Raw genomic sequence first — 57,671 nt, 5'->3', positions numbered from 1 at the left:
TGGTAGACCGTGGACATCGGGAACTTCCGATTCGCCCAGATTACGTTGGGAAAAATGTGCCGACATCGCAAACAGAAACCGTATGCGTATCCATGCAGGAAATTGACGGTGTCGATTGTGTCGCAATTTATCAGGACACACCGGATAGAAAGAAGAAAATATGAAACAGAAAATTTTGATTCGAAATGTGCAGATCGTGCAGAAAGCAGTATTTCCACGGTGCGATATCTATATTGCAGATGGTATCATTCAGGAAGTTGCCGCAAAAATCGAAAGACCGGCAGATGTTGAAATCGATGGCTCTTCTTTGACTGCGCTGCCGGGATTGTTTGACATGCATGTCCACTTGCGTGATCCCGGTCAGACGCACAAAGAGGATATTTTGACAGGCGCTGCAGCTGCACTTGCCGGAGGCGTAACGGGTGTTGCCTGCATGCCGAATACAATCCCAGCCATTGATACTGTGGAAACGGTTTGCTATATCGTGGAAAAAGCGAGGCAAACCGGCGTGAAAGTGCATCCGGTTGGCTGCATTACCATGGGGCTGCAGGGCGAAACACTATGCGATTATGATGCCTTGAAAGAAGCTGGAATTTGTGCGATTTCGGATGACGGAAGACCGGTAGAGTGCGCGGAAACCATGCGCCAGGCATTGCAGGAGGCGTATCAGCGAAACATTCCGGTGATCTCTCATTGTGAGGATCTGTCCATCATTCATGGCGGTATTGTGAATCATGGCGTTGCTTCGGAAACGCTGCATGTCAAGGGAATGGATCGTGCTTCTGAGGATTATATTACAGCACGTGAGATTATTTTGGCAGCAACGACAAATACCGCCATTCACATTGCACATGTGAGCACCAGCGGCAGTGTGGAGATTGTTCGCCAGGCAAAGGCGCACGGTGTTCAGGTGACTTGTGAAACCTGTCCGCATTATTTCCTGATGACGGAGGAAGCCGTGCTTTGCCGGGATGCAGACTATCGAATGAATCCGCCACTTCGGACAGAAGAAGATCGAAAGGCGGTTTTGGCGGGTGTTCTGGATGGAACCATTGACTGTATTGTCACAGATCATGCCCCTCATTCACCGGAGGAAAAAGCAGATTTTGAGCATGCGCCAAACGGCGTCATTGGAATGGAAACCTCTCTGGCGGCTTCTCTGAAGCTGGTGCACGCCGGTTTGATGACACTTCCGGAACTTGTTGAGAAGATGGCAATTCGTCCACGCCAGATTCTGCATTTGCCGCAGGTGCAGATTGCACCGGGAGAAAATGCTGAACTGACACTGGTAGATCTGAATTACTGTTGGACGGTTGATCCGGAAAAAATGCATTCCAAGGCTAAAAATGTGATCTGGAAAGGAAAGATGCTGCAAGGAAAGGCGGTTCTGACGATTACAGATGGTGAAGTGAGATATCAGGATGCGCAATATTTTCAGTCGGGAAAGGAATAAGGAATATGTCATTTGATAGATTGATTGCACGGATTGACGAATTGAAAAATCCGTCTGTTGCCGGATTGGATCCGAAGCTGGAATATGTTCCTCGCTTTTTGAAGGATGCTTTCTTTGTTAAGGACGGACATACCTTGAAAGCCGCTGCCGGAGCGATTCTGGCGTTTAATAAGGCTTTGATTGACGAACTTTGTGACATTGTTCCTGCAATCAAACCGCAGGCAGCCTATTATGAGATGTATGGCTGGGAAGGTGTGCGGACACTGGCAGAAACCATTCGTTATGCACAGCAAAAGGGCATGTATGTTATGACAGATGGTAAGCGGAATGACATTGGCGCAACCATGACTGCATATGCAACAGCGCATCTGGGAAAAGTAATGGTAGATGGCGTGGAGCTGGAGCCATTTGGCGCAGATGCTTTGACTGTCAATGGATACCTTGGAACAGATGGAATCCAGCCGCTGCTGGATGTCTGCCAGAAGTATGACAAGGGAATCTTTGTTCTGGCAAAGACTTCGAATCCCTCTAGCGGGGAGCTTCAGGATCGGAAAATTGACGGCAAGTCGGTTTATGAGATCATGGGTGAAATGTGCGAAAAGTGGGGAGAACAGCAGATCGGAAAGTATGGCTACTCGGCAGTAGGTGCTGTAGTTGGTGCAACTTATCCGGAACAGCTGGCAGAACTGCGGGCAAAGCTTCCGCATACCATGTTCCTTGTTCCTGGCTATGGTGCGCAGGGCGGCGGCGCAAAGGGCGTTGCCGGTGCATTTGATGCCAACGGAAGAGGTGCCATTGTGAATTCTTCTCGTGCAATTATGTGTGCTTACCAAAAGGAAGAAAATTGTCCGGAAGAAGATTTCGCAAAGGCTGCCCGGAGAGAAGCAATCCGGATGCGGGATGATATCATGGCATATCTGCAAAAATAATGGTTATTCAAAAACAGTTTGTATGGACTGCGTAAAATAGAATGGCAAAAACGAGAATATAACAGAAAGGACTGGTGTCATGTCTTTATTGGAACGTGGCGATAAAGCCTATCTCCTTTTGGCAGACGGAACAATTTTTGAAGGGCTGCATTTTGGTGTAAAAGGAACGGCATTGGGAGAAGTTGTATTTACAACTGGTATGACTGCTTATCAGGAGACCTTGACGGATCCGAGTTATTACGGTCAGCTTGTCACACAGACTTTTCCGCTGATTGGCAACTATGGCGTGAATCAGGCAGACAGCGAATCTGCACAGTCGTACATTGGCGGATATATTGTCCGTGAATGGTGCGATACACCGTCGAACTTCCGAATGGAAGGAAACATTGATGAATTTCTGAAGGAACAGAATATTGTCGGTATCTACAACATTGACACAAGAAAGCTGACACGCATCATCCGTGAAGTTGGTGTCATGAATGGTATGATTACCACAGAAGATCCGTTTTCGAAGAAAGAAGAACTTCTGGAACAGATTCGTGCCTATGAGATCAAGAATGCAATTGTTTCGGTTACTGGAACAGAGATCCGCACTTATTGCGGAGATGAAACACCGAAGTATAAGGTCGCACTCTATGATTTTGGCTACAAGAGAAACATTCGGAATGAGCTGGTAAAGCGTGGATGTGAGGTTGTAGTTGTCCCGGCACAGACTACGGCAAAGGAATTGCGGGAAATTGCACCGGATGGCATTATGCTTTCCAATGGCCCTGGAGATCCCTCTGAAAATCAGGAGATTATCCAGAATGTTCGTGAGATTGCTGCGCTGGGCATTCCGATTTTCGGCATTTGTCTGGGTCACCAGCTGCTGGCACTTTCTCAGGGCTGCGTTACCGAAAAGCTGAAGTATGGTCACCGTGGTGCCAACCAGCCTGTCATTGATCTGGCAAGCCACCGTACCTACGTTACCAGCCAGAACCATGGTTATGCAGTCGTAGGGGAGAGCCTGGATCCGGAGATTGGTGAGGTTTCACACATCAATGCAAATGACCAGACTTGTGAGGGCATTCGCTATAAGAAAATTAATGCTTTCACTGTACAGTTCCATCCGGAAGCACACGGTGGTCCTTTAGATACGGTTTATTTGTTCGATGAATTTATTTCTGTTATGGAAAAGGAGAAGGGTGCACTATGCCATTAAGAAATGATATCAAAAAGGTTCTTGTCATCGGCTCCGGTCCGATCATTATCGGACAGGCAGCGGAGTTTGACTATGCAGGTACACAGGCATGTCGTGCATTGAAACAGGAGGGCTTGGAAGTCGTTCTGATCAATTCCAATCCGGCTACCATCATGACGGATAAGGCAATGGCAGATAAGGTGTACATCGAACCGCTGACACTGGACGTTGTCAAGAAAATCATTCAGATTGAAAAGCCGGACAGCCTGCTCTCTACAATGGGCGGACAGACTGGATTGACTCTGTCCATGCAGCTTGCTGCAGAGGGATTTCTGGAAGAAAACGGCGTAAAGCTGCTGGGCGCAGATCCGCTGACCATTCACAAGGCAGAAGATCGTCAGGCATTCAAGGATACCATGGAAAAGATCAACCAGCCCTGCATTCCGTCTAAGGTGGTTGAAACCATTGATGATGCAGTTGCATTTGCAGAAGTGATTGGTTATCCGGTAATTGTACGTCCGGCATTCACACTGGGCGGAACTGGCGGCGGTATTGCAGATAACGAAGAAATGCTGCGTGACATCACCAAGAATGGTCTTCGCCTTTCTCCGATTACACAGGTTCTGATTGAAAAGTGCATCAGCGGTTGGAAAGAAATCGAGTTCGAGGTAATTCGTGACAGAAAGGGTAACGTTATCACAGTTTGCTCTATGGAAAATTTTGATCCGGTTGGTGTGCATACAGGTGATAGTATCGTTATTGCACCGACAGTTACATTAACAGATCGGGAATATCAGATGCTCCGTACTGCTGCCATCAATATCATTTCGGAGCTGAAGGTAGAGGGTGGATGCAACTGCCAGTTTGCCCTGCATCCGACCAGCATGGAATATGCTGTCATTGAGGTAAATCCCCGTGTATCTCGTTCTTCCGCACTGGCTTCCAAGGCAACTGGTTATCCGATTGCAAAGGTTGCAGCGAGAATTGCCGTTGGTTATACGCTGGATGAGATCGTTAATCAGGTAACTGGTAAGACCTACGCATGCTTTGAGCCGGCACTGGACTATGTTGTTGTCAAGTATCCGAAGTGGGCGTTTGATAAGTTTGTCTATGCAAAGCGTACCCTTGGCACACAGATGAAGGCAACCGGTGAAGTTATGGCAATTGGTACGACTTTTGAAGAAGCCATCATGAAGGCAGTTCGTTCGACTGAGCTTGGTGTGGATTCCATGAACATGAAAAAGTACGAGAAGATGTCTTTGGATGAGATCATGGAGCGGCTCCAGGTCGTAGATGACGAGCGTGCATTCCAGTTGTACGAGGCAATGAAGCGTGGCAAAACCGTTGAAGAACTTCACGAGCTGACCATGGTTGACTGCTGGTTCCTGAATAAGCTGATGAATCTGATTGAACTGGAGCGGGAAATGGCAGAAAAACCGCTGACAGAAGATCTTTATCTGCTGGCAAAGCAGTACGGTTATCTGGATGGCACCATTGAACGGATTTCCGGCAAGAAATGCCCAATGCATCGCCATGCAGTTTACAAGATGGTTGATACCTGCGCCGGAGAATTTAAGGCAGAAACACCGTATTTCTACTCCACATATGACGATGAAAATGAAGCAAAGGAATTCATTGAACGTCAGAACAGCGACAAGAAGAAAATTATCGTATTTGGTTCCGGCCCAATTCGAATTGGTCAGGGTATTGAGTTCGACTATTGCTCGGTACACTGCGTATGGACACTGAAAGAAATGGGCTGCGAGGCAATCATTTGCAACAACAATCCGGAAACGGTTTCCACGGACTTTGATACCGGCGACCGCCTGTATTTCGACCCGCTGACCAAGGAAGACGTTGCCAATATCATCAACACAGAAAATCCGTATGGTGTTGTGGTACAGTTTGGCGGACAAACTGCAATCAAGCTGACTCGGTATCTGGCAGATATGGGTGTTCGTATCCTCGGTACTTCTGCGGATGACATTGACGCTGCAGAGGACAGAGAACGTTTTGATGAACTCCTTGGCAGATGCAGTATCCCTCGTCCGGCCGGCGAAACTGTTATGACAACCGAAGAGGCATTAAAGGCAGCGAACGATCTGGGTTATCCGGTATTGATGCGTCCGTCTTACGTCCTCGGTGGTCAGAATATGATCATTGCGCACTCAGACAAGGATATCGTAGAGTATATGGCGATTATTACAAGTCATATGATTGAAAATCCAGTTCTGATCGATAAGTATATGATGGGTACCGAGGTGGAAGTCGATGCAATTTGTGATGGCACCGATTATCTGATTCCCGGAATCATGGAACACGTAGAGCGTGCAGGCGTGCACTCTGGCGACTCCATTTCGATCTATCCGGCGCAGAATCTGAGTGAAACGGTAACAGATACTATTGTAAGATACACTGGCCTTTTGGCAAAGGAACTGCACGCAGTTGGTTTGATTAACATTCAGTATGTAGTCTATAACAATGAAGTGTATGTCATCGAAGTAAATCCTCGTTCCTCTCGTACGGTACCGTATATCAGTAAGGTGACTGGCATTCCTATGGTAGATATTGCAACCAAGATCATGCTTGGTGAAACGCTGAAAAGCCTCGGTTATCAGCCGGGTTTGCATCCGAAGGGGAAGTATGTTGCGGTTAAGGTACCGGTATTCAGCTTCGAAAAGCTTCAGGATGTAGATACTATGCTTGGTCCGGAGATGAAGTCCACGGGTGAGTGCCTTGGCATTGCCACCAATCTGGAGGATGCACTTCTGAAGGGTTTGATTGCTGCCGGATATGACCTGAAAAAGGAAGGCGGCGTGCTGATTTCCGTTCGGGATAGCGACAAGCAGGAAATCATCGCAATTGCAGATAAGTTCGCACGGATGGGATTCGAACTCTATGGCACCAGTGGAACGGCTGCGGTTTTGAATCACAACATGATCGCTACCAATCTGGTAAAAAAGATTTCGGACGGCGAACCAAATACCATTACGCTTTTGGAGAGCGGGAAGATTCACTATATGATTTCCACCTCCGAAAAAGGACGTCTGCCGGCAAGAGATAGCGTAAAGATGCGCCGGAAGTCTGTAGAGCGTTCCATCTGCTGCCTGACTGCAATCGATACGGCCTCTGCACTGGCAAATGTTTTGGAATCCGGACGCAGCATTGATGACGTTGAAATGATTGACATCACAAAAATCTAATTGATATTGTTTCCATTGGATTCCCATGGCGGGCAGGAGTTTCTTCCGCCCGCCCTTTTTNNCCCGCCATTTTTGATCAATGATACTGAAAGGAGATGCTTGATATGGCATATCAACAGATGCAGGCACCCATATTGAAACAAGAGGCACTTGCAGCGCATATTTTCCGAATTATTTTGCACTGTCCGTCGTTGGCAGCAACAGCAGTACCGGGGCAGTTTGTGCATATTCTTCCGTTGGGATTTACCCTGCGCCGTCCCATTTCTATTTGTGAGATCAACAAAGAAAACGGAACGCTGACCATTGTTTTTGAAGTAAAGGGAAATGGCACGCAAAAAATCGCATCACTTCGTCCGGGAGAAACTATGGATGTTCTTGGCCCGCTTGGCCATGGATTTACCATTTTGCCGGAGGCAAAGCATGTTGTTCTGGTAGGTGGCGGTATCGGTAATCCGCCGATGCTCACATTGGCACAGTATTATGGGGAACGAGCTACCGCAATTTGCGGTTATCGCACCGCTGGAATTGTGACTCTCCAAAAAGAATTTCAGGAAAGCGGTGCAAATCCCATTTTATGTACAGATGATGGCACGGCTGGCCGGCATGCGTTGGTGACAGAACCGTTGAAAGAAATCCTTGCGGACAAGAAGACGGATATGGTGTATGCCTGTGGACCTCGTCCGATGCTAAAGTTTGTTGCTGCCGTGGCAAAAAAATCCGGCGTGCCTTGCGAAGTATCCATGGAGGAACGCATGGGCTGTGGAATCGGTGCTTGCCTGGTATGTGCTTGTGAGTTGGAGCGAGAGGGGAAACCTGTGATGGGTCATGTTTGCAAAGATGGCCCGGTATTTCGTGCAGAGGAGGTTATTTGGTAAATGGCAAATTTATCGGTTGAAGTTGCAGGCGTAACATTGAAAAATCCGATTATTCCGGCATCTGGCGTATTCGGATATGGAAGAGAGTATGAGCAGTTGTTTTCGCTTTCTCTGCTCGGCGGTATTGCAACTAAAGGAACAACAGGACAGCCTCGTCCTGGAAATCCGGCACCTCGTATTGCAGAAACCACAGGGGGTATGCTGAATTCAGTTGGATTGCAGAATCCCGGAATTGATGCGTTTTTGGAACGGGAACTGCCAAATCTTTTGACCAAGGATACTGTGATTCTGGCAAATATCGCTGGCTCTACAATTGAAGAGTGTGTATCCATTGCGGAAAAACTGGATCAGACAGATGTTCATATGATTGAACTGAACATCTCCTGTCCGAATGTCAAAAAAGGCGGTGCTGCTTTTGGTGTACACTGCGAGAGTGCGGAAGCGATTACTGCAGCTGTTCGGAAAGCAACGAAAAAGCCGTTGATTGTCAAGCTTTCTCCCAATGTCACCAGCATTACGGAGATTGCAAAGGCAGTGGAGAGCGCTGGCGCAGATTCGGTTTCTCTGATCAACACGCTCCTTGGAATGCGCATCAATATCGAAAATCGCCGGCCGATTCTGAAGAATAATGTTGGCGGTATGTCTGGACCGGCTGTATTTCCGCTGGCAGTTCGCATGGTATGGCAGGTTTCGCAGGCAGTTTCGATTCCGATTATTGGTATGGGTGGTGTTTCCAGTGGGGCGGATGCCATTGAAATGATGATGGCTGGTGCATCGGCAGTTCAGGTTGGCGCTGCAATTTTCACAGATCCGTATGCACCGGTTCATATCATTCAGGAGATGGAAGAATGGCTGGATGCTCATCAGATTGCAGATGTTCACGAAATTATTGGAACTGTACAGCCGTGGTAGGAGAGTCGCATGATTATTTTAGGTGTAGATTTTGGGGATGCTCGCACAGGTTTGGCAATTTGCGACAAAGGAGAAATGCTGGCTTCTCCCATTGGTGTGATCTCTGAGCATGATTTTGACCGCTGTATGGAAAAGGTGGCAGATGCTGCAAAAGAGCATCGTGCACAGATGATTGTTGTTGGATTTCCAAAAAATATGAATGGCACCATAGGCGAAAGAGCCGAACTATGCCGGCTCTTTGCAGATGGATTACAGAAATTAACGAATCTTCCGGTTGAATTGTGGGACGAACGCTGTACGACTGTGTCGGCGCATTCTTATTTGAATGTGACAAACACACGTGGGAAGAAACGAAAAGCAGTTGTCGATGCAGTCGCTGCCACAATTATTTTGGAAAGTTATCTTGGGTATCGAAAGAATGTGACTACCACATCAGAGATGTGATATCGTCCAGCACACAGCCAGCAGCCTTTACTGCTTTTCCGGCATTTTTCTTGATGTCGTGCTTCTGTCTGGATGTTGCCTTTGACATCATATAGCAGACAGTTCCAACAGTTGCACCAACGGTTACTCCACGAACAATAGACTTAATGGTCATAAAGGGAGGCCTCCTTTCTGAACAGCCGCTTTTTGCGGATTCCTGTTACAATTCTAGTATTTGCGGAAAGTCAGTATTTTATGCATGATAAACGGAAAGGAGGGAGAGCAATATGACACCACAATTGAATATTGTTCTGGTAGAACCGCAGATTCCGCAGAACACGGGGAATATCTCCAGAACTTGTGCAGTCACTGGTGCAAGATTGCATCTTGTGGAACCGCTTGGATTTGTTGTAACAGATAAGCAGCTCAAGCGTGCTGGTCTTGACTATTGGGATAAACTGGATATCACATATTATCAGGATATCGGGGATTTTTTTCTGAAAAATCCGAATGGTATGTATTATTATTTCACAACCAAAGGAAAGCATATTCACAGTGATGTTGCGTATTCGCAGGAGAAACCGGTATATCTGGTGTTTGGAAGGGAAGACCGCGGCTTGGATGAAACGCTGCTGTATCACAATCCGGATACTTGCGTGCGAATTCCCATGCGAAAAACATTGCGAAGTTTGAATCTTTCGAATTCAGTTGCCATCGCAGCATATGAAGTTTTGCGGCAATGGGAATATCCGAATTTGTCAACGGAAGGGAATTTGACAAAGTACACTTGGGAATAGGTGATTTCTCATAGAAAACCAACAGCCGATTCAAAACTTTGAATCGGCTGTTTTTCGTTTGTTTCAGGAGTTTCAGGAATTGTCAGATTTATCAGAGGAAGATGCATCATCATCTTGTTGCCCATCCAAAGACGAAACGGTATTTTTTTTCTTTTCAAAGTGTGCGAGCGGGGAACTCTCCGTGGCGTGTTTGAGAATTTGATTAGATAGGTGAGTATAAATTTCAGTGGTAGATGTACTGGAATGTCCTAAAATTTCCTTTAATGTTAATGCATCTACATTTCCGTATTGGTACATAAGCGTTGCAGCCGTGTGACGCAGTTTATGCGTTGAATATCCACGGCCATCCAAATCAGCTTGGAATAGCGCATTTTCAACGATTTGCTGTACACGGCGTTTGCTGATTCGTTTGTGGCGCTTGCTTAGAAAAACAGCCTTTTCCTGCGATTCTGGCGGAAGATCTCGAACTTTAAAATAGGCGTCCAAAGCGTCCATACATGCATCGTTTAAGTATACCATACGTTCTTTGCTGCCTTTTCCAAGGACACGCATTTTTGCTTCTTTCCAGTTAATGTCAGAAACATTTAAGCCAACCAGTTCACTCAGACGAATCCCGCAGTTTAGAAAGATCGTAAGAATGCAATAGTCACGTTCCGGGTATGCCGTATCGATAGATTGCAGCAAATGCTGGCTTTCTTCCAATGTGAGATATCGAGGAAGTGCCTTTTTGGGAGAGGGTAATTCTAAACGCTCTGTAGGGTCGTGTGCAATGATGTTTTGGTGATTACACAAATACCCAAAGAAACTGCGGAGGGCAGAAACCTTTCTGCCACGTGCACGATCATGATTCTCACGTTCTTCTGTTACATAGTACAAGAAGTTGTATAAATCCTGTAATTTGACATTTTCCAACATAGAGATTGGAATATCCCGAATCGGGATCTGCTGCAAATCGTCTGTGTTCTGATAATTTGGATCCTGCATCATACGCAGATATTTGAGAAACATGCGGATGTCCAGATAATATTCCTGTACAGTGCGGCTGGAGAGTGACTTCGTAACAGTGATGTAGAGAATATAATCCAAAAAATAATCAGGGCATTGTGTGCGGTCAATTTCCATGATAAACTACCTCCCTTCTAATTTGGAATCCGCAATTGCACCAAATTTGTATTTGGTGCAATTAGAAATCGGAGATTTTTGGCATCCCCTCTCCATACATTTTTTTGAGCGCTATGATTTTTGATGCTTTTTGCACAAAAATTCTGCACATCGAATTCCATCAACTGCTGCCGACGTAATTCCTCCTGCGTAGCCGGCTCCCTCTCCGCAGGGATACAATCCGTGGAGCGAGACAGACTCACAAGATTCATTACGAACAATTCGTACAGGTGAAGAACTTCGACTTTCAATTCCAGTTAATACAGCGTCCGGCGTTGCAAATCCGGCAATCTTTTTGTCCATTGCAGGAATTCCAAGTCTTAATGTTTCTGTAATTACTTTTGGTAAATAATCGTCCAATGCTGCAAATTTTACACCCGGCAAATAAGTCGGATGAACTGTTCCAAACTGGCTGGAAATCCGATTTTTGAGAAAATCCCCAACACAGCAAACAGGTGCATTGTAGTTGCCACCGCCGGCAAAAAATGCCGCAGTTTCCAGCTTTTCTTGAAATTTTACACCTGCCAGAGGATGCGCATCCTGTAATTCTGCTGGCGTAATTCCAACGAGTAAAGCACTATTGGCATTTTTCCCATTTCTGGCATAATTGCTCATGCCATTGACCACAAGATGTCCCGGTTCCGAAGACGCAGCAACCACTTCCCCGCCTGGACACATGCAGAATGTGTACAGACTGTGTCCATTCGGAAGGTGAACTGCCAGCTTATAATCTGCTGGCGGCAGTTCAGCAGGTCTAGTTTCTCTTCCGTACATTGCCATGTCAATTAATTCCTGTGGATGTTCAATTCTCACGCCAATTGCGAAATTCTTTTGCGTCAGTGCGATGTTTTCCTGATATAAAAATGAAAACATCTCTCTTGCACTGTGTCCGACGGCGAGGATACAGTCTTGGCAGAAAATCTCGTGTTGTGTTCCATTCTGCCGATAGACTAATGAGGATACACGGCTGTTAGTTCTTAGAATCTGCTCCACTTTTGCATTGAACAGGACTTCCCCACCATATTTTTGAATGGTTTCTCGGAGCTGCTTGACAACATGCACGAGCTTGTCCGTTCCGATGTGCGGTTTCGCCAAATATAGAATTTCTTCCGGTGCCCCGCATGCAACAAAAGTTTCCAGCACAAAACGAATTCGGGAGTCTTTGATTCCAGTTGTCAGCTTCCCATCAGAAAATGTTCCAGCACCGCCTTCGCCGAATTGAATATTGCATTCCGGATTCAACTGACCAGTCGTTCGAAATTGCGCTACCGCCTTTTGCCGATCTTCTACGCAGGAACCACGCTCCAACACAATGGGTTTGAGTCCTGCTTTGGCAAGAATCAGTGCAGCAAACATTCCAGCTGGGCCAAATCCGACAACTACTGGCCGTTTGGCGATAGTTGTATCGCAAATCGGAAAATCATAATGGTATTCGGTGTATGGTTGGACATCCCGATCCCCTGCTAATTTTTTTAGCACATGCTCCTCTGATTTGACACAAAGAATTAGTGTTAATACAACAGAAATTTTAGGCTTTTTTCGAGCATCGATGGATTTTTTGAGGTATTGGCAGTGCAGGATTTCACTTTCTGAGATGCGAAGCCGCTTTGCCGCTGCACGCTCTAGGTCCGCTTTGGTATAAGAAATCGGCATAGTGAGATTCATCAATTTAATCACGGAAAGTTACACCATCCTTTCAAGCGTATTTTTTAAATAGGCAGCAGCCTCCATACCGGCATATTGTCCAGAACACCATGCCCAATTGAGATTATATCCCCCGCATTCTCCGTGAAGATCTAGGATTTCCCCGGAAAAAAATAATCCGGAGATCCACTTGGATTCCAACGAGTTTTTTCGAAGCTGTTCCAGTGGGATTCCGCCCGCCGTTACCTGTGCATTTTGCCAGTTTCCTCTTGAAATGACAGGAAACCGCCAATCATGACACATCTGGGAGAGCCGTTCTAATTGGAAAGGTGTGACTTGATAGACTGGAATATCCGTTGGAATTTTACAGGAACGAAGTAATTGTATGCCAACTTTTTTTGGAAACAAACCGGTTAACCAGTCCTCTGTCCGCCACTGCGTGCGAATTGAGTACAATTCCCACAACATCGCCTGTGTTTGAGATGACGTTTGATGCGACAGCAAGTTCAGCGAAAGAGCGGTTGGATTTTCACTGGATAGGCGTGCAGACAAGTTCATAATACAAATACCGGACAATGCATTTTCAGTAAACTGCACTTCCCCGCTTTCTTTTCCTATGATATTTTCCTGTGCGTCGAGTGCAGAAACTGTCGCAGAAATTCGAATGCCTTTTAGTGTACGGAGCAATTTAGGCTCTGCCTGAAAAGCAACAAGTGCCGGAGAAAGATTGGTTTCATGATGCCCAAGTACAGAGAGCCATTTCATAGCGTTTCCATCAGAACCGGTTTTTGGCGCAGCAAATCCGCCTGTAGCGACAATCACCGCTTTGGCTATTATTGTGCCATCTGAAGTTTGTACGAAAAACGTATGCTGTTTTTGCTGTATTCCAGTGATGTGGCAGTTGCAACATACAGAAATTCCAAACGCTTCTGTTGTCAAACGAAGTGTATCCAGGACAGAAGATGCCTGATTGCTGTGCGGATATAATCGGCCATCGGTTTCTTCACGACAGTATAGCCCCATAGTTTGAAAGAATTCTTTTGAGGAAAGTGTTTGTGATAGAAATTCCGGTAAAACAGCAGTCAAAGAACCATGATACGCAGCATAATCTTTGGATGTGTTTCCGAGGTTGCATCTTCCGTTTCCGGTCACAAGAATTTTTTTTCCAACTCGTGGGTTTTGTTCCGCAATACAAACGGAAAACCGATCGCCGCAAATTCGTTTGGCTGCAATTGCGGCGGCGAGACCAGAGGCTCCGCCGCCGATTACAAGCAGATCTGTTTGTAACAATTGTTTCGTCATTAGTTCTTGATACTGTGCATCGGTGCAGGAATTCTTCCTCCACGGGAGATAAACTTCTCTGCGGATTTTTCCTTTACCGGCATAACCGGAGCACTTCCGAACAGACCACCGAATTCCAGCATATCGCCTTCCTTCAAGCCGATGGCAGGAATCAGACGTACTGCAGTTGTCTTGTTGTTCACCATGCCGATTGCCATCTCATCTGCAATGATTGCAGAAATTGTGGAGGCAGGAATGTCACCCGGAACAGCAATCATATCCAGACCAACAGAGCATACCGAAGTCATAGCTTCCAGTTTGGTCAGTGTCAGTGTGCCGTCTACCGCAGCGTCAATCATTCCAGCGTCCTCAGAAACCGGAATAAATGCGCCGGAAAGACCGCCAACATTGGAGGATGCCATAACTCCGCCCTTCTTGACGGCATCGTTCAGCAGTGCCAATGCAGCGGTGGTGCCGTGTGTACCGCAAGTTTCCAGACCCATTGCCTCTAGAATGTGCGCAACACTATCGCCAACAGCAGGTGTCGGTGCCAAAGACAGATCGACAATTCCAAACGGAACGCCCAGCATCTTCGAAGCCTTTGCGCCAACCAGCTGACCCATACGGGTGATCTTGAACGCAGTCTTTTTGATGATATCTGCCAGCTGATCGATGGTGGCATCCGGATATTTCGAAATAGTGGAACGAACAACACCCGGACCAGAAACGCCGACATTGATAACACAATCCGGTTCGCCGACGCCATGGAAAGCACCAGCCATGAACGGGTTGTCCTCTGGTGCGTTGCAGAAGATAACAAGCTTCGAAGGACCAACGCACTGGCGGTCAGCGGTCAGCTTTGCAGATTCCAAAACGATGTCGCCCATAATGCGGACAGCATCCATGTTAATACCGCTTCTGGTAGAGCCGACATTGACGGAAGAGCACAGACGGGTTGTTACATCCAGTGCTTCCGGAATGGAACGAATCAGTTCCAGATCGCCGGCACTGAATCCCTTGTGTACCAGTGCGGAATATCCGCCGACAAAGTTGACACCGCAGGTTTCCGCAGCACGCTGCAAAGCCTTTGCAAACTTTACCGGGCTATCCTTCGGGCATGCAGCAGCGAGCATTGCAATCGGTGTAACAGCAATACGCTTGTTGATGATCGGAATGCCGTATTCCTTTTCAATTTTTTCACCAGTCTCTACCAGCTTTTCTGCTTTGCGTGTGATTTTGTCATAGACTTTATCGCAAGCCTTATTGATATCGGGATCGATACAATCCAGCAGAGAAATTCCCATGGTAGTGGTTCGAATATCCAAGCACTCATCCTGAATCATGCGGATGGTTTCGAGAATATCCCCTACATTAAACAATGTACTATTCATATTTCTGATTTCTCCTGCTTTTGATTAAATGCGGTGCATTGCATTGAAAATGTCTTCATGCATGGTGTGGATGGACAGACCGAGATCCGTTCCCAGTGTAGTCAACTTATCGCTGAGTTTGGTGAAATCTGTGGTCATATCGGTGATGTCTACCATCATGATCATGGCAAACATATCCTGCAATACACTCTGTGTTACTTCCAGAACATTTGCGTGATATTCTGCGCAAACGCCGCTTACCTTGTGCAGAATGCCGACGTTATCCTTACCAATTACTGTGATTACTGCTCTCATTTTTGTGTAACTCCTTTGTTTTTACTTTTGAAGCAGCTGCTTCATGCGCTGCATTGCCTCAATGGTCTTGTCACGATCGCCAAATGCGGTCAAGCGGAACCAGCCCTCACCGTTCTTGCCAAAGCCCTCGCCCGGCGTGCCGACAACAGCAATCTGATGCAGCAGGTAGTCAAAGAATTCCCAGCTGGACATCTGATTCGGGCACTTGAGCCAGATATAGGGCGAATTCTTTCCGCCGGTGTACTGGATTCCCAGTTCATCCATGGTCTTTGCAATGATTGCAGCATTTTCCTGGTAGTATGCAATGTTTTTATGAATCTGCTTCAGTCCCTCGTCTGTGAAAACAGCGGCAGCTGCGCACTGTACCGGATAAGAAACGCCGTTGAACTTGCTTCCCTGCCGTCTGCCCCAGATCTGTGCGATGCTGACATCTGTGCCGTCGGATGCAATGACATGCAGTGCTTGCGGAACAATGGTGTAACCGCAGCGCATGCCGGTGAATCCGGCGGTTTTGGACAGAGAGCACATTTCAATGGCACAGTCCTTTGCACCGTCGATTTCATAGATGCTGTGCGGAACGTCCGGATCTGTGATGAATGCCTCATAAGCAGCGTCAAATATGATAATTGCCTGATTTTTCTTTGCGTAATCGATCCATTCTTTCAGCTGATCTCTGGTGTATGCAGAACCAGTGGGATTGTTCGGAGAGCACAGATAGATAAGATCTGCATGTACAGCAGGATCCGGCATTGCTGCAAATCCGTTTTCCTCATTGGAATCGGCGTAAATGATGGTTCTGCCGTTCATCTTGTTTGAGTCAACATAAACCGGATAAGCCGGATCAGTGATCAAGACGATGTTGTCGTCTCCGAAGATATCGACGATGTTACCGCAATCGCTCTTTGCGCCGTCGTTTACACGGATCTCATCCAATTCCAGAGAAACGCCAAATTTCTTGTAATAGCCGGCAATTGCCTTTTTCAAAAAGTCATAGCCCGTGCCGCTGTCCTCATATCCCTTGAAGGTTTCCTTTACGCCCATTTCCTCGGCGCCCTTTTTCATTGCCTCTACGCAAACCGGCGCAATCGGCAGTGTAACATCACCGATTCCCATCCGAATCAGAGATGCATCCGGATTTTCTGCCAGAAATGCATTTACTTTCTTTGCGATGTTGATAAACAAATAGTTTTTTTCCAGCTTCAGAAAATTTTCATTGATCGTAGGCATAGTTTTCTCCTTGCTTTTGTTTTTTATCGTCACTTACAGAAAAATGCACTTAGAGCGTTCTGCAAGAAACCGGTACATTGATTTTCCCCTCAAACACATAGGTCGCCGGTCCAATCATTGTGACATTTTCATCTTCGTGATAGATGATGCGCAGATCACCGCCGCGCAGGTGAATCAGAATCTCCTCACCTTTCTTGCAGTAGCCATTCAAAACTGCTGCAACTGCGGTTGCACAGGCACCGGTTCCGCAGGCGAATGTTTCGCCGCTTCCCCGTTCCCAAACACGCATCTGGAGCTCGTGATCATTGATGACGCGCACGAATTCTGTGTTGACACGATTCGGGAAAAGCACATGATGTTCGAAAGAAGGTCCGATTTTCTCCAGATCCAAAGAGTTCACTTCCGGCAGGAATACAATAGCGTGTGGATTTCCCATAGAAACGCAGGTCATTTCATAGGTCTTTCCTGCAACCTCGACAGGCTGTGCAATGAAGCGCTCCAAAGCGGAATCCACGGGAATGTCACGAGGAACAAGAATCGCCTTTCCCATATCCACCTTTACGCTTTCGATTTTACCATCCTCTCCAGGATAGAGCGTCAGATACTTGATTCCGGAATTTGTTTCCAGAGAGATCTCTGTCTTATCTGTCATGCCCATATCATAGACATATTTTCCGATGCATCTTGTTGCGTTTCCGCACATCATTGCTTCAGAACCGTCAGCGTTAAAAATTCGCATCCGAAAATCTGCCATTTCGGATGGAAGAATCAGAACCAAACCGTCTGATCCTACGCCAAAGCGTACATCACTCATGAAAATCGAGAGCTTTTCCGGATTCACAACGGTTTCCTGAAAGCAATTGACATAGATGTAATCATTTCCAATTCCGGTCATTTTGGAAAAGGTCAGCATCTGTTCTGCTTCCTGTGCCTTTGAAATCTGCATAAGAATCCTCCTTATTCTGAAAATACCACTTTCTATTATAACGAAAAACAAGAAAAAAATCAAGTTATATCCTGAAATTTTTTGAAAATCAGGAATTTTATACTTCCATCAAAGAAAAAACTTGCAAAATACGGGGCACTGTGTTATAATAAAACAGACCATATGGTATATTTGCCGAACAAATCTGTTCGGGCATGCCATGGATAACATGCGTACTCCTGTTTTGCTTGCTTTACATGGGTGCGGAATGCAGAAATGAGGTATTGGATTTGGATTTACAAATGATTGCATATTTGGCTGAACTGGGAAAACTTCGCTTCACAGAGGATGAAATGGAGAAGATGGCAGCTGAGATGACTAGCATTATTGGAATCATGGACACGGTCAAAGAAATCGATGTAGAATATGATGCCTATGCGGACAATAAAAATGTCTATCTGTATGACCTGAGAGAAGATGTCAAGGAGCCAAGCTTCCCGACAGAGAAAATCTTGCAGAATTCTGTACACGATGAGAACTGCTTTGTTGTGCCGAAGGTCGTAGAATAACAAAGCCCATGTTTTGTGTGCAGTACTGAAAATGAAAAGGAGGCGTTCGCCAAACGAGGCGGATGGAAAACAATATGGATTTTACAATAGAACATCTGCGGCAGATGCTGGATCAAAAGAAAATCTCTGCGGTAGAATTGACGCAGGATTATCTGGATCGCATCCGGAAGTATGATGACGTGCTGAAAAGCTATATTACGGTGACACCGGAACAGGCAATTTCAGATGCAAAAAAAGCACAGGAAAAGATTGATGCAGGAAAAGCAGGCATGCTCTGCGGGATCCCTTTTGCAATCAAGGACAACATCTGTACCGATGGTGTGCGGACTACTTGTGCTTCTAAGATGCTGGAGGACTTTATTCCGCCGTACAATGCAACTGTCATGGAAAAGCTGATTTCTCAGGATATTGTAATGCTGGGCAAAGCAAGCATGGACGAATTCGCAATGGGCGGTTCCACACAGACTTCTGCTTTTGCAAAGACTCGAAACCCGTACAATACAGAATGTGTTCCCGGCGGTTCTTCTGGCGGTTCCGCAGCCATTGTGGCAGCTTCTCTTGCCGCCGCAGCAATTGGTTCTGATACCGGCGGATCAATTCGTCAGCCGGCAGCGTTTTGCGGCGTAACCGGTCTGAAGCCGACTTATGGCCGTGTTTCCCGTTATGGTCTGGTGGCATTTGCTTCTTCTCTGGATCAGATCGGGCCGATTGCCAAGAATGCAAAAGACTGTGCTTGGATTCTGAATGCGATTGCAGGATATGATCCGCATGATGGAACGGCTTCTAAACGGGATGTGGAAGACTATACTGCCAAGCTTGGCAAGGAAATCAAGGGCTTGAAAATCGCCATTCCGAAGGAATTCTATGGGGAAGGCATTGATGCGGAGATTCGTGATTCTGTCATGCAGGCTGCAAGGGCATATGAATCCATGGGCGCACAGCTGGTAGAATGCAGTATGCCCAGCCTGAAATATGCAGTTGCTGCGTATTATCTGATTGCATCCGCCGAGGCATCGTCGAACCTCTCTCGCTATGATGGAATCAAGTATGGTCATCGCAGTGAGATTGGCGATACGTTCCAGGAACTGATCTGCAATTCCAGAAGCGAGGGTTTTGGCGAAGAGGTGAAGCGCCGGATTCTTCTCGGAAACTATGCTCTGTCCAGCGGTTACTATGATGCATATTATCGGAAGGCGCTGGCACTGAAGCAGCGGATTTCCGCAGAGTATGCGCATATTTTTGAGACATGTGATGTCATCCTGACGCCAACCACGCCGTCTGTTGCATACGGTGTTCACGAGAACATCTCGGATCCGGTAAAAATGTATCAGGCAGATATCTGTACCGTTACCGTTAACATTGCCTCCCTTCCGGCGATTTCGACACCGTGCGGTTACAATGCAGCAGGAATGCCGATTGGTATGTCCATTGTCGGCAAGCAGTTCGATGAAGCAACCATCTTGCAGGTTGCAGATGCTTTTGAACAGCAGTTCACACCTGTTGCACCGAAACTTTAAGGAGGTCTGTGTTTTATTATGTCATCTTATATTCCTGTTATTGGTTTGGAAATCCATGCGGAGCTTCTGACACAGTCCAAGGTTTTTTGTACTTGCAGCGCAGAGTTCGGCGGAAGCCCCAATTCCCGCTGCTGTCCGGTCTGCACCGGTATGCCCGGCACACTTCCGGTAATCAACCAGAAAGCCGTAGAATATGCTGTAAAGGCAGGTATGGCGCTGGGCTGCGATATTAGCAAGTTCTCTTCTTTCGACCGAAAGAATTACTTCTATCCGGATCTTCCGAAAGCATATCAGATTTCGGAACTCTATTATCCGCTGTGTCTGGAGGGCAAAGTAGCCATCGATACCCCGAATGGTCAGAAGTATATTCGTATCAACCACATCCATCTGGAAGAGGACGCCGGAAAGCTGGTGCACGATGATTTCAATGGCGTTTCTCTGGCAGACTATAACCGTTGCGGTATTCCGCTGATTGAAATTGTAACAGAGCCGGATATCTCCTCTGCGGAAGAGGCAAAGGCGTTTGTTGAAAAAGTCAGCCTGCTGCTGCAATATGCCGGTGTATGTGACTGTAAGATGGAGCAGGGTTCGCTGCGTTGCGATGTCAACATCTCTTTGATGCGTCCGGAGGACACACAGTTCGGAACACGTGCGGAGATCAAGAACCTGAACTCTCTCAAGGCAATCACAAGAGCAATCAATTATGAGATCAAGCGGCAGTCCCGTTTGCTGGATGCCGGAAAACGTGTCATTCAGGAAACCCGCCGTTTCAATGATAACAAGGGCGAAACTACTTCTATGAGAAGCAAGGAAAATGCGCACGACTATCGTTATTTTCCGGAGCCGGATATTCTTCAGGTAAATCTCACAGATGAAATGCTGGATGTAATTCGTGGCATGCTTCCGGAACTTCCGCAGAAGAGAATGGAACGCTATACCAAGCAGTACGGTTTGCCGGAAAATGATGCGCAGATCATTGTCAATCAGAAGCGTGTTTCCGACTTCTATGATGCTGCCGTGGAGGCATATCCGCAGCCGAAAAGCATTGCGAATTTTGTTATTGTTGAGCTGCTCCGCCGTGTAAACTTGGGTGAAGTGACGATGGAAGCGCTCCCCTTCTCTGCACAGGAATTTGCGCAGCTGGTTCAAATGGCAGATACCGAGCAGGTTTCTAAGAACGATGCGAAGAAAATTCTGCGTAAGATGATCGAAACCGGAAAGGATGCAAAGACCATTGCAGAAGAGTCTGGAATGCTCATTGCCAATGATACCTCAAAGGCAGAAGCAGTCATTGCTGAGATTCTCGCAAAGCAGGCAGACGCTGTTGCACAGTATCAGAGCGGCGAAAAGAAAGTCTTTGGATTCCTCATGGGTCAGTGCACAAAAGAACTCCGTGGCGTTTGCACGCCTGCAGCAATGAAGGAAATTCTGGAGAAAAAGCTGAGTGAAGCAACTCTTGTTTCAGGCACAAGCGAAGCTGCAGCAGATTCTGAGGAAACGGTTAAGGAAACCGAAGTTTCCTGCACGCCTTATGTGAATGAGGCTGCGTATCGTCCGGAACGGAAAGATGGCATTCTGCAGATCAGTACAGATCAGCTGCTGTCGGAATTCGATTTCTCGGAAGCAGCCGATCATGTGGGCGAAGAAATTACCATTCGAGCTTGTGTGCATAAGATTCGCAAGATGAGCGAATTTGCATTTATCATTCTGAGAACCGGACGCTACTTGATTCAGACACTTTACGCACCGGCACAGTGCAAGGATTCGATTGATGGACTCCGTGAGGGTAATTTTGTTCTGGCACGTGGTGTTGTAAAGCAGAATGAAAAGGCAGTTGGCGGTGTTGAGGTGCAGTTGTCTGCATTGCAGCTGATCTCTGGCTCTAACGAGGATTATCCGCTGAAAGTTTCAAACAAGAAGCTTGGCTGCTCTCTGGATGTCAACTTGGATAATCGCTCAGTTGCACTTCGTAACGTATATGAGCGTGCTATCTTTAAGGTGCAGGAGGGCGTTGTAGGCGGATTCCGTGAATTTATGCTGAAGGAAGGCTTTACGGAAATCCATACGCCGAAAATCGTTGCACAGGGCGCTGAGGGCGGTGCGAATATCTTCCATCTGGAATATTTCGATAAGCCCGCATTCCTGAACCAGTCTCCGCAGTTCTATAAGCAGACTGCAGTTGCATTTTTCGATCGTGTTTTCGAAATTGCACCGGTATATCGTGCCGAAAAGCATGCGACCTCTCGTCACATCAACGAGTATATTGGCCTTGACTTTGAAATGGGCTATATTGACAGCATGTACGATGTTATGGCGATGGAAACTGCTATGCTGCGTTATGTTATGGAATATCTCAAAGAGCACTATGCTTATGAACTGGATCTGCTTCAGGCAGACGTGCCGGTTATCAAGGAGATTCCGTGTGTAACACTGCTGGAGGCAAAGGAAATCCTCGGAAACAAGGGCTCTAAGAACAAGCTGGATCTGGAACCGGAAGATGAGGTTGCAATTTGCGAGTATGCAAAGGAGACTTTTGGAAGTGATTTCATTTTTGTCACCCACTTCCCGTCCTCAAAGCCGCCGTTCTATGCGATGAATTCGAGAGAAGATCCTCGTCTGGCATACAAGTTCGACTTGCTATTCCGTGGATTGGAAATTACCAGTGGCGGTCAGCGTATCCATAATTACCAGGAGCAGTTGGAAAAGATGCATGCACAGGGATTGGATCCGGAGGACTTCAAGTATTATCTGGAGGCACACAAATACGGTCTTCCGCCGCATGGCGGCTTGGGAATCGGTTTGGAGCGTCTGGTAATGAAGCTCCTCGGACTGTCCAATGTGCGTCAGGCAAGTATGTTCCCGCGTGACATCAACCGTCTGCTTCCGTAATCTCAGAGCGTTGTTCTGTTTCCTATCCATGCATTTCAACAAAAAGAACAATCGTAAAGTCCCATAAGCCAACTATCGAAAAACGTACGCAAGAACCCAAAAATTGTGTGCGTTTTTTGTTTCATTCGGAGGTGATTGTCAATGGATGAAAAAAATTTTTATCTGGATGCCATTCGTGATGTGGTTCCCGCCAATAAAGAGGATCAGATTCAGGATGCATTTTACTCATTTTTGGAATTGGAACATCTCTATGACTCCGTAATTGAACTGGTAAAAACTCAGCTCGGAATTTTTGACAATGAGTTTAGCATGCGTTTTCAAAGAAATCCCATTCATAACATTGAAAGCCGGATCAAAACACCGCAGAGCATTGTCGGGAAATTACAGAGAAAAGGTATGCCGGTTACGCCGGAGAGCGCCAGAAATAACTTGATGGATATTGCTGGTGTTCGTGTGATCTGTTATTACATTGATGATATCTATGCAATTGCAGATCTTCTCACAGTGCAAAGCGGGTTCCATCTCAGAAAGATTAAGGACTACATCAAAAATCCGAAGCCGAATGGCTACCGCAGCTTTCATATGATTCTGGATGTTCCTGTGCACATGTCCACAGGCGTACAGATCGCACCGGTTGAAATCCAGATTCGAACGATTGCAATGGACTTTTGGGCAAGCTTGGAACATCAGCTGCACTACAAATCAACTGGTGATCCCAAGGTCGCTGCGACATTGACTGGAGAACTGAAAGAATGCGCAGAAACCATTGCAGCAACAGATGCAAAAATGCAGGATATGTTTAAGAAGATCAATTCGCTTTAATCGGAAAAAGACAAAATCGAAAAGTATCAAAAAAGCTCTCACAATACACTGTGAGAGCTTTTCTTGGCTTCTGTGAGAAATTTTCTGATTAAGCATGCAGCGACGAATCCAGCGCCTGCAGCATTGTAGAAACCAAATCAGAAGTGGACAGTTCGCCGGAAATACGATCTTCGATTACCACGCAGAATGCAATGGGAAGATTCGGATCATCGTTAAATCCGACAAGCAGCGAATTTTCCTTTGCGCCGTTTTCCACTTGTGCTGTACCGCTTTTTACACCTACCGGATAGCCGATAGAAGCATAACGATCCTGTCCGTTCTGACGCATGATCTGTTTCAGTTCGGATGCGATTTCTGCAGAAAAGATGGTGTCTCCATAGGATGTTTTTGCAGTGTAGGTTGTCTTTCCTGTAACACTTGTTTTGTGGTCAATCAAATGCGGCATGGTAACCTGCCCTGTTGCATTGGCAATAGCACTTTCCCACATCATCATCTGACAGGGACTTGCGAGTGTTTCACTCTGCCCCATGCAGCTCCACATGGTGTCAAAATCGCTGGTATCTGTGAGCAGCGCAGAGGCACTAAAAGAGGAGATTCCATCAATGTCAATGACATTCTGTTTGGCACCGTTTACGGAAATTCCCATCTGGGTATATGTTGAGATCAGCCGATCCAATGGAAGATCCTGTACAAGCTGCGCAAAAAACGGATTGCAGCTGTTTTCAAATCCTTGGATGATGTTTTCCGTGCCGTGACCATTGAGATCGTGGCACTTGATTTGCTGATTGTATTTGGTGGTGTATATTCCGTTGCAGGTGTAAGATCTTGACAGAAGTCCATCATAACCGTATTCTTTCAATGCAGCAGCTGTGGTTGCAATTTTCTGTGTGGAACCGGGAACGGTTTCATAGAATGCTTTACAGATTAAGCTTCCCTCCGGAAGTTCTGATACATTGGTGTATTCATCCAGAACATTGACACTTGGCTTGCTGACGCATACCAAAATTTCACCGGTCTGATAATTGTAGGCAATCGCAGCGCCGTTTTTGCTGCCGAAGGCATTGTATACAGTTTGATTGACGCTATGGTCTAAAGTGCTATAGATTGCCGCATTTCCGTGTGGTGTGGCACCAAAAATTAGACTGTAGTTTTGCAGATCTTCGATGTTCTCTGAAACCAATGTGTTGGTCATCTGTCCGCTGTCGTCACCAATGACATTCCCCACATCAATAAAATAGGATGGATCATAGGTTTCGGTGCTGGCATTTGGGTCAAACAAGACCTGTTCTTTTCGGTCGTACACCATGCCAAGAGTAACGTCGCTGGAATGGGACATATAGAATGCGGATTCGTGAACAACCTTCCAAACAAGAATTGCCATGCCCAGAAAAAACACGATCAAAATAAGGATAATTAGGCGCTCTCCACGCCGAATACTTTGAATGCTTTTCATCGATGAGCCGCCTTTCTCTTCGCAGCAGCGGAAGCTTTTACAGGCTTCTGCTCTACTTTTCGGAATACCGGAGATTGCCCAGCCTTTAGCATTCCGGCTAAAAATCCGCTTGTTAGCATAGAGCTTCCGCCCTGTGAGATAAACGGGATGGTAACACCGGTAAACGGAATTAGATTGCAGGAACCAAAGATGTTCAATCCCATTTGTACGATCATGACTGCAACTGCGCCAAGAATCATGGTAGTGTGGAAGTAGCTTCTCGGTTTGTTGATCATGGGAAGCAGCATCATTGCCATCAGAATCACAATTGTCAAAAGTGCTACCAAGAAGCCCCACTCTTCACAGATCGTGGAGAAAACGATATCCGTTTCATAGGCAAACACATTGTGGAGAGAACCGCAGCCGGGTCCTTTTCCAAAAAGTCCGCCTTCTGCAATGGCAATCAGCGCTTGACACTGCTGGTATCCATTTCCGTCCATCTGATTCCAGATGTCAACGGACAGTCGATCCTGTACGTACCCAGGCGCAAATTTTAGTGCAGCAGCAATGACAATAACACCAATAACGCTGATTCCAACAATTGTTTTCTTGGAAAACTTTGCCTTTGGATAACAGAGCCGGCACGCCAGCGCACATCCGTATGCGGCAGCAAATGTGGGAAGAGAACCAAGATCGCGGCTCCACCATTGCAATCCGGCAATTGCGACAAAAGCAACGGATAGAATGATCATTTCTTTTGAGATATAGAAAAACAGAATCTTTTTCTTTGCGTGCTGTTCCCGGATGGATGTGGCACACAGCAGCACAAACACTGGTTTCATAAATTCAGAGGGCTGAATGCTAATGGAGCCGATGTTGATCCACATACTTCGGCTTCCCGTCAAAAAGATGATGCTTAACATGAGAACGACTAAGACAATGTAAAGTGCAGTCTTTTTTGATTGAATCCACATGTGATTCCTCGTGAGAAGAAATCCGAGCTGGCATGCGGCAAGTGCAACGATACAAGTGATATAGTGCTTGAACGAAAAACCGATGCTGCCAAAACAGGACTGAAAGATTACGCTGATGTTTAAAAGCAGAATCAGCATAAAATCAAGGGTGTATGTCATCTGTTTGTAGAAGAGCTTCAGTACAGTGCAATAGACGATGTCTAAGCCAATGACTGCAACCGCAAGCGGAATGATTTGCTGCGGGTTTTCATATTTTCCACGGAGCAAAATCGCAGCCAGCATAACAATGTGTGTAATAAGCACAATTGCAGTGCACTTCCCATAGAAGAGTCCGTTTTTATACATTTTGCTTTCGCCTCCTTTGCCGTATAACAACACGTTTGTTTCCAAACTGAATCTCGTCTTGGTCTTTCAAACGCACCTGAGAGCGGATTCGTCTGCCATTGACAAATGTTCCGGATTTGGAGCCCAAATCGACAATACTCCATACGCCGTTGGAAACATAGAGGATCGCATGATATCTGGAAACACTCATGTCTGCAAACCGAATATCCGCTGAGCCATGCCTCCCCACGAGAATCTCGTCCGCCTCCAGCGGAATGATGAGCCGCTTGGAAGCATCAAAGAGCGCCATGTCTGCGCTTACCTTTTTCCAACGAAGCTGTTCTACGGTTTTTTCTTTTTTTGCTTGAGAGAACATTGTGAGAATACTAATCGCAATGAAAAACACAACAACTGCACTGAGTGCAATAGAATAGAATGGCATTTTTTGCAGCGATGTGAGAACTGTTTCAAGCATAGGATAAATACACCTCCAGTAACTTAGATAAAGGATAAATTCCATCTCTATCATAATACATTTTTTTCAAATATGCAAGTATAAGATTCGGGCGGATTCCAAAAAGTTTTATGGAATGCAAGATGGTATATCGGATGATCTTACAATATTTTACAAAAATCAGAGATTATCCACATGCAAATTGTCCAAATCAGAATTTTTCTTTTGTTCAAATTACACAAAATTCAAGAATATGCTTGCCAAAAAAATAGGAGTATGTTATAATAAGAGAAACAAGCAGTTCTTTGAATTCTCTTGGATGAAAAAGAGCATGCAGAAGGAGGAACTTATCATGAAAATTACAATTACCGCAAAAAAAATGCAGATCCCCCAGAAGTTTACAGAGTACGCAGAAGAACGACTGAGCGCAAGACTGGACAAATTTTTCGGTGAAGAAGCAGATGCCAAAATCACAATGGCAAACCACAAGAATCTCATGGTCATTGAATTGACTGTCACCTACAACAATATGATTTACCGTGCAGAGCAGTCTGCTGTAGATAAGGAAGATGCACTGGATGCATCGATTGATAAGATCATTCGCCAGATTCGCAAGAATAAGACACGTGTAGAAAAGAAGCTAAAGACCACTGCCTTTTATGATATTCCGGCAGATGATACTGTGGAGGAAGAAGATCACGAGGTAATTCGTCACAAGAAATTTGTGATGAATCCCATGAGCGTGGAAGAAGCAATCCTGCGGATGGATCTGATCGGACACACATTCTTTATGTTCATCAATGCAAGCACGGATGAGGTAAATGTAGTCTACAAGCGTTCGGATGGAAAATACGCTGTTCTGGAACCGATTTACGAGTAATCTTACGCTGAAGCACAAACAAAACCATTTCAAATCGACGTAACACTTGCGGACGCTGCCCTTTGACAGCGTCCGTTTTTGTGTTTAAGATTTGTTCGAAGAAATCTGCCTGCTCTGCTTAGATTCTCTGTGCCAGACGTTCACTGTATTCCTTGCGAAACTGTGCGAACTTCCCTTTGTCCAGTGCCTCACGAATTCGTTCCAGCAGCGTATTATAGAAATAAAGGTTGTGCATGACGGCAAGGCGTCCGGCAAGCTGTTCCTTTGCTTTGAACAGATGACGCACATAGGCACGGGTGTGATTCCGGCATACCGGACAATCACACTTGGGGTCAAGCGGCTGAGAATCTGTTTCATAGGCAGCATTTGTGATGTGCAGGATGCCATCCCATGTGAAAATGGTTCCGTGTCTAGCGTTCCTGCTCGGCATAACGCAGTCGAACATGTCCACACCACGTGCAACGCCCTCAATGATGTTAGACGGAGTCCCAACGCCCATGAGATAACGAGGCTTATCTGCCGGCATATGCGGTTCTACCTGCTCAATAATGTGGTACATGATCTCTGTTGGCTCACCAACTGCCAGACCGCCAATGGCGTAACCATCCAGACCAAGCTTTGCAATTTCCCGCATATGAGAGACACGGATGTCATCATATGTTCCGCCCTGATTGATTCCAAACAGCATCTGATGCGGATTGATAGTCCCCTCCAGACTGTTTAGACGTTGCATTTCTTTTTGACAGCGAATCAGCCAGCGGGTTGTTCTGGCGCAGGAGTTTTTCACGTAGTCCAGCGGTGCAGGATTCTCAACGCATTCGTCAAATGCCATGGCGATGGTAGAACCGAGGTTCGATTGAATCCGCATGCTCTCTTCCGGACCCATAAAGATTGCTTTGCCATCGATGTGAGACTGAAAGTAAACGCCCTCTTCCTTAATACGGCGCAGCTTCGCCAGAGAAAACACCTGAAATCCGCCGCTGTCTGTGAGAATCGGACGATGCCAGTTCATGAATTGATGCAGTCCGCCCATTTGGTGCACAATCTTGTCTCCCGGGCGCAGGTGCAAATGATAGGTGTTGCAAAGCTCCACCTGGCACTTCAGATTTTCAAGATCGATGGAAGAGATTCCGCCTTTGATGGCTGCGGCAGTTCCTACATTCATAAAGAATGGTGTCTGAATGGTGCCGTGTACAGTTTCAAAGATGCCTCTTCGGGCATATCCTTCGGTTTTTAAAAGTGTAAACATTCGTGTAAATTCCTTTCTGTTTTATCCTTGTGTCATAATCGGAGGAGTTTGCAGCAATGTGCAAATCTCCTTAGCAAACGCTGCAATAAGAGTTTCTTTCTCTTCTTTGGAAAAATAAGATGCAAATATACTTTCATCTTGCATCAACTTTTTTCGAAGAGAAACCGCCCATGTTGCACCAAATTGGATTTTGGAGACACCAGCAGCAAAACCACGTAAAATATCCAGCAAATCTTCTGTCAATAACGCACTGTCAGTTGTCTTTAGACAATATATCAAAATGTCATAAGCAGGAAGTGCAGCATCTGCAACCATAACATGTTGGTGGCAGAGTGCATTCTCTAATTTTGATGCTGCTTTCCTTGCATCCATTTCCTGCTCTGCAAAAAGTATTTTTAGCCATTTTGCGATATTTGCCTGATCTCTGCAATCCTCGTCAAAATATCTGTGACGATGCATTATCATGGACATTGGAAGAAATCTTTCCCACCATTTTTTCGGATTGGTTTCGATTCCGGATGCGTTTCCATATGCTGTATGATATTGCGACCAGTCAATTGTGTCAATCTGTGTGATAATCTGCTGTAATTCTTCAGGCGTATGCATGCTCATTTAGTTAGTCTCTGGCAGAATGCACATAGCATCGCCAAAGCTGAAGAAGCGGTATTTTTCCTGTACAGCGATTTCGTAGGCGTGCATGGTCTTTTCATATCCCAGAAATGCAGAGATCAGCATAATCAAAGTGCTTTCCGGCAAATGAAAATTCGTGACCAAGCCATCCAGCACCTTAAACTGATAGCCGGGATAGATGAAAATATCCGTATAGCCGTCTTCTGCTACCAGTTCGCCGTGATGTGCAGTTGCAACGGCTTCCAGTGTCCGGCAAGAGGTAGTTCCGACTGCAATAACACGACCGCCGTTTTTCTTTGTTTCACGAATCATATCTACAGTTTCCTGCGGAAGATGGTAGTGTTCGCTGTGCATCTGGTGCTGCAGGACATCATCTTCCTTTACCGGACGGAATGTTCCCAGGCCAACATGCAGTGTCACATAGGCTTCGTTTACACCTTTCTCTTTCAGCTTCTTCAGCATATCTTTTGTGAAATGCAGTCCGGCTGTCGGTGCCGCTGCGGAACCGAGTTCCTTGGAGTAAACCGTCTGGTAACGCTCCTTGTCTTTCAGTTTTTCGTGGATGTACGGCGGAAGCGGCATTTGTCCGATTTCTTCCAGTGCAGTGTAAAAGTTTCCCTCACAGGTAAACTGCACGATGCGGTTTCCGTCCGGCTTTACTTCTATCACTTCGCCGATCAGTCGTCCGCCGCCAAAGGAAAACTTCACGCCGACCTTTGCTTTTTTTCCGGGACGGCAAATGATTTCCCAGAGCTTCTCCCCTTTTTGCTCCAAGAGCAAAAATTCAATAAAGGTACCGTTATCTACTTTCTCTCCATACAGACGTGCCGGCAAAACACGGGAGTCATTCATGACAAGCAGATCGCCAGGCTGCAGGATGTCATAGAGATCGTAAAAATGCTTGTGCTGGATTTCGCCTGTGTTTCGGTCAATCTGCATCAGACGGGAGTGATCTCGTGGCTCAATGGGCGTCTGTGCGATGAGTTCTTCCGGCAAATTGTAATAAAAATCTGATTTTTTCATGGGTATCTCCTGTTTTTCGAAAATTAATATTGACAAATTCCCACAGAAATGATATGATAGGAATAGGTAGAGGCGCACTCACGAAGAGTATGTTCTGACAGGATACCAGTCCGCAAGAAATGCAGAGCAAAAAGGCGTGCGTGCCGAAGAGGCTGTACCGGTGACACAGCTTCTGGGCATATTTCCGAAGAGGGGTATGACTGTCATCGTTATGATGGAGTGCTATCGGCGATGCACTGAATTGGTGCACGTCATTCTATTCTATTATATCGCATGAGCCGCCGGTTTTCAACCGGTTTTTTCATATTTTTAAGAATTTTTTGGAGGAATGACGAAATGAAACAGTATCAGGTTGGCATTATCGGCGCAACTGGTATGGTTGGCCAGCGGTTTGCTACGCTTCTGGAGAACCATCCTTGGTTCCATGTGGCTGCATTGGCAGCTTCTCCCCGCTCGGCTGGAAAGACCTATGAGGAAGCAGTTGGCAATCGCTGGGCAATGCAGAAGCCGATGCCGGAAGCAATGAAGAATATGATTCTGTTCGACGCAACTGCAGACGTAGACAAGATTGCTGGCATGGTTGATTTTGTATTCTGCGCAGTTGATATGAAGAAGGATGAAATTCGTGCACTGGAAGAGCGCTATGCCAAGGCAGAATGCCCTGTTGTTTCCAATAACTCTGCACATCGTTTTACGCCGGATGTACCGATGGTTGTTCCGGAAGTAAATCCGGAGCACATTGAAATCATTGAAAGCCAGCGGAAGCGCCTTGGAACAAAGCGTGGCTTTATTGCAGTAAAGTCCAACTGCTCCATTCAGAGCTATGTGCCGGCGCTGTCTCCCCTGCGGAAGTACGGCATTAAGAATGTTCTGGCATGCACGTATCAGGCAATTTCCGGCGCTGGTAAGACCTTTGAGCGCTGGCCGGAAATTCTCGATAACATTGTTCCGTATATCGGCGGTGAGGAAGAGAAGTCGGAGAAGGAACCGCTGAAGGTATGGGGTAAGATTGAAAACGGTCAGATCGTGAGCGCTGACAGCCCGCTGATTACAACGCAGTGCCTGCGTGTGCCGGTTTCTGATGGACACACTGCTGCTGTATTTGTATCGTTTGAGCAGAAGCCGTCGAAGGAAGAAATCCTGAAGATTTGGGAAGACTTCAAGGGTGTTCCGCAGGATCTGGAGCTGCCTTCTGCACCGAAGCAGTTCATCCACTATTTCCAGGAAGACGATCGTCCGCAGGCTAAGCTGGATCGGAACATTGAGGGCGGTATGGCAGTTTCTGTTGGCCGCCTGAGAGAAGACACTATGTTTGACTATAAGTTTGTCTGCCTGTCCCACAACACACTCCGTGGTGCAGCAGGCGGCGGTGTACTGCTGGCAGAACTGCTGGCAGCAAAGGGCTATATGGATTAATCTGATTGGAATTGCAACAAGTTCTTTGCAAATGAATTACCATTGGGAGGTAATTACCATGAAAAATACAATTTTTACTGGCGCAGGCGTTGCCATTATTACGCCGATGCTGGCAGATGGAACTGTGGACTATGAGGGTCTGGGAAGAAACATTGACTTTCAGATCGAAAACGGCACAGATGCGATCATCATCTGTGGTACTACTGGCGAATCTTCTACACTGGAAGACGATGAGCACCGTCAGTGCATCCGGTTCGCAGTCGATCACACACACAACCGTGTTCCGGTTATTGCCGGAACCGGCAGCAACGATACCAAGTATGCAATTGAGCTTTCTCAGGAAGCGCAGGAGCTTGGTGCAGACGGTCTGCTGATCGTTACCCCGTATTACAACAAGACCACACAGCGTGGCCTTGTAGCGCACTACAACGCAATTGCAGATAGTGTAGATCTGCCGATCATCCTCTACAATGTTCCCAGCCGGACAGGTGTTGGATTTGATGTTAGCACAGTAGAAACACTGGCAGAGCATAAGAACATTGCTGCCATCAAGGAAGCAAGCGGAAACATTGGCTATACCGCAAAGGTAGCTGCAAAGTGCGGCGACAAGATCGACATCTACAGCGGTAATGACGACATGATCGTTCCGATTATGTCTCTGGGCGGTAAGGGTGTTATTTCTGTTCTGTCCAACGTTTTGCCGAAGGAAACTCACCAGATGACGCAGTACTGCTTGGAAAATAACTTTGCAGCAGCATCGGAATTGCAGCTGAAGTATTTGCGCTTGATCAACGATCTGTTTATGGAAGTCAATCCAATTCCGGTAAAGGATGCGATGAACCAGCTTGGTATGCCCTCTGGCCCGTGCAGAATGCCGCTTCTGGATATGAGCGATGCGCATAAGGAAGCAATGCGTGAGACTCTGTTGGCATATGGAATGATTGCAAAGTAAGCAGAACAACGTTTACGTGAAAAGAGGCAGGAATATGACAAAAATTGTAATTTGCGGCGCAAACGGAAAGATGGGGCATACTGTTGCCTCTTGTATTCAGGGCCGTGAGGATTGTACGGTAATCGGTGGAATCGACTCCTATACTGCCAAGTATGCGGATTTCCCGATTGTAGAAAAGCCGTCAGATCTGGCGAGTGTGCCGGATGTCATCATCGACTTTTCAAATCCGTCCTCTCTGGATGGACTTCTGGAATATGCACTGGTGAACAATGTGGCCTTGGTTCTGGCGACAACCGGCTATCAGGAGGAGCAGATCGGAAAAATTCAGGCGGCTGCACAGCAAATCCCTGTATTTTTCACTTTCAATATGTCTTTGGGCATCAACCTGCTGGTAGAGCTGGCAAAGAAAGCGGCAACTGTACTGGGCGGTCAGTTCGATATCGAAATCGTGGAAAAGCACCACAATCAGAAGATCGACGCACCCAGCGGTACAGCAATCATGATTGCCAACGCCATTAACGAAACGCTGGACAACGAATACCATTATGTGTATGACCGCCATGCAAGACGGATGAAGCGTGATCCGAAGGAAATCGGAATGCATTCCATTCGTGGCGGTACCATTGTTGGAGAGCACGATGTGATTTTTGCCGGACAGGATGAAGTGATCACCCTGTCGCACAGTGCCGCTTCGAAGACGGTATTTGCAGTTGGTGCTGTGAATGCAGCCGTTTACCTGTGCGGAAAGCCGGCCGGTCTTTACGACATGAAGCAGCTCGTTCAGGAATAACGATTTTTCAAAGAAATTGAAATGAAAAGTGAGTACCTCTTTTCCGCTGTGGAATGGAGGTGCTCACTTTTTCTATGTTTGATTTTTGAATGCTTACTTGTGATTTTCAGCCAATTCCTTTTGTTCTTCCTCCAGTGTTTCACGGAAATCTGGACGCTGCGCAATTTCCTCTGTCTTTTGCTCCGAGGTTTGCTTGATGTGATTGCCAATGATCTCTGAAATATCCGAAACGGTAATGAATGCACTGCCATCGTATTTGGCAACAATTCTCCGCAGTTCCATTAGTTCCAAACGAGTGATGACGCAGTACATCATATCTTTTTTGCCGCTGATAAGACCGTGTGCATCCAGAATGGTCATGGTTCGTCCGAGCTTGGCGTAGATTTCAGAAGCGATCGTAGTTCCGTCGTTGCAAATGATGATGGTTTGCTTTGCCTCGTTGAACCCGGTTTCTATCTGATCGATCAATTTAGAGGCGATGATGTAAGTGAGCAGGGATAGGAGTGCACGGTCAATGCCAAACATGAATCCGGATACGGAGAAAATCAAAAGATTGGTTGCCAGAATTACTTGTCCGACAGAAACGGGGATTTTCTTGCTGAGGATCATGGCGAGCAATTCTGTTCCGTCCAGACATGCACCGCCTTTGATGACAAGACCTACACCGATTCCAAGGAGAATTCCGCCAAAGACAATGGAGAGCAATTCATTGTCTGTGATAGGGCTGACATCATGCAGGAGTGCTGTGCAGACAGTCAGGAGAATCATTGCATAGAAATAGGAAAATGCAAATCTTTTTCCAAGCATGCGCCATCCCAAGAGGACAAAGGGAAAGTTGAGAACGAAAGTCACTGCACCAAGCAGAATGCCGGTCTTATAATTTATCATGAGTGCGATACCGGTTAGTCCACCGTCCAGCACGGAATTTGGCACCAAAAACATTTCCAGTGCAATACTGTAAATCATAATACCTACAGTAATCATGGCATAGTGCAGAATAGACGTGACCATTTTGTTGTTTTTCAAATCAACCACTTCCTTTTCGAAACTTATCTTTATTGTATCATAAATTAAGACGGAATGCAACGGAACATTTTTCGAGCTGCCGGAATAAATTGAAAATAGAAGTATGTTACTTCAAAATCTTTCGATAGAAAAGAGGCTTATGGAATATGCCAAGTGTTTTTTTGAGTCCTTCCACACAGGAGTGGAACGCTTACACAGGCGGCGGAACGGAAGAGGAATATATGAATCTACTTGCAGATCGGATGGAACCATACCTTCGTTCCAGTGGAATTTCTTATGTCCGCAATGATCCGGAGAGAAATGTTGCAGGCGCAATTGCCGATTCCAATGCGGGATATTTCGACGTTCATCTCGCCTTGCACAGCAATGCGGCACCGGAAAATTTGTCGGGGCAATTGCGTGGAATTGATATCTACTACTCTCCATACGATGCATATAGTCAGAAGCTTGCAGTGATTACAGCAAACAATTTTATGAGCATTTATCCCCTGCCGGATAAATGTACTGCTCGTCCAACAACAACCTTGGGAGAAGTGACGCAAACCAAAGCACCGGCAATTTTGTGCGAAATTGGGTATCACGACAATGAGCAGGATGCGAATTGGATTCGGGAGAATCTTACCAACATTGCAATAAATCTGACGCAGTCCCTCTGCGATTATTTTGGAATTCCGCTCGTGGAGGCGGGACCGATTTTCCGTGGAACTGTGGTGACAGATGGAAGCAACCTAAATTTGCGAAAATTTCCATCTATGCAAGGTGAAATCATCGGGTCGATTCCCAACGGTGCATTTGTCACAGTTTATAGCAGAACCGGAAATTGGGATGTGATTTCTTACCAAGGGCTAATCGGCTATGCAAGCAGCGAATTTATTATGATTTGACAGCTTGCTTTTTTTGCGGTTTTCGAGTATAATAGAAACTGAGAAGAATTGTCTTTGCCAAAAAGCAGGGCAATTTTGATTTCAGAAGATGTATAAAGGAGTTGCAGACAGAAGTGAAAGATGGATTGATTCAGGTCGCTTGTGTAACCCCGCCGCTTCGTGTGGCGGATTGTACTTATAACGCAGAACAGATTGTTTCTGCTTTTCAAAAAGCAGCTGCTGATGGTGCAAAATTGGTGGTGTTTCCGGAACTTTGCCTCACAGGATATACCTGCGGCGATTTGTTTTTACAGGAAACCCTGTTGAATGGTGCAAAAATATCGCTGTCAGACATTTTGGAACAAACAAAGGATATTTCCGCAATTCTGGTGGTGGGGCTTCCCTATGCGCTGGAGGGTGCGCTGTATAACTGCGCAGCCGTCTGCTATGCCGGCAAGCTTTTGGGTTTGGTGCCGAAAAAGAATTTGCCCAACTACAGCGAGTTTTATGAAATGCGGCATTTTGCAAAAGGGCCGGATGCCAATGGGACACTTTCCGTCACATGGCATCAGAATGCGGAAGTGTATGTGGTTCCGTTTGGCGCATTGCAAGTTTTCAGCTGTGCAGAGCTCCCCGACTTTTCGTTTGGAGTAGAGATCTGCGAGGATGTTTGGGTTGGTGATACGCCATCTGTGGCAATGGCAAAATCCGGCGCAACAATTATCGTCAATCTGTCGTGCAGCGATGAGATCATCGGAAAAGAGAACTATCGGCGCACAATTCTTCAGGCAAAGTCCGGCAGCTTATTGTGTGCATATCTGTATGCTGATGCCGGCGTTGGAGAGTCTACACAGGACATGGTATTTGCCGGACACAATTTGATTCTGGAAAACGGTTCAATTCTGGCGGAGTCGAAGCTGTTTACACAGGGAATCCTTACTGCGGTTGTAGACGTGCAGCGGTTGGCAGGAGAACGCCGCCGTTCCAATACGTTTCTCTCTGAGCCGATGAATACAGTACAAAAGACAACGTTTTCTATGGCGTTGACAGAAACAGCAATGAACCGGTACATTGATTCTACCCCGTTTATTCCCCACGGAAGTCAGATGCTCTCACAGCGATGCGAAAAAATCCTGATGCTTCAGGCAACCGGACTTGCAACCCGTCTGAAGCACATCGGCTGCAAATCTGCTGTGGTGGGGTTGTCCGGCGGATTAGACTCCACGTTGGCGCTGATCGTTATGGTGCACGCATTCCAGCTGTGTCACCTAGATCCTGCCGGAATTGTTGCTGTGACGATGCCATGTTTTGGAACAACAGACCGCACCTATCAGAATGCCTGCCGGTTGGCGGAGGCGTATGGTGCAACGCTGCGTGAGATCCCCATTCAAGACAGTGTGCGGCAGCACTTTGCGGATATCGGACACAAGGAGTCGGTTCATGATGTCACCTATGAGAACTCTCAGGCACGTGAGAGAACGCAGGTGCTAATGGATCTCGCCAACCAGACCGGCGGAATTGTCATCGGTACCGGTGACCTCTCAGAGCTTGCGCTGGGTTGGGCGACTTATAACGGCGATCATATGAGTATGTATGCGGTAAACGCTTCCATTCCGAAAACACTGGTGCGGTATTTGGTTTCTTATGAGGCATCGCAGACACCGCAGGAACTCTCCAATATTTTGCAGGATGTGCTGGATACGCCAGTGAGTCCGGAATTGCTCCCGCCGGAGCAGGACGGCACGATTGCGCAAAAGACCGAGGACATTGTCGGGCCGTATGAGCTTCACGACTTCTTCTTGTACTATGTGCTTCGATTCGGATTTGCACCGCATAAGATTTACCGGATGGCAAAGCATGCGTTTGAGGGTGCCTATGATGATGCGATGATCTTGAAGTGGCTCCGCAAGTTCTACTGGCGCTTTTTCTCCCAGCAGTTCAAGAGAAGCTGCCTGCCGGATGGACCGAAAGTCGGCAGCGTGACGCTGTCGCCCCGTGGCGATTGGCGGATGCCCAGTGATGCCTGTGTTGCACTTTGGCAGAAAGATCTGGAAAACCTGGACTGATTCGAGAAAATTTTGATTCAAAAAGGTGTACAGCGCAGAGAGGAAATCTTGCACTGTACACCTTTTTCCATTTTGGCTTTTTAGACTTACGCTTTCGGAAACCAAAGGCGGATTGCCTCCGGCATCCATGTGCAGTTATCCAACAGAACGTGAACCAGAATTTGTGCGAGGAATGCGAACAGAATTCCCAGCAGCATGCCACACAGCACATCAGAGGGATAATGTGCACCCAGATACAATCTGGAAAATGCGATGAGCGAGGCGAGAAGCAATGCCGAAATTCCAATCCAAAGCGGAAGCATACAGAGGAAAACGGTTGCAACAGCAAAAGAACTGGATGTGTGCCCAGAGGGAAATGAAAAATCTTTTGGCCGGCGAATCAGAATTTTGAGTTCGTGAATATGGTCAAACGGGCGGATACGTGCCACCAAATTTTTCAGCATTGCGTTGTTAATCATCACAGAAAAGAGCAGTGAAATCAAACCGGACGCAGCTGCACGGCGTGCTTCAGGGCGAAAGAGCAGACATAGGCAGGCAGCAATCCAAATGATACCGCCATTTCCGAGAAATGTGGTGATTTTCATGAAAAGTGTGACGCCGCCCTTTCGCAAATGTTCCTGCATCCACAAGAGCAGCGAGCGATCCCATCTTTTTAAATGATGCAGCATAGACTTACACTCCTTCCCCAAAGAAATTCGCTTGTAGACATAGTATACCACAAAAATGAAAAAATGACAAGTGGACAAGTCGCAGTTTTTAAGATTTTACGCACTTTTTACACGATGTATTTTCTGTGCTATTTGTTATCAATTTAAATATAGGAAAATCTGGCTCTGTTAAGATATCATAAGAAACTAGAATAAAAAAGTTGTTTAAATAAGACAAAAACGATTGACATTCCACAGAGAATATGGTATACTATATTTAATTTGAAAATTTGAGGAGGTTCCCAATGAAAAAACTTTCAAGAAAAACACTGACGCTGTTGACCGCCAGTGTTTTGGCATGCAATTGCATGCTGTGTTATTCATTCTCAACGTCTGCTGCAGGTGCACAGAAGTATGAGTTTGAAGATGGCACTCCTGTTGGTGCTACGATTCAGGAAAATGGAACAGAGCGTTGGCAGGAAGGCGCTTCTGGCGACAAGTTCGTATTTTTGGAAAATGGCGGAGAGACTGCAACTGTAAATGTTTCTGTAGAATCCACAGGCATGTACAATGTTACAATTCGCTATGCTGCACCGTTTGGAGATAAGCTTCACAATTTGCTTGTAAATGGTGTGGATCAGGGACAGTTTAGTTGTTCAAAGACCGCTGCAAATGAGTGGGCTGATGTTTCATGTGGTACGGTGAAACTGAATGCCGGTGAAAATGAAATCACTGTGAAGAGCAGCTGGGGCTGGACTGACATTGACTACCTGACTATTGAAGAGGCTTCCCTTCCGGATATCTCTGCTTCCCAGACGACCTGCTGCGACCCGAGCGCAACTTCTCAGGCACAGAGCCTGATGTCCTACATGGCAAGCGTTTACGGTGAGCACATCATTTCTGGACAGCAGGAAATCTACAAGTATGGCCCGCACGATTTTCCCTATGAGTTCGACTATATCAAGGATACCACCGGAAAGCTTCCGGCAATCCGTGGCTTCGACTATCTGAACTGCAATCCGCTGTATGGCAGCGAGGACGGCACGACCAATCGTATTATTGAGTGGGTCAACAACAATCCGTATGATTCAAGCAAGCAGGGTATCGCAACCGCTTCCTGGCATATTACCGTTCCGAAGAATTTCTCCAGCTATACACTGGGTGACAGCGTTGCGTGGGCAGATGCTACTTATGTTCCGAAGGAAACTGATTTCGATACCTCCAAGGCAATCGTTGAAGGTACCAAGGAATACGAGTATTATATGCTTTGCCTGAAGAATCTGGCTGCTGAACTGCAGAAGCTTCAGGATGCCAACGTTCCGCTCATCTTCCGCCCGCTGCATGAAGCAGAAGGCGGCGGCGGAGAGACTGGTTCTTGGTTCTGGTGGGGCAAGTCCGGTTCGAAGGTTTACAAGGACCTGTGGAAGCTGACTTACAAGACCCTGACCGAGGAATATGGTCTGCACAACCTGATTTGGGAGTGGAACAGCTATGCATATGAAACTTCTGCGGATTGGTATCCGGGAGATGAGTATGTTGACCTGATCGCATACGATAAGTATAACTGCACTGACTGGTCTACCGGCTCGGCAGTGCTCAATCACAATGACAGCGCCATCAGCAGCACATTCTATAGCATCATGCAGAAGTATGATAGCAAGAAGATGGTTGCAATGTCTGAGAACGACAGCATTCCGACAGTTGGCAATCTGACTGCAGAAAAGGCTGGCTGGCTATATTTCTGTCCGTGGTATGATGGCGGATCGGACAGCACCAACTTCCTGACCAACGAGCTCTTCAATAAGAAGGACGATTTGATCGAGATGTACCAGAGTGACTACTGCATCACACTGGATGAGCTGCCGGATGATCTGTACAGCAACGGCGGAACAATCACAACGAAACCGACTACTACTTCAGACGGCTCTGAAACTACCACCACGACAAAAACGACTACCACAACCAGTCAGACAACTGAGGGTATCCACGCAAAAATCACCGAGGATAGCGGAAACTACAATATCAGCTTTGCGCCGAAGTCTATGGGTAAGACGGTATATCTGGTATTTGAAGCCAATTCCAATGTTGCCTTTGCTAACGGCTGTCTTGGCGTATCTGCAACTGTAGATGGTACGGATTACTGGGTTTCCTATAAGTGGGAGATTTCAAAGTCCGGCACGATTTCCGTTGATTTGGATAAGGATGTATACAACATCACTTACAACAACGGAAAGGATACTGTAACAGACGAGGATCTGATCGCTAAAATTGTCGAAGTGGTAAAGAAGCAGACCGACGGTATGGTTCAGATTTGGTGGGCAAATGATGGTCCTGGTGAAAGCATTGCGACTTCCAATGTCGTTCTGACCGATGCATATCTGCCGGAATCTAAGGAAGAGGTTACGACCGAGGAGACCACAGAAGCAACCACAACAACAACACTGGAAGAGACCACAACTTCTGTGGAAGTTACGACTACCACATCGGAGTCCGGTGAGACCACTACCACAGCTGTGGAAACTTCTGACACCAGCAAGGAATCCGAGACGACCAAGGAATCTGAGACAACCACAGAAACTACGACCTCTGAAGTTGTGGTAAATCCGACGGATGTTTTCTATGGCGATGTAAACTTGGACGGCAGCGTTGATCTGGCAGACGCAGTATTGCTGAACAAGGCTGTTGCTGGCACGGTAGAGCTGAATGCTACTGCAAAGGCAAACGCAGACTGCGATTCCAACGGAACTGTTACTGCGGACGACAGCATGACCCTGCTGAAGTTCCTCGTACACTTGATCAACGAACTTCCGGCAAAGTAAAATCCGGTTGGCAAACTAATCATTCAATATGGCATTGTAATGAAAACCGGCGCTGATACCATGAAGGTCATCAGCGCCGGTTTCTTGTCTTTTCTGGAGAAATGTGCTATAATAAGAAAATCAATTAGAAAGAAGTGAATTTGATGTTGCATACGAAAAAAACAAGTCAACTTCTGCAACACCCTGTGATCGTTTGTTTCCTTGCTTTGCTGTGCACAGCACTCTGGGGCAGTGCGTTCCCCTGCATCAAGACGGGATATCGGCTATTTCACATTGCCTCAGAGGATACGGCATCACAGCTGTTATTTGCCGGCGTGCGCTTTTTCTTAGCGGGGATCCTTGTTATTTTATTTGGGAGTCTTCTTCAGAGAAAAGTCCTGCTTTTCCGGAAATCAGCGCTTCCCAAAATTGGTGTTGTCAGTCTGTTCCAGACGATTTTGCAATACGTTTTCTTTTACATCGGACTGGCACATACCACTGCAGTGAAAAGCTCTATCTTTGGCGGGACAGGTGTTTTGTTTTCGATTTTGTTTGTCTGTCTGATTTTTCGGCAGGAAAAGCTGACTTTCTCGAAACTTGCAGGCTGTATTCTGGGTTTTTCCGGAATTTTTCTCATTAGCTTTCAGAATTTTCGGAGCTTGGATTTTGGCTTTTCGTGGAACGGAGAGGGCGCTCTTTTGATCTCCAATATCGCCAATGCGCTCTCCCCTATTTTCCTGAAAAAGTTTTCCAAGACGGAGAATTCAGTGATGCTCAGCGGATATCAATTTTTATTTGGCGGTCTTTGTATTTCTGTTATAGGTGTGCTTGCCGGAGGACACCTGTCATTTCAAGGCTTCTCCCCTGTTCTGTTGATGATCTACATGGCAATGATTTCTGCGGTCGCCTATACCATTTGGGGAATTCTGCTGCAATATAATCCGGTTTCAAAAGTCACGGTATACGGATTTATGAATCAGGTGTTCGGTGTGTTCCTTTCAGCGATCATCTTAAAGGAATGGGATGAAATTCGGTTGCAGACCATTGCCGCGCTGCTTCTCGTATGCAGCGGAATTTACTTTGTTAACCGCAAAAAAGAAGCGAAAGTTTAATTCTTCCATTGATTTCGGAAAGAACCAGCGGAAAGACCCTCGGAAGCACGGAAGGTGCGGTTAAAATAGCTGGCATCCGGAATTCCGCAACTCTCTGCAATCTTTTCCACAGACAGTTCGGTGAACCGCAGCAGCTTTTTGGCATGATTCATGCGACATTGATTCAGGTACTGCATAATGGTGACACCATATTGCTTTTTGAATTCGCGGAGCATGTAGTATTTGCTGATGGAAAAGCGCTGGCTTAGATCTTCCAGTGTGATTTTTTCCGCAAAATGCTCCTCTAAGTAAAGGCGGATTTTCTCCCATTTTTCAATGCTCTCCCGTGCGCTGCGCTGATGCTCCTCCTGTGATGCGGTAATTAGCATTGTGGTTAGCTGGGAGAGATATTGGGATGCATATAATTCGCAGTTTAACTCTTCATTTTTCAGTGTATTTTTGATTTGCTCGAAAAGAATCTTGTACGGCTCTAAGCTGGCAGAAATCACAATAGACGGATTGCGCTGCTCGAATAACTCATACAATGCTGCTGCAGTGCAGCCGTTGAAGTGAATCCATGCAATTTTCCACGGGTTGTCAGAACTGCTGCAATGGGAATAGGCGTTGTTGCAGTTTAAAAAGATGATATTCTCTTCGTGTAAATGATATGATTTATTTTTTACAGTAAAGGTACCGTTTCCTTCCAATACCATGACAAACAAATAGGAATCCAGTGCACTTCTTGGACTTTCATGTGCTTTTTTTACGGTTAGTGTTCCAATCTCCTGTACATAAAGAAGTGCTTTTTTCGTTGTGCTGGACGGCGTCCATAAAATGCGCTCTGAGTTAGTCCAGTCATTGGAAAACAAATTCAGACTCTTGTTCTGAATTTCCACAAACATCACATCCTTTCTCATGATAAGGAACACAACTTTCGGCATTCCATATATTTTATTATACAATATTTTTCTCGAAAAGTAAAGCATTTTGAACAAAATTGCGAAAAAAACGGCATCCATTCAGAAAATATGTGCCTGAATGAACGTCGTTTTTTGTTTAAATCGCAGTTAATTCGTTTTATCGTTGTGTGTTTGCAGCGATTTTTCTCGTCGATGGTAGAACAAAAAGAGAAGCAAGATCGTGATGCATGCACTCACTGCATTGAGTACGGATTCAGAAAAAGAGAAATGTCTTCCCGCAATTGGGATTTTATGCAGTTCGTCTGCAAATGCAACAAATATGCTGAGAACAATTGCCGGAACAGTACGCTTCCATAAGGCATGCTTTTCTAGAAGTAAGTTCCAAAGAATTGCATTCAGTCCGCCAAATATCAGATATAGGAACACGTGCGCCAATTTTCTGAGATGCAAATTTAATGTGTGCAGCTGTGCCTCAGAAGGGGTATGGTAAATCCACTTTCCAAGAAATTCTGACAACGCCATACTCTCCTGCAAAGTGGTTTTTCCATTTGCCGAAGAGAGGTGCAGCATGAGAAACAGCCATACAGCAAGAATGACAACTAAAAAGATCAGCTTTTTCTTACGCTTCATCTGTATGATTCCCTGCAACTTGCAATGCCATGGCTTTCAGTTCTTCTGGCTGGAAAGTGTATACTTTTTTGCAGAAATGGCAGCAAACCTCGATGGGCTTTCCCTCTTCTGATAGATTGGTGAGTTCTTTTTCGCCAAGTGCGGCCAGTACTTTTTCCGTGCGGATACGGCTGCAATCACAGTGATATGCCACCTCGGATTCATCCAGCAGATTCGGCTCCAAACCGTCCAAAAGCCGCAGAGCGATTTGCTCTGCCGTCATTCCCTGTGTCATCATTGTAGTCACCGGAGGCATTGATTTCAGGTTATTTTCGATGGTATCGATGCATGCATCACTGGCAAACGGGAGCAGCTGAATCAGATATCCGCCTGCAACCTTGACAGAAAGATCCGGATTTACAAGAACGCCGAGTCCGCATACAGTCGGTGTCTGTTCGCTTGTGGCAAAGTACTGCGCAATATCTTCTGCAATTTCACCGGATACCAAGGGGACGATTCCGACATATGGTTCTTTCAATCCCAAATCCTTGACTACGGAAAGGGTTCCATCATTGCCGACAGCACCGCCGACATCCAGCTTTCCCTGTGCATTCAGTGGAATTTCTACAACAGGATGTTCTACATCCGCTTTGACATTGCCATGGCTGTCGGCAACTGCAGTCAGCATTCCTGTGGGACCGTTTCCTTTGACACGAAGTGTTACGCTGTCATTTTCGCTTTTCAATCCATATCCCATCATGCTTGCAGCAATGCTCAAACGTCCCAGAGCTGCGGTAACAACTGCTGATGTCTGATGAATCGATTCGATCTGTGATACGATGTCTGTTGCATCAATTGCACATGCGACAACAGAGGCATCTTTCGCAATGGCACGTTTTAAAATACCCATAATTATGCTTCCTTTCTTGCAGCAACCACCATTCGCTGGCTGTCTTCTTTCAGTGGCTCCAGTGTGTCTGCGTGATAAATGCCGAGAACATGGAAGCCTACTTTCTTCAAAGCTTCCTGAATCTGTTCCGATGCATAGGCACGCTCTGTAATATATTCTGTTTTTCTGCGGTACAGACCATTTTCCAGCTGTGAGAAAATTTGTAGTGTAATCAGAACAGTGCACTGGTCATCTTGCAATTCATTTTCCCAGACACAGTATACATCTTCAGTTTCGTAGAGGTAGATCTCGTTTCCCAGTATTTTACGATGCTTATACAATGTATTCATGTCAAATAGAAAAACGCCGCCCGGTTCTGTTGCATCAAACACACGCTGAAAAACCCGTGTAACGTCCGCAAGCGATGGAAGATGGTTCAGACTGTCCAGTGTACAAATGGTAGCGTCTACCGTCCCATACAATTCCAGCTCCCGCATATCCTGCATGACATATTGAATGGAAAGCCCTTTTTCAAGTTTTTTTTCCAATGCTTGGTTCAGCATACTATCAGAATAGTCAACGCCAATGACATCATATCCTCGCTTAGTCATTTTCTCTGACATGGTTCCGGTTCCGCATGCCAGATCCAGCAGAACATTTCCGCTGGAATGGAGAAATGTTTGAATCAGGCGGTCGAAATATTCTGCACGTTCGTCGTAATTGACATTTTGCGTCAGAGAATCGTAGTAGAAGGCAAAGGTTTCATATCCGGTTTCTTCCATATAGACCTCCATGGAAAAACAGGGAGCACAGCAAATTGCCATGTCCCCCGTTTTCCGTTATTTACATTTGGATTTTACTTTTTCTTCTTATTGGGGTTGCGGCGCTGTCCGCTGAAGCTTCCATCCCCTGCGCCAGCATTCGGTGCATCCGGCTGGGAAACCTGTTCCCGTTCCGGTGCCTGATTCTTCTGGAGCTTTACCGTCAACAGCATGCGGACGGTGTCCTCCTGAATGGAAGCAACCATTGCGTCGAACATCTCGAAGCCCTCGTAGCGGTATTCTACAACCGGGTTCTGCTGACCGTATGCACGGAGTCCGATACCCTTCTTCAACTCGTTCATATCGTCGATGTGTGCCATCCACTTGGTATCAACAACCTTCAGAAGTACAACACGCTCCAACTCACGCATCACATCGGAACCGTACTCTTCTTCCTTCGCTGCATAGAGTTCCTTTGCCTTTTCGGTCAGTGCCTTGACAATATCATCAAGTGTCAATCCGGCAAGGTCAGTGTCATTGTATTCCAGATCGTCTTCCTCTGTAATCCAGCCCAGGAAGTGGTCACGGAGCCCAACCAGATTCCACTGTGCGTGATCAGTAACCTCTTCGTTGATGTATTGCTTTACGGTGACGCAAATCAGATCTTCGATCATCTTGATGATGCTGTCGTGGATATCTTCCCCATCCAGAACCTGAGAACGCTGCTTGTAGATGATCTCACGCTGTGTGTTCATAACATCGTCGTAGTTCAGGACATTCTTACGGATGTTGAAGTTGCGTCCCTCAACCTTTCGCTGAGAAGACTCAATGATCTTGGTCAGAGACTTACTCTCAATCGGCATGTCCTCATCCACATTCAGTGCACGCATCATGTTTTCCAGACGGTCACCTGCGAAAATACGCATCAGATCATCCTCGACAGACAGGAAGAACCGACTCTCGCCCTCGTCACCCTGACGGCCGGAACGACCACGGAGCTGGTTGTCGATACGGCGGGATTCATGACGTTCTGTACCAAGGATGTACAGACCGCCTGCCTCCTTGACAGCGACTGCCTTTTCCTTGACTTCTTCACCAAACTTCTTGTACAGTTCCTGATATACGGCTCTTGCTGCCAGAACTTCCTCATCATCGGTATCCGCATAGCCAATAGCAGCCGTGATAATTTCCTCCGGATACTCCCGCTTCCGCATCTCGGCTTTTGCCAAAAATTCTGCGTTACCGCCGAGCATGATGTCTGTACCACGTCCAGCCATATTGGTTGCGATAGTAACGGCGCCCAGCTTTCCGGCCTGTGCAACGATTTCTGCTTCCTTTGCATGATACTTTGCATTCAGGACTTCGTGTTTGATGCCCTTGCGTTTCAGCATTGCGGAGAGCAGCTCCGATTTTTCGATGGAAATAGTACCAACCAGAACCGGCTGACCCTTTTCATGACACTCTGCAATCTGTTCGATGATTGCCTTGTACTTTGCCTTTTCAGTCCGATAGATCAAATCGGTATGGTCAATTCTCTTCACAGGACGATTGGTAGGAATTGCAATAACGTCCAGCTTATAGATCTCACGGAATTCATCTTCCTCGGTCATTGCAGTACCGGTCATACCGGAGAGCTTGGTGTACAGGCGGAAATAGTTCTGGAATGTGATGGTTGCCAGTGTCTTGGACTCCTGTGCAACCTTTACGTTTTCCTTCGCCTCAATTGCCTGGTGCAGTCCGTCGTTGAAACGGCGGCCCAGCATCTTACGTCCGGTGAACTCATCGATGATGATAACTTCGCCGTCTTCTACGATGTAGTCGATATCCTTCCGCATCACACCGTTTGCCTTGATTGCCTGGTTGATGTGGTGCAGCAGTGTCATATTTTCCGGATCCATCAGGTTTTCAACTGCAAAGTATTCCTCTGCTTTCTTGACACCGCGTCTTGTGATAGTTGCGGTTTTTGCCTTTTCATCAATGATGTAGTCAGCATTTTCGTTGACAGTTTCCTGATCCTGTTTGTCATCCATTTCTACGACAGTGGCAGGTTCCAGCGTCTTGGCGAACTTGTCTACGACACCATACAGTGCAGTGGACTTATCGCCCTTTCCGGAAATGATCAGAGGCGTTCTTGCTTCATCAATCAGGATGGAGTCCACCTCGTCCACGATGGCAAAGTTATGACCGCGCTGAACCTTGTCCTTTTTGTAGATGACCATATTGTCACGCAGATAATCGAATCCGAGTTCGTTGTTGGTGCCATATGTAACATCACACGCATAAGCTTCCCGACGCTGGTCGTTTGTCAGACCGTGGAGAATACATCCAACTGTCAGACCGAGGAAACGCAGAACCTTTCCCATTTCATCGGACTGTGTTTTTGCCAGGTAGTCGTTGACCGTTACAACGTGAACGCCCTTTCCGGTCAGCGCATTCAGATAAGCTGCAACACATGCAACCAAAGTTTTACCTTCACCGGTCTTCATTTCGGCAATACGCCCCTGATGCAGGACAATTGCACCAATGATCTGTACCGGGAACGGTTTTTTTCCAAGGACACGGTAAGCCGCTTCACGAACCGTCGCCAGAGCCTCCGCTTCCATGCTTTCCAGAGTTTCGCCGTCTTCCAGACGATCTCGGAATTCATTGGTTTTTTCTTTGAGATCTGCATCAGAAAGAGCTGTATATTCCTCATCCAGATCTAAGACTTTCTTTTTTAACGGCTCAATGCGAGCGAGTTCGCGTGTACTGTAGGAGCCGAATAGTTTACTAAAAATACCCATGGACTTACCGCCTTCATTCAAAGTATACAATAAATAGTATAGCACACCGATGATAATTTGTCAATAGAATTTGAAAAGATTTATAGGCTTTCAATTTTCAGGAAAGGATGGACAGAAACCAGACATCGGACATCCATTGCACTGCGGCTTTCTGGCACGGCAGGTGTCTCGTCCAAACCAGACAATGCGATGACAAAAATCAGAGGAGCGCTCTGGGGGTACCAACGGGCGGAGATCCCGTTCCACCTGTACCGGATCCTTGGAATTCGTCAGTCCAAGCCGTCCGGTAATTCGAATAAAATGTGTGTCTGCGACAATGGCAGGCTTGCCGTACACATCTCCAAGAATCAAGTTTGCTGTTTTTCTGCCAACGCCGGATAGTGTCAGCAATTCCTCCATGGTATCCGGAACGACACCATGGTATTTGGTCAGCAGCTGCTCTGCCATTTCCTTGATGTTCTTGGCTTTCATCCGGTAGAAACCGCATGGCTTCACGACAGATTCCAGCTCGGAAATATCAGCATCTGCAAAATCCTGTAGTGTCGGATATTTCTGAAACAGTGTTGGTGTGACAAGATTGACTCTGGCATCTGTACACTGTGCAGACAGCCGGACAGCGATCAGCAGCTGATACGGTTCTTGGTAATGCAGCGCACAGAGCGCATCCGGATAGATGCGTTCCAGCACTTCACAGGCACGCAGCGCACGTTCTTTTTTTGTCATGGTATTGGGCTCCCTCTCTTTTTATGGATTTATCTACGGACAAGACCGCTTCAATAGGTTTCATTTAGTTCTGCAATTTCCTTTTCCCAATTGAAGTACGGCAAATAGAAAGCCTCTACTTTTCCACCGCCGAGGCTGTTGCTTCCGTTGCAGAATTCGCAGCTTTTTCCGCAGACTAGTAACGATTGATTGACAATCTGAGAGTGAAATTGTCAATCTTTACGTTACATTGCTGAACCAGAAAATGATTTTCGATTTTTGCGTACTGTTCTTTCGTGATATTCATGTACATATGATATCACATTTTTTCGTTAGTGTCAATAAACTCTAGTCTTTCTTAGAGATGTGGTAACCAAGCTTGACGATCAGGCGGAGTGTTTCGAATGCGGTGTTGCGGTCGTATGCCTTTTCACTCTCCGGCAGTTCTGCATAAGGCACCAGAAGCGGTGTCGTCTTCTGGGTGGGATCCTTCACTTCCCCATACGTCCAGCCTTCGGAGATACGACCCTTCGCCCAGACATCGTGAACATTTTCTGCAATTTTCTCGGTCAGTGCCAGCATTTCATCCGGCAGTTTTACTTCGCTTGTGTCAATTGGTTTCGGACAATACATAATAATAGCTTCCTTTCAATATGGTGTTGCGGGATTGTCCCACAAGAGTGAATAACGATTTTCAGTGACCTGCGATACGGCACAGGAATGTTTCAAAATTTTCTGATTTTTCCTGCAATGAAAATATGGATACAGGCAGCATTTTCTCTGTGCGATGAGAGAGCAGGTCATTCAGTTTCTCTCGCTGCGCTTCGGTATCCGTGAGAAAGAGCAAAACGGGATGAATACCAACGTTTTTCACCTGCTTCGAAATCTCGGCCACAAATGCTGCTGTTGCTTTTTCCGGCGGAACATAAACTGCAAAGAATGATGTGAAGTTCTTAGTTAGGACACAGGCAAGCGTGGTGTCAGATTCTTGCAATATCAGCCCGCATTTGACATCGTGGAACCTTCCGGTTTCTCGCGCGGCGTGGTAGGTGTAAATTTCGAGGATACGCTCCGGATTGGTCAGCATTTTTTTGATAGGGTAGGTCGCATAGGTAAACTGAAGCGTTTCCTCATCCGTATTGAGTTCTGTTCCAACGAGATACCCCATTTTCTTTTGCAGCACTTCCAGCAGATGTCGTGCATCCGCTGTTAGCGAAGTGCGCGGCAGGTCCTTCACTGTGAGGGCATCAAAAGAAACAGACACGTCAACAACATCTTTCCCATCAGGAACACAGGAGATTACAATCAGATCCGGAAGTGCAAAGCATTGCAGGTTTTCGAAGAGTTGATCAAACAGCGATTGGCAAGAAACGTTCTGATGAAGAATCAGTTTGCAGGAATCGGAGGTGTGTCCAATCATCTTGCTTTCTTCAGTAACAATTTCATGTGCCTGCAGTGTTTGAACAACTTTTTGCACGCCTGTTCTACAGGAAATTGGCAGGATATACGAAAACTCTTTTGGTTCTCGAATGGTTTTGTCAATGCGCATGGAGGCAATGGTGTCTTGTGCGGCAGCGTGATTTCTCAGGCAGCAGCACAATTCTTTCCATGTTGCAGGAGATTTCTGATACTGTGCCCACAAATCGCGATATTCCGCAAAAAATTCCGAGCGAAGATGAGAAGTTGAACTCTTTGGCAGCATATCTGTAATTGTGATAAACGGCTTTGCGAAAATATACGCAAATGTTTCGCAGCGATTTAGATTCGAAAACGTCTGATTTTTAGAATCGAAAGTGTAGCTGGGAATCTTCTGAAAGATACCGGTGGCATCCAGCGCATCAGAAAGGGCATCTCCTGCTCTTTTTTCCAGAGAAAAATGATCTTTTTTTCTGCTCAGTTTCAGCAATTTCTGTGCAATGGCCTCCTGCCAGCAATCTGACTTTACCGGAATCCATTGTACCTTTCCACGCTTCTCAAAGGAAAAATCAACTTCTTCCATCAAAAAGTTCAGTGATTCTGGATAGAAGATCAGGAACTTTAGGGTCGCTTTCAATTCTTTTCTCTTCAGGTACAAAAGAAGATCTGGAATGGAGTGGCGAAGCTGTGCGATTTTTTCTGTACTGTCACAGTAACAGAAATAGAGCACGGAAGCAGGGTTAACGATGGAGATTGCAGCGACATTGCCAAATCTCATGGTATTGTCCGCTTCGGACAGCGCATACGGAATTGCCATCTGATTCTTTTCTGAATAGGTCAGAATAAACGGAATCGCATCGACCAGCTTGACATCCTCGTTCTTATAGTCGTAGTATAGCTTGCTGGCATAAATGGGATAGATTCTGTGATGAATTCCTTCGATTTCTTTTTCTATCGCATCACATTCGTTGGCGGTAAGGCGATGCGCCTTTTTCGCCTGATCGACGCCCTTCGAAAGCTTGTCCTTTAAACCTTTGTACAAGCGTGCATGACTCGTTTCAGAAAATAGATTCCAGATGCAGGTGTACCACTCTTGAAGCGATGCTAGGAGTGTCGGTTCTTTTTCCAAAATTTCCTGGAGCGGATGAAATAGTTTTTCCAGATCGGTAAGCGTCATTGGGTTGGCGTGTTTTCGGAAATTCTGATGCAGTTTAACAGAGAGCTGTTCCAATTCGTCCAGCTGCTCCAGCATTTCCGGTGTGGCATCGTCCCACATCTCATGCGTCCACGTGGAAAGCCCTTGCTTCGGGGTACTTCGCAGGAGAAAAATGTGACCATTCTGGCTATGTGTAGTGTCATGATCCGGGAGAAAATTTAAATCTGGAATCAAATGATAACCTTCACACAGCTTTTCTGTCACCCATCTACGGTGCTCATAGTAAATCAGATTCAGACGTTCTTCTGCATGGCTCTGCAAATATTCTGCATACTGTCTTGCCAGCTCTTCCGGGGGTGTTTGTTCCAGCTCAAATCCGAGAGCATAGAGCTTGTATTTGAGCGAGAAAATATAGGAGATGCAGGAACCGTGGTTATAAGGCTTTCTGTAATTTTTGCGAACTTCACGATAATTCAGATTCAGATCCTTTTCCCAAAGAAGATGCACGTTGAATGCGATTTGCTCCATTTGTTTGGCGATGTCACTCTTCTGAAAATCCGTGCAGATACAAAGCGGATGGATCACTTTGCATGATGGTGGAATCTCTGGCGGGTTCTTGCCCTCCCACACAAAGTGGATGTCACAGTTACCCCAAATTTCATGCACGATTTTTGCCAACCTCAGATTTTTTGCGTCATCTCCCGTGTCAATGAAAATGGCGTGCGGCTCCTCTTCGGCAGATGCAAACAATCCTGAAAAAAGTGTATTCAGTTTTGTTTCATCATTTTTGTGGACATCTTTGAACAAGAAATTCAGAAATCCATACCAATCTTTTGTATCCTGATGCGTCGTGTCTATGTGGAAAAAATTCTTTAGGCAGGGACGCTCAGAGAGATACTGCTCTTTTTCTTCCCTGGAATTTAAGAGAATTGTGGCATGGATATCTTTCCCGGGAATTTGAATTGCCTGTAGGGATACATCCAAAAACTTGGTGCCGAAATCGCCCAAGCCAATGAGCAGTGTGTTGATTCTATTTTCCTCTTGATGCGAAACATTATGATAGAGCGGATACTGATACAACTGCTGCTGTATTGCCTGTACAAATTGCGGCTGTTTCTGATGCCGGTGGATTGCCAAAATCAGCTTGTCGATGGCGTGGAAATATTCTTGTATGCTGTTATAGCGATTTTTGGGGCAATCGTAATTCAAGAGCTTTTTAAACGCATCACGCAGCATTTCTCGGATGTTAGAGCTGTACTGACTCAGCGCCGGGCACTCTGGAAGAATGTTGTTTTGCAGCTTTTTGCATGTTTCGATACTCGGAGCATACTTGAAAATTCTCTTGAACAGCAACGAGCCGAGCAGGAATAGTTCGGTTCGGATCCCATTCTCAGCAAGGTTATGGATGCATTTTTCTGCCAATTTCATGCGTTCCGTGTCCGAAGAGAGCGATTGCCGATAGTTTTTATTCAAGTCAAGGATGCGATCCATTTCCTTTGGAATCCGTATTTCCTCGGAGGATGGCGTAAATGAAATGACAAACTCCGGCGGAACATCTTTTTGAAAATGGTAATTTTTCAAAGTCTGAATAGAAAACATGCTGTCAAAATCGAAAAATGAGACGCTTTTTAAAGCACCATTTCCGACAATGTAGATGTTTTTCTCTTTGATGTCCAGCCACAAGAACCCGTTTTCAATGTACGCCTGCACTACAGTGGCAATTTGCTTTTGCGTGTAGAGAATGCTTTCAAGGTCTTCTGTTTCAATCATATCATATCTTTTTCCGATTTGATAGCGAAACAGGGCGTAGAGCGCATAATTCCCCGTGGAACTGGAATTGGGATCCTCATACAGTCCAAACGGAGCGGAGGTGGAGAGGTTGAGGATTTCATTTTTCGCTATCCCATTTGCCATTTTTAGCTGTAAATCATATGCACCTTTGTAGATGTTTTTACAATACTGGTAGGAATTCCGATACTTTGATTTTTGTTCGTATTCGTCGATTTGCAGACTATTGGAAATGCTTCTGATGATGCTGACATCGTTTTCTTTGGGCTTCGGGTACACTTCTTTGAGCACATAGAAATACGTTCGCATATCGGTATCCAGAAATTTTACCCGATAGGAAATGATGCTGGAACCGCTTCCGAGGATATCTAAGATTTCAAATTGCTGTTCCTCTGCCGTTTTCGAATCACACTTTCGCAGGGAGATAAATGTTCCCGGCTGAAGAGGTGCTCTGTCAAATTGGGATGGCATATGAATCTTCTCCCTTCCATGCCAGATAGCCATAGGTGGCATCATCTTCTGTCATTTTATGCGCTGCCTGTAAAATGGATTTTTCCAGAGAGTGTCCTTTCGGCAACTGAAAATATGGCTGAAACGTGGCATACATTGCGCCGTCTGTCATCATCCAAATCCGATTCAATTCTTTGCAATCCTTTTTGGTGATGCGAAGATGATTTTTCAAAAGAGGCATTGTGGTCAGATAAGTTGTTCTTGCAGTTTGTCCGTTTTGCGGAAACGAGAGCACACTCCACTTACTTCCCTGCTCTCCAAGAATTACGCCATCCCCCAAATGTCCGGTGATATAGGTTTCTCCATTGGTCAGGGTGAAAAGCAGCGTAGACGATAGCTCACGAAATTCGACATTTTTGGCTTTTGCAACTTCTCGGAGCAGCTGATGGATTTTTTCGGAGAGAAAATCCGAGATCTCCTGCTCGGCTTTTTGAAAAAGTTCGGATGCATTTTGCATTAGTGTGGTACAGAGATTTTGTACGAGCTGCTGGGCGCCAAGTGCAGCGTGCTTTTTGCTTCCTGCGCCATCTGCGATGCAAAGGCATGCGTTCTTCCCTTCTTGGATCTCGGAAAAACATGCGTCTTGATTTTCGAGATTTCTTTTCTGATGCTCGATTCCGGTTTTGCTTCTGTAGTCAATCATAAATTCAGGTCTCATAAGTTTTGTCCTCCTTACGAGATTATGATACCACAGAATACCCAAGCAAATTTGCGTTAGTTAAAAAATTTCCGGATAGGACCAAAGAATTTTTTGGTGAAATCGGGATATGTTTCTGCAACAGATACCAAGAAACCGAAAACATCTTCCCGATGCTGATCCAGACAATAGAGCAGGAACTGATCCAATGCGTTCTGTTCGCAGATCTCGGAGCAGCACATGCGGATAGAATATGTTTGAAAGTCGATTTTAAAGTCGGCAGGTAGCATATCATCATCTAGACTATCAGAATCGGTTCTTTCTGCGACGAATTTCAAGAAGAACAGCTTCAGGAGATCGTTTCGTGTTATTTTGGCAGAATCTGCCCCCAGAATGACCTCGCCTTTTGCAATGGGCAATCTATCGAAGTCGATCTTTTTGAAAAATGCTCTGGCAGATGCGCTAGCATCTTTGTTGTCCATTTCCAGCTTTCCAAATTCATCTTCCACAGATTTCCAGCGGCTGTTTCTGAAATAAGGATTCTCGTAGAGCTCAAAGACATGGAATGATGCATCTTCTATTTTGTCTTTGATGATTTGTGTTACATCTTCTTTGGTTTGTGCCTCGTCAATTTGCTGCTGCAAATAGTCTGTCATCTGAATGGTCGAGGTCCCGTATGTCTGGTCATATGATGTAGAAACAGAGCCTCTGCCAAGATCGATCTCTTCGGAACGTCCAACGGAAATCCGTTCATTGTCTCTCCGCTTGTTCTCTAGCTGCTGAACAATTCCCGTATAAAAGTCATTCTGGAATTCGCAGTACTTTTGATATACATCGATCAGTTCTTTGGGGCTTGTACCATCCTCAATGTTTTTGAAAAATATTTTCATGTATTCTGCGATTACAGGAACAAGATCACGCTGGGATGGTTCAAGACGTGAATAGTAGATATCTCCTTGTGTTGTCAGCTTTTTCTGAACCGTGGAAAGCTTGCCGATGATAAATCTTGCAATCGATGCACGGTGGCTTACGTCGATTTCTCCAGCCTTTTTCGCAAGAATCGGAAACAGACCATTTAAGTCAAAGTAATTTGTGCCGGTCTGCTTCATGTTGGACGATTCTTCCATGAGTTCGCTGAAAATGCTGCGAAGAAAGTCAAATTTCCCTGTTGTTTCCGGATCATTGGAAGACCGATTCCGGCTGGCAGTCAAGAACATATTTGCAACTTCAAAAATCGCAGGAACATTTTTGGCCAGATATTTTCCTGCAATTTTCTCGCTCAGATCGTTCAGCTTGGAAAAGAATTCTGTTGTTTTCTTTAGCTGTTTCGGGTCGATGCTGCTTGATGTTGTTCCAGAACTAAGATAGATGGCATACATCAGTGCTGTTTTCTTCATTTCCTCTGCACGGAGAATGTTGATGGTTGTGTTGTTGCTGATGTCTGCACCGTTGATTTTGTTGTCATACAAGAATTGAATGAACCCATCGTTTTCTTCTTCACTGCTGCTTGAGAACATCTTTTTCAGGTACAGTTTCTGTGCATACACAAAAAGCTCCTGCAATGACACATTGATGCCATTCGGTGTGCCGCTGGTTCCCTTGGTATAGAGCGGAAGCCCCTTTTTCAGTGCGATAAAGTAGAGAATTTCCTCCATTTTTCTGGGATTGAAATCGTCCTGCTCTTTTCCTTCCAGAATCTGGAATATGAGAGTTCTCGTTTCCTCAGTCGTGAAGCCAAAGGCAACCGCCAGTCGAAGCAGGTTCTTTCTCTCAATGGAATTGCGCTTTTTCAGCTTTTCTGCATGAAAAACATTCTTGATATTCCATTTATTCACGCCGTCTCCTGTGGTGACACCCCGGAGGTTCATTGCAAAATAAATCAGCACACGCTCCAGATCTTTGTCTTCAATGTCCTGAATTTGCTTTGCGGAAGCATTCCATCTGTTTCGGATGTCCTGCAATTCTTTTCGCTTCTGTACCTGTGTTTTTGGCATATTCTCTTCCAGTGTGCACAGATACTCCTCGTATCGTTTTCCGGCCACTTCTTTGAAAGCCTCCCATACATTTTGATGGGAAGCAGCGATTTTTTCCAGTCTTTTCTTTTCAGCTTCTCCTAACATCGATTTTCTTCCTTTCTATGTAAAATTTCGGATGGTATGGTTTCTGCCATTTTCTCATAGGCTGCTGCACTGGGGTGCAGGTGATCGCCGCTGTCGAATCCATCGGCAAATGCAGTTGGGTTTTGCGGATCACACAGGGCACGGTCAAAGTCAATGCAGCCATCGATTTCATCGGTTGTACGAATCCATGTGTTGACCTCATTTCGCAGGGCTTCACGGAACTCTGCATAGGTGCGCCATCCGGCAATGGGCAGCAAAGTTCCGATGTAAACACGCAGCCCCTTTTCTCTGGCAATCTTCACATAGAACCGCAGTCCCTCAATCAAATCCTCTGCGCTTGGCAGATCACTCCACGGTCGAAACGGATTGACATCGGTTCCAACCGGATGAATGATGTCGTTGATGCCGTGCTGGATGATTACCGTATCTGCGCCGGATACTTCTATCTCCCGTGGAAATCGGGTGGCACCTTTCAGTCCGTAGGAATCATACGTGATATTGTCGTACTGCCGCAAAATGCGTGTGCCGCTGGCGGCTTTCCGAATAATTGCGGTAGTGCCGTCTCCATCTTTCAGCACTCGCTGTATCAGATCGTCTGGCCATGCCTGTGCGGTAATGGAATCGCCAAAGCAGATGACAGTGCGATTTTTCTCATTCGTCAGGACTTCAATATCACTTAAGAAATAGAAAGTGTGCGTTTTTTTGGAGGTGTCCGGATGCAGGTGTTCTGCCTGTGTCTGATCACCGACAGCAAAGTATCCCTGCGACATTGGTCCGGTAATCACTACGCCGGAACGCATTTCTGTAAAATCGGCGAAATACAGGCTGACGGCAAGCTTTTCCCCACGCTTGATAGGAAAAGAAACAGCATCACTTTTGATTCGTTCCCCTGCCGGAATTGTCACGGAAGCATTTCTGTTGAATTGCAGCGGCACTATGGTGTCCGGAACAATGCCGTTTGCACCGTCTGATTTTGCCAAAAAAGCGCTGGTAATTGTCACAGATTCGTTTCCGCAAAAGTTGTCCAGCGTAATGCGAACAGCACTTGCATCCAGCATTATTGTGATCGGATAGCGCAGCGTCAAATTTTTGGCGTAATTTTCGGGACGGCGTTCCGTAATGGAAATGGCATTGCCCCATGTGGTAATCCATTTTTCGTTCATTTTTCTCATACTCCTATTGCTTTTATGCCTCTTATTATAGCATGTTTCGACTGGAAACACAAGGCTTTGACGAAACATTCTGAGAACCTGTCTTCACAAGCGTATACAAG

The 57,671-nt window shown here is 46.1% G+C and carries 48 protein-coding genes and 1 riboswitch (1 of these 49 running past the window's edge); of the genes, 21 read left to right on the top strand and 27 right to left on the bottom strand.

Annotated elements, in window-relative coordinates; genetic code table 11:
* The 8 genes from pyrR to ruvX form a co-directional block, all read left to right on the top strand.
* A protein-coding gene (gene pyrR / locus QZL66_RS10480; RefSeq protein WP_022411670.1) for a bifunctional pyr operon transcriptional regulator/uracil phosphoribosyltransferase PyrR crosses the window boundary here: on the top strand, positions 1-164 show its 3' portion. The gene continues 391 nt to the left of window position 1, outside the view; only the last 164 of its 555 coding nucleotides appear in the window; its start codon lies off the left edge, out of view; the stop codon is at positions 162-164.
* Complete coding sequence (locus QZL66_RS10475) at positions 161-1,453, top strand: dihydroorotase (RefSeq protein WP_022411669.1); 1,293 nt, start codon at positions 161-163, stop codon at positions 1,451-1,453. The genes pyrR and QZL66_RS10475 overlap by 4 nt, the downstream gene beginning before the upstream one ends.
* 5 nt (positions 1,454-1,458) lie before the next feature.
* The gene (gene pyrF / locus QZL66_RS10470) at positions 1,459-2,382 is read left to right on the top strand and encodes an orotidine-5'-phosphate decarboxylase (protein WP_022411668.1); all 924 of its coding nucleotides are present in this window, start codon (positions 1,459-1,461) and stop codon (positions 2,380-2,382) included.
* A 79-nt stretch (positions 2,383-2,461) separates the two neighbouring features.
* Positions 2,462-3,583, top strand: a complete 1,122-nt coding sequence (locus tag QZL66_RS10465) for a carbamoyl phosphate synthase small subunit (protein WP_022411667.1) — start codon at positions 2,462-2,464, stop codon at positions 3,581-3,583.
* Positions 3,574-6,765 carry a carbamoyl-phosphate synthase large subunit gene (carB, locus tag QZL66_RS10460; RefSeq protein WP_022411666.1) on the top strand — a complete coding sequence of 1,064 codons (3,192 nt, stop codon included), beginning with the start codon at positions 3,574-3,576 and terminating at the stop codon, positions 6,763-6,765. The genes QZL66_RS10465 and carB overlap by 10 nt, the downstream gene beginning before the upstream one ends.
* 104 nt (positions 6,766-6,869) lie before the next feature.
* Entirely contained in the window at positions 6,870-7,640 is a 771-nt protein-coding gene (locus QZL66_RS10455; protein ID WP_022411665.1) for a dihydroorotate dehydrogenase electron transfer subunit, read from the top strand.
* Positions 7,641-8,552: a dihydroorotate dehydrogenase gene (locus QZL66_RS10450; RefSeq protein WP_022411664.1), complete on the top strand. Its 912-nt coding sequence runs from the start codon at positions 7,641-7,643 to the stop codon at positions 8,550-8,552.
* 9 nt (positions 8,553-8,561) lie between these two features.
* Complete coding sequence (ruvX, locus tag QZL66_RS10445; protein WP_022411663.1) at positions 8,562-8,996, top strand: Holliday junction resolvase RuvX; 435 nt, start codon at positions 8,562-8,564, stop codon at positions 8,994-8,996.
* Here the strand turns inward: ruvX and QZL66_RS10440 are convergent.
* Positions 8,977-9,150, bottom strand: coding sequence for a hypothetical protein (locus QZL66_RS10440; RefSeq protein WP_022411662.1), 174 nt, complete (start codon positions 9,148-9,150; stop codon positions 8,977-8,979). The genes ruvX and QZL66_RS10440 overlap by 20 nt on opposite strands.
* 112 nt (positions 9,151-9,262) lie before the next feature.
* Here QZL66_RS10440 and QZL66_RS10435 point away from each other — a divergent pair, with 112 nt between their 5' ends.
* Complete coding sequence (locus tag QZL66_RS10435; protein ID WP_022411661.1) at positions 9,263-9,772, top strand: tRNA (cytidine(34)-2'-O)-methyltransferase; 510 nt, start codon at positions 9,263-9,265, stop codon at positions 9,770-9,772.
* 72 nt (positions 9,773-9,844) lie between these two features.
* On the opposite strand, the gene QZL66_RS10430 is transcribed toward QZL66_RS10435, so the two are convergent.
* The 7 genes from QZL66_RS10430 to dapF form a co-directional block, all read right to left on the bottom strand.
* Positions 9,845-10,894, bottom strand: a complete 1,050-nt coding sequence (locus QZL66_RS10430; protein ID WP_022411660.1) for a tyrosine-type recombinase/integrase — start codon at positions 10,892-10,894, stop codon at positions 9,845-9,847.
* A gap of 111 nt (positions 10,895-11,005) precedes the next feature.
* Positions 11,006-12,610: an NAD(P)/FAD-dependent oxidoreductase gene (locus QZL66_RS10425; protein ID WP_022411659.1), complete on the bottom strand. Its 1,605-nt coding sequence runs from the start codon at positions 12,608-12,610 to the stop codon at positions 11,006-11,008.
* A 6-nt stretch (positions 12,611-12,616) separates the two neighbouring features.
* Positions 12,617-13,879 (bottom strand): aminoacetone oxidase family FAD-binding enzyme, encoded by a 1,263-nt coding sequence (locus tag QZL66_RS10420; RefSeq protein ID WP_022411658.1) that lies wholly within the window; start codon positions 13,877-13,879, stop codon positions 12,617-12,619.
* A complete protein-coding gene (locus tag QZL66_RS10415) occupies positions 13,879-15,237 on the bottom strand; it encodes a PFL family protein (RefSeq protein ID WP_293615128.1) in 1,359 nt (452 codons plus the stop codon). The genes QZL66_RS10420 and QZL66_RS10415 overlap by 1 nt, the downstream gene beginning before the upstream one ends.
* Before the next feature lie 36 nt (positions 15,238-15,273).
* Positions 15,274-15,543: an ACT domain-containing protein gene (locus QZL66_RS10410; RefSeq protein ID WP_022411656.1), complete on the bottom strand. Its 270-nt coding sequence runs from the start codon at positions 15,541-15,543 to the stop codon at positions 15,274-15,276.
* A gap of 21 nt (positions 15,544-15,564) precedes the next feature.
* Complete coding sequence (locus tag QZL66_RS10405) at positions 15,565-16,770, bottom strand: LL-diaminopimelate aminotransferase (protein ID WP_022411655.1); 1,206 nt, start codon at positions 16,768-16,770, stop codon at positions 15,565-15,567.
* Between the two features lie 49 nt (positions 16,771-16,819).
* The gene (gene dapF, locus QZL66_RS10400; protein WP_336309471.1) at positions 16,820-17,680 is read right to left on the bottom strand and encodes a diaminopimelate epimerase; all 861 of its coding nucleotides are present in this window, start codon (positions 17,678-17,680) and stop codon (positions 16,820-16,822) included.
* Between the two features lie 305 nt (positions 17,681-17,985).
* On the opposite strand from dapF, the gene QZL66_RS10395 reads away from it, so the two are divergent.
* The 4 genes from QZL66_RS10395 to QZL66_RS10380 all read left to right on the top strand — a co-directional run bounded on the left by QZL66_RS10395 (position 17,986) and on the right by QZL66_RS10380 (position 23,492).
* A complete protein-coding gene (locus tag QZL66_RS10395) occupies positions 17,986-18,264 on the top strand; it encodes an Asp-tRNA(Asn)/Glu-tRNA(Gln) amidotransferase subunit GatC (protein ID WP_293615028.1) in 279 nt (92 codons plus the stop codon).
* A 74-nt stretch (positions 18,265-18,338) separates the two neighbouring features.
* On the top strand, positions 18,339-19,781 hold the full coding sequence (gatA, locus tag QZL66_RS10390) for an Asp-tRNA(Asn)/Glu-tRNA(Gln) amidotransferase subunit GatA (protein ID WP_022411652.1): 1,443 nt from the start codon (positions 18,339-18,341) through the stop codon (positions 19,779-19,781).
* Between the two features lie 18 nt (positions 19,782-19,799).
* Complete coding sequence (gene gatB / locus QZL66_RS10385; protein ID WP_022411651.1) at positions 19,800-22,670, top strand: Asp-tRNA(Asn)/Glu-tRNA(Gln) amidotransferase subunit GatB; 2,871 nt, start codon at positions 19,800-19,802, stop codon at positions 22,668-22,670.
* Between the two features lie 141 nt (positions 22,671-22,811).
* Positions 22,812-23,492 carry a GTP pyrophosphokinase gene (locus tag QZL66_RS10380; RefSeq protein WP_022411650.1) on the top strand — a complete coding sequence of 227 codons (681 nt, stop codon included), beginning with the start codon at positions 22,812-22,814 and terminating at the stop codon, positions 23,490-23,492.
* Between the two features lie 88 nt (positions 23,493-23,580).
* Here QZL66_RS10380 and QZL66_RS10375 read toward each other — a convergent pair whose 3' ends face one another.
* From QZL66_RS10375 to QZL66_RS10365, 3 genes are read right to left on the bottom strand one after another with little or no spacing between them, the layout of a single operon-like run.
* A complete protein-coding gene (locus QZL66_RS10375; RefSeq protein ID WP_022411649.1) occupies positions 23,581-24,945 on the bottom strand; it encodes a penicillin-binding transpeptidase domain-containing protein in 1,365 nt (454 codons plus the stop codon).
* Entirely contained in the window at positions 24,942-26,243 is a 1,302-nt protein-coding gene (locus tag QZL66_RS10370; RefSeq protein WP_022411648.1) for an FtsW/RodA/SpoVE family cell cycle protein, read from the bottom strand. The genes QZL66_RS10375 and QZL66_RS10370 overlap by 4 nt, the downstream gene beginning before the upstream one ends.
* Entirely contained in the window at positions 26,236-26,751 is a 516-nt protein-coding gene (locus QZL66_RS10365; protein ID WP_293615027.1) for an FHA domain-containing protein, read from the bottom strand. The genes QZL66_RS10370 and QZL66_RS10365 overlap by 8 nt, the downstream gene beginning before the upstream one ends.
* Before the next feature lie 277 nt (positions 26,752-27,028).
* Here QZL66_RS10365 and raiA point away from each other — a divergent pair, with 277 nt between their 5' ends.
* Positions 27,029-27,556: a ribosome hibernation-promoting factor, HPF/YfiA family gene (gene raiA / locus QZL66_RS10360; RefSeq protein ID WP_022411646.1), complete on the top strand. Its 528-nt coding sequence runs from the start codon at positions 27,029-27,031 to the stop codon at positions 27,554-27,556.
* A 118-nt stretch (positions 27,557-27,674) separates the two neighbouring features.
* Here the strand turns inward: raiA and tgt are convergent, their stop codons facing one another.
* The 3 genes from tgt to queA are packed head-to-tail and all read right to left on the bottom strand — an operon-like array spanning position 27,675 to position 30,458.
* The gene (tgt, locus tag QZL66_RS10355) at positions 27,675-28,805 is read right to left on the bottom strand and encodes a tRNA guanosine(34) transglycosylase Tgt (protein WP_022411645.1); all 1,131 of its coding nucleotides are present in this window, start codon (positions 28,803-28,805) and stop codon (positions 27,675-27,677) included.
* Positions 28,806-28,826: 21 nt separating this feature from the next.
* The gene (locus QZL66_RS10350; RefSeq protein WP_022411644.1) at positions 28,827-29,417 is read right to left on the bottom strand and encodes a hypothetical protein; all 591 of its coding nucleotides are present in this window, start codon (positions 29,415-29,417) and stop codon (positions 28,827-28,829) included.
* Positions 29,418-30,458, bottom strand: a complete 1,041-nt coding sequence (gene queA / locus QZL66_RS10345) for a tRNA preQ1(34) S-adenosylmethionine ribosyltransferase-isomerase QueA (protein ID WP_022411643.1) — start codon at positions 30,456-30,458, stop codon at positions 29,418-29,420. It abuts the gene before it with no gap.
* A gap of 59 nt (positions 30,459-30,517) precedes the next feature.
* Positions 30,518-30,691: riboswitch (Lysine riboswitch) on the top strand.
* Between the two features lie 103 nt (positions 30,692-30,794).
* On the opposite strand from queA, the gene asd reads away from it, so the two are divergent.
* Genes asd through dapB form a run of 3 tightly spaced genes read left to right on the top strand, consistent with a single transcriptional unit; the run spans position 30,795 to position 33,616 of the window.
* Positions 30,795-31,874 (top strand): aspartate-semialdehyde dehydrogenase, encoded by a 1,080-nt coding sequence (gene asd / locus QZL66_RS10340; protein ID WP_022411642.1) that lies wholly within the window; start codon positions 30,795-30,797, stop codon positions 31,872-31,874.
* 58 nt (positions 31,875-31,932) lie between these two features.
* Complete coding sequence (gene dapA, locus QZL66_RS10335; protein WP_022411641.1) at positions 31,933-32,826, top strand: 4-hydroxy-tetrahydrodipicolinate synthase; 894 nt, start codon at positions 31,933-31,935, stop codon at positions 32,824-32,826.
* 34 nt (positions 32,827-32,860) lie between these two features.
* A complete protein-coding gene (dapB, locus tag QZL66_RS10330) occupies positions 32,861-33,616 on the top strand; it encodes a 4-hydroxy-tetrahydrodipicolinate reductase (protein WP_022411640.1) in 756 nt (251 codons plus the stop codon).
* Positions 33,617-33,709: 93 nt separating this feature from the next.
* On the opposite strand, the gene QZL66_RS10325 is transcribed toward dapB, so the two are convergent.
* Positions 33,710-34,642 (bottom strand): YitT family protein, encoded by a 933-nt coding sequence (locus QZL66_RS10325; protein WP_022411639.1) that lies wholly within the window; start codon positions 34,640-34,642, stop codon positions 33,710-33,712.
* Positions 34,643-34,788: 146 nt separating this feature from the next.
* On the opposite strand from QZL66_RS10325, the gene QZL66_RS10320 reads away from it, so the two are divergent.
* Positions 34,789-35,526 (top strand): SH3 domain-containing protein, encoded by a 738-nt coding sequence (locus tag QZL66_RS10320; RefSeq protein ID WP_022411638.1) that lies wholly within the window; start codon positions 34,789-34,791, stop codon positions 35,524-35,526.
* Positions 35,527-35,639: 113 nt separating this feature from the next.
* Complete coding sequence (locus QZL66_RS10315; protein WP_022411637.1) at positions 35,640-37,571, top strand: NAD(+) synthase; 1,932 nt, start codon at positions 35,640-35,642, stop codon at positions 37,569-37,571.
* Between the two features lie 86 nt (positions 37,572-37,657).
* Here QZL66_RS10315 and QZL66_RS10310 read toward each other — a convergent pair whose 3' ends face one another.
* The gene (locus tag QZL66_RS10310) at positions 37,658-38,239 is read right to left on the bottom strand and encodes a phosphatase PAP2 family protein (RefSeq protein ID WP_022411636.1); all 582 of its coding nucleotides are present in this window, start codon (positions 38,237-38,239) and stop codon (positions 37,658-37,660) included.
* 284 nt (positions 38,240-38,523) lie between these two features.
* On the opposite strand from QZL66_RS10310, the gene QZL66_RS10305 reads away from it, so the two are divergent.
* Together QZL66_RS10305 and QZL66_RS10300 are read left to right on the top strand one after the other, a co-directional pair.
* Positions 38,524-41,037: a glycosyl hydrolase gene (locus QZL66_RS10305; RefSeq protein ID WP_022411635.1), complete on the top strand. Its 2,514-nt coding sequence runs from the start codon at positions 38,524-38,526 to the stop codon at positions 41,035-41,037.
* Between the two features lie 143 nt (positions 41,038-41,180).
* Complete coding sequence (locus tag QZL66_RS10300) at positions 41,181-42,128, top strand: DMT family transporter (RefSeq protein WP_022411634.1); 948 nt, start codon at positions 41,181-41,183, stop codon at positions 42,126-42,128.
* On the opposite strand, the gene QZL66_RS10295 is transcribed toward QZL66_RS10300, so the two are convergent.
* From QZL66_RS10295 to QZL66_RS10245, 11 genes are all read right to left on the bottom strand, one after another.
* The gene (locus QZL66_RS10295) at positions 42,125-43,126 is read right to left on the bottom strand and encodes an AraC family transcriptional regulator (protein WP_022411633.1); all 1,002 of its coding nucleotides are present in this window, start codon (positions 43,124-43,126) and stop codon (positions 42,125-42,127) included. The two genes, QZL66_RS10300 and QZL66_RS10295, sit on opposite strands and share 4 nt — an antisense overlap.
* A 48-nt stretch (positions 43,127-43,174) precedes the next feature.
* Positions 43,175-43,657: a VanZ family protein gene (locus QZL66_RS10290; RefSeq protein WP_022411632.1), complete on the bottom strand. Its 483-nt coding sequence runs from the start codon at positions 43,655-43,657 to the stop codon at positions 43,175-43,177.
* A complete protein-coding gene (hslO, locus tag QZL66_RS10285; protein WP_022411631.1) occupies positions 43,647-44,546 on the bottom strand; it encodes an Hsp33 family molecular chaperone HslO in 900 nt (299 codons plus the stop codon). The genes QZL66_RS10290 and hslO overlap by 11 nt, the downstream gene beginning before the upstream one ends.
* 2 nt (positions 44,547-44,548) lie before the next feature.
* Positions 44,549-45,307: a class I SAM-dependent DNA methyltransferase gene (locus QZL66_RS10280; RefSeq protein WP_293615015.1), complete on the bottom strand. Its 759-nt coding sequence runs from the start codon at positions 45,305-45,307 to the stop codon at positions 44,549-44,551.
* Positions 45,308-45,381: 74 nt separating this feature from the next.
* Positions 45,382-48,069: a preprotein translocase subunit SecA gene (gene secA / locus QZL66_RS10275; protein WP_022411629.1), complete on the bottom strand. Its 2,688-nt coding sequence runs from the start codon at positions 48,067-48,069 to the stop codon at positions 45,382-45,384.
* Positions 48,070-48,159: 90 nt separating this feature from the next.
* Positions 48,160-48,792 (bottom strand): endonuclease III, encoded by a 633-nt coding sequence (nth, locus tag QZL66_RS10270; protein WP_022411628.1) that lies wholly within the window; start codon positions 48,790-48,792, stop codon positions 48,160-48,162.
* Between the two features lie 327 nt (positions 48,793-49,119).
* Positions 49,120-49,404, bottom strand: a complete 285-nt coding sequence (locus tag QZL66_RS10265; RefSeq protein WP_022411627.1) for a RyR domain-containing protein — start codon at positions 49,402-49,404, stop codon at positions 49,120-49,122.
* 61 nt (positions 49,405-49,465) lie between these two features.
* Positions 49,466-53,635 carry a hypothetical protein gene (locus QZL66_RS10260; RefSeq protein WP_293615001.1) on the bottom strand — a complete coding sequence of 1,390 codons (4,170 nt, stop codon included), beginning with the start codon at positions 53,633-53,635 and terminating at the stop codon, positions 49,466-49,468.
* A complete protein-coding gene (locus tag QZL66_RS10255; RefSeq protein WP_022411625.1) occupies positions 53,586-54,299 on the bottom strand; it encodes a PP2C family serine/threonine-protein phosphatase in 714 nt (237 codons plus the stop codon). Before QZL66_RS10255 ends, QZL66_RS10260 begins: the two co-directional genes overlap by 50 nt.
* Positions 54,300-54,355: 56 nt before the next feature.
* On the bottom strand, positions 54,356-55,825 hold the full coding sequence (locus QZL66_RS10250; protein ID WP_293614999.1) for a hypothetical protein: 1,470 nt from the start codon (positions 55,823-55,825) through the stop codon (positions 54,356-54,358).
* A 566-nt stretch (positions 55,826-56,391) separates the two neighbouring features.
* On the bottom strand, positions 56,392-57,561 hold the full coding sequence (locus tag QZL66_RS10245; RefSeq protein WP_022411623.1) for a GDSL-type esterase/lipase family protein: 1,170 nt from the start codon (positions 57,559-57,561) through the stop codon (positions 56,392-56,394).
* Between the last annotated feature and the right edge of the window lie 110 nt (positions 57,562-57,671).

The organism is Ruminococcus sp. CAG:330, from assembly GCF_000437175.1.
Taxonomy (GTDB): Bacteria; Bacillota; Clostridia; order Oscillospirales; family Ruminococcaceae; genus Ruminococcus_C.
The sequence above is the reverse complement of the archived record's forward strand: the minus strand, read 5'-3'. Positions and strand labels throughout refer to the sequence as shown.

What these genes read in the sequence shown, in the direction of transcription:
- asd (WP_022411642.1), top strand. Translation starts at nt 30,795, where the DNA reads ATGAAACAGTATCAGGTTGGCATTATCGGCGCAACTGGTATGGTTGGC.
- QZL66_RS10265 (WP_022411627.1), bottom strand. Translation starts at nt 49,404, where the DNA reads ATGTATTGTCCGAAACCAATTGACACAAGCGAAGTAAAACTGCCGGAT.
- QZL66_RS10440 (WP_022411662.1), bottom strand. Translation starts at nt 9,150, where the DNA reads ATGACCATTAAGTCTATTGTTCGTGGAGTAACCGTTGGTGCAACTGTT.
- QZL66_RS10320 (WP_022411638.1), top strand. Translation starts at nt 34,789, where the DNA reads ATGCCAAGTGTTTTTTTGAGTCCTTCCACACAGGAGTGGAACGCTTAC.
- QZL66_RS10370 (WP_022411648.1), bottom strand. Translation starts at nt 26,243, where the DNA reads ATGTATAAAAACGGACTCTTCTATGGGAAGTGCACTGCAATTGTGCTT.
- QZL66_RS10410 (WP_022411656.1), bottom strand. Translation starts at nt 15,543, where the DNA reads ATGAGAGCAGTAATCACAGTAATTGGTAAGGATAACGTCGGCATTCTG.
- tgt (WP_022411645.1), bottom strand. Translation starts at nt 28,805, where the DNA reads ATGTTTACACTTTTAAAAACCGAAGGATATGCCCGAAGAGGCATCTTT.
- QZL66_RS10300 (WP_022411634.1), top strand. Translation starts at nt 41,181, where the DNA reads ATGTTGCATACGAAAAAAACAAGTCAACTTCTGCAACACCCTGTGATC.
- pyrF (WP_022411668.1), top strand. Translation starts at nt 1,459, where the DNA reads ATGTCATTTGATAGATTGATTGCACGGATTGACGAATTGAAAAATCCG.
- dapB (WP_022411640.1), top strand. Translation starts at nt 32,861, where the DNA reads ATGACAAAAATTGTAATTTGCGGCGCAAACGGAAAGATGGGGCATACT.
- QZL66_RS10465 (WP_022411667.1), top strand. Translation starts at nt 2,462, where the DNA reads ATGTCTTTATTGGAACGTGGCGATAAAGCCTATCTCCTTTTGGCAGAC.
- QZL66_RS10255 (WP_022411625.1), bottom strand. Translation starts at nt 54,299, where the DNA reads ATGAGACCTGAATTTATGATTGACTACAGAAGCAAAACCGGAATCGAG.
- QZL66_RS10350 (WP_022411644.1), bottom strand. Translation starts at nt 29,417, where the DNA reads ATGAGCATGCATACGCCTGAAGAATTACAGCAGATTATCACACAGATT.
- nth (WP_022411628.1), bottom strand. Translation starts at nt 48,792, where the DNA reads ATGACAAAAAAAGAACGTGCGCTGCGTGCCTGTGAAGTGCTGGAACGC.
- QZL66_RS10450 (WP_022411664.1), top strand. Translation starts at nt 7,641, where the DNA reads ATGGCAAATTTATCGGTTGAAGTTGCAGGCGTAACATTGAAAAATCCG.
- queA (WP_022411643.1), bottom strand. Translation starts at nt 30,458, where the DNA reads ATGAAAAAATCAGATTTTTATTACAATTTGCCGGAAGAACTCATCGCA.
- QZL66_RS10475 (WP_022411669.1), top strand. Translation starts at nt 161, where the DNA reads ATGAAACAGAAAATTTTGATTCGAAATGTGCAGATCGTGCAGAAAGCA.
- QZL66_RS10305 (WP_022411635.1), top strand. Translation starts at nt 38,524, where the DNA reads ATGAAAAAACTTTCAAGAAAAACACTGACGCTGTTGACCGCCAGTGTT.
- carB (WP_022411666.1), top strand. Translation starts at nt 3,574, where the DNA reads ATGCCATTAAGAAATGATATCAAAAAGGTTCTTGTCATCGGCTCCGGT.
- QZL66_RS10290 (WP_022411632.1), bottom strand. Translation starts at nt 43,657, where the DNA reads ATGAAGCGTAAGAAAAAGCTGATCTTTTTAGTTGTCATTCTTGCTGTA.
- QZL66_RS10245 (WP_022411623.1), bottom strand. Translation starts at nt 57,561, where the DNA reads ATGAACGAAAAATGGATTACCACATGGGGCAATGCCATTTCCATTACG.
- QZL66_RS10310 (WP_022411636.1), bottom strand. Translation starts at nt 38,239, where the DNA reads ATGCTGCATCATTTAAAAAGATGGGATCGCTCGCTGCTCTTGTGGATG.
- QZL66_RS10405 (WP_022411655.1), bottom strand. Translation starts at nt 16,770, where the DNA reads ATGCCTACGATCAATGAAAATTTTCTGAAGCTGGAAAAAAACTATTTG.
- hslO (WP_022411631.1), bottom strand. Translation starts at nt 44,546, where the DNA reads ATGGGTATTTTAAAACGTGCCATTGCGAAAGATGCCTCTGTTGTCGCA.
- QZL66_RS10430 (WP_022411660.1), bottom strand. Translation starts at nt 10,894, where the DNA reads ATGGAAATTGACCGCACACAATGCCCTGATTATTTTTTGGATTATATT.
- QZL66_RS10280 (WP_293615015.1), bottom strand. Translation starts at nt 45,307, where the DNA reads ATGGAAGAAACCGGATATGAAACCTTTGCCTTCTACTACGATTCTCTG.
- QZL66_RS10260 (WP_293615001.1), bottom strand. Translation starts at nt 53,635, where the DNA reads ATGGCTATCTGGCATGGAAGGGAGAAGATTCATATGCCATCCCAATTT.
- QZL66_RS10455 (WP_022411665.1), top strand. Translation starts at nt 6,870, where the DNA reads ATGGCATATCAACAGATGCAGGCACCCATATTGAAACAAGAGGCACTT.
- QZL66_RS10375 (WP_022411649.1), bottom strand. Translation starts at nt 24,945, where the DNA reads ATGAAAAGCATTCAAAGTATTCGGCGTGGAGAGCGCCTAATTATCCTT.
- QZL66_RS10435 (WP_022411661.1), top strand. Translation starts at nt 9,263, where the DNA reads ATGACACCACAATTGAATATTGTTCTGGTAGAACCGCAGATTCCGCAG.
- gatA (WP_022411652.1), top strand. Translation starts at nt 18,339, where the DNA reads ATGGATTTTACAATAGAACATCTGCGGCAGATGCTGGATCAAAAGAAA.
- gatB (WP_022411651.1), top strand. Translation starts at nt 19,800, where the DNA reads ATGTCATCTTATATTCCTGTTATTGGTTTGGAAATCCATGCGGAGCTT.
- QZL66_RS10365 (WP_293615027.1), bottom strand. Translation starts at nt 26,751, where the DNA reads ATGATAGAGATGGAATTTATCCTTTATCTAAGTTACTGGAGGTGTATT.
- QZL66_RS10295 (WP_022411633.1), bottom strand. Translation starts at nt 43,126, where the DNA reads ATGGATGCCGTTTTTTTCGCAATTTTGTTCAAAATGCTTTACTTTTCG.
- ruvX (WP_022411663.1), top strand. Translation starts at nt 8,562, where the DNA reads ATGATTATTTTAGGTGTAGATTTTGGGGATGCTCGCACAGGTTTGGCA.
- raiA (WP_022411646.1), top strand. Translation starts at nt 27,029, where the DNA reads ATGAAAATTACAATTACCGCAAAAAAAATGCAGATCCCCCAGAAGTTT.
- QZL66_RS10420 (WP_022411658.1), bottom strand. Translation starts at nt 13,879, where the DNA reads ATGACGAAACAATTGTTACAAACAGATCTGCTTGTAATCGGCGGCGGA.
- QZL66_RS10380 (WP_022411650.1), top strand. Translation starts at nt 22,812, where the DNA reads ATGGATGAAAAAAATTTTTATCTGGATGCCATTCGTGATGTGGTTCCC.
- dapA (WP_022411641.1), top strand. Translation starts at nt 31,933, where the DNA reads ATGAAAAATACAATTTTTACTGGCGCAGGCGTTGCCATTATTACGCCG.
- secA (WP_022411629.1), bottom strand. Translation starts at nt 48,069, where the DNA reads ATGGGTATTTTTAGTAAACTATTCGGCTCCTACAGTACACGCGAACTC.